We start from the raw sequence: 53506 nt of genomic DNA on the forward strand, positions 1-53506 counted from the left end.
CAGATCAAATTTGGCTTGCGCCGTCTCGATGGCAGACTTGTTCCGGCGGCTCCAGGTCACCAAGCCAGCCACCTGAGCGGCGAAGGAGCGACCAAGGTGCGAGAGTTCATAGGTCACGCTGGGCGGCACTGTCGGTGCGACATGGCGTAGGACGTGGCCATCGCGCTCCAACCGGCGCAAGGTCAGGGTCATCATGCGTTGCGAAATGCCCTCCAGCGCCCTTTCCAGTTCCCGATAGCGGCGCGGACCGGCGGAGAGTTCGGCCAGCGCCATGACAGTCCACTGCTCGCCCAGACGGTCGAGGATCAGCCGTAACCCGCAATCCTCGTGGTCAGAAGCGCCGCAGGGAGTGAGTGGAGTGATAGCCCGAACATTCATGTGCGTTTCAGACAAGATTGTGCCTTCTTTTGCCGAGGTTGAGATGTCCCTACGTTACCGGCAACAATACGCCAAAGGAAGTTCCATGATCTTGATTACCGGGGCCTCGGGCCAACTCGCATCGCAAATCATTGCCGGGGCACGGCAAGCCGGCCTCGCTATGCTCACCGCAAGCCGCTCGACAGACGCTGACCGGCAGATGGATTTTGACCGGCCGGAAACGCTCGATTTCACCGGGATCGAGACCCTGTTCCTCACCTCGGCCGGCTATGCTGAAGATGATGTCGTCGTGCGCCGACATGGAGCCGTCCTCACCGCAGCCCGCGCGCAGGGCGTCGGGCACATCGTCTACACGAGCCTCAGCCGCGCCAGCGATCACCTCGGTTTCGCCCTTGCCCACCGCTGGACCGAGCGCGAAATCCGGGCAAGCGGCATGGAGTGGACCATACTCCGCAACGGTCTCTATGCCGAACTGATCGGTGCTCTGGCCGCACCGCGTGACGGACGGATCAAGACGCCCTTTGGGCAGGGGCGGATTTCCGCCGTCGCCCGTGCCGACCTCGCAGAAGCGGCGCTTGCCGTACTGACGGCGCCCGCAGCGCATGCAGGGCGCTGCTACGAACTGGCCGGCCCCTCTGCCTTTTCGGTGCCCGAACTTGCGCAGCGCCTCGGCGTGCCCTACGAACCGGTCCCTTTTGAGGTCGAGCGTGCGAGGCTGTCGATCCTGCCGCTATTGTCTTTCCAGCCGCCGATGCTGATGTCGATTTCCTCCTCTGCAGCGGGTGGGTTTCTGGAAGCCGATTCCACCGATCTGCAGGAACTGGTGCGCGAACCAAGGGACGCACTGGCAATCGCTTGCGCGATCGCTCAACGATCAGCATGACACCGAGCGCCCGCACCAGGCCTCGCCATGGCCTGCCCGGCCGAGCGCTACCTGCGCTCGCCACGCCCTTGTGACTGCCTGCCTAACTCGATTACCCCGGAGCGCACCATGTGTCCGGGTCGTACAATGAAGAAAATGGTGATCCCGGCAGGATTCGAACCTGCGACCCTCAGATTAGGAATCTGATGCTCTATCCTGCTGAGCTACGGGACCATCCGATTGCGTCATACCGTGTCGAAAAGGCTTCGCCAAGACGTCTATTGCCTCTGTAGTGCCCCTGACCTGGAGCCGGTGCCTTATTTGGGTGCGAGTGCGGTTTCCGCGAGGCGTATCCAATAGCTTACCCCGTGCGGGATCACCTCGTCGTTGAAGTCGTAGCTGGAATTGTGGAGAAAGGCGCTGCTGCCGTTGCCGACAAAGATGAACGCGCCCGGGCGGGCCTCCAGCATGTAGGAAAAGTCCTCGCCGCCCATCATCGGCGCGACGTTGCGCTCGACATTGGCGGCGCCCGCCACTTCCGCCGCCACGTCGCCCGCCAGCACGGTCTCGGCGGCATGGTTGTGGGTCACCGGGTAATTGGGATCATAGTCGAAGTCGATGGTGAGGCCGTGCGCATCGGCCACGCCCCGGCAGATGGCGCGCATGCGCTCCTCGGCCAGAACGCTTAGCTCGCGCTTCAGCGTGCGCACGGTGCCCATGAGTTCGACGGCATCGGGAATGATGTTGTGGGTATCGCCGCCCCGGATCATCGTCACGGAGACGACAAGGGATTCCAGCGGGTCGGCGGCGCGCGAAGCGATCGTCTGCAGTGTCGAAACCAGATGGCAGGCGGCCACGACCGGATCCTTCGCCTGATGCGGCATGGCCGCATGCCCGCCCTTGCCCCGAACGGTGATGCAGAATTCCGCGGTCGACGCCATGATCGGGCCCGGTCTGATGGCAAATTTGCCGACGTCGAGCCCCGGCATATTGTGCATGCCGAACACGCGCTCTATGCCGAAGCGCTCCATCATGCCGTCCTTGACCATCTCGTTGCCGCCGCCGCCGCCCTCTTCCGCCGGCTGGAATATGACCGCGACCGAACCGGCAAAATTGCGCTCTTCGGCAAGATATCTGGCCGCGCCGAGCAGCATGGCCGTGTGCCCGTCATGACCGCATGCGTGCATTTTCCCGTCGACCCGGGAAGCATAGGGCTTGCCCGTTTCCTCCTTCATGGGCAGCGCATCCATATCGGCGCGCAAGCCGATGGTGGGGCCCGGGCCGCGTACGCCCTTGATGAGGCCCACCACGCCGGTGCGTCCGAGCCCCGAAACCACCTCCTCGCAACCGAACGCCTTCAGCTTTTCCTCGACGAATGCCGCCGTCTCGAAAACATCGAACAATAATTCGGGATTGCTGTGCAGTTGGCGGCGCCAAGCCGTGATTTCGTCATGAAATTCTGCTGCACGGTTCACGATGGGCATTCGGAGCTTCCTGTTGTTGCCGGCTGGATCGCACCCGCGATCGTTGCACTTTGCCATGCTGGCGTCATATGCGCTAAGTATCGCAACGGCAACAACGAGGATGGTGCGGACGGAAAAGGCCTGCCTCGCACGGGCAGAACCTTTGATGCCATCATTGCCAATATCGATACGGCAGGCAACACGGGGAATACGGATTTCGCTATGCGGATTTGGCTGAGCTGCAAGATACTGACGGCGATCCTGGCGCTCGCGCTAACGATCACCGCACTGCCGGCATTTGCCGGTCCGCATATCCTGTTCGACGTGAAGAGCGGCAAGGTGCTATCCGAGGAGGACGCGTTCCGGCGCTGGTATCCGGCCTCCATTACAAAGCTGATGACGGCCTATGTCGCCTTTCGGGCGGTGCAGGCGGGCGAGATGCAATTGGATTCGCCGGTCCGCGTCTCCAAGAACGCTTCCCAGGAACCGCCGAGCAAGATGGGCTATCCACCAGGCTCGGTCCTGACCCTGGACAACGCCATCAAGATATTGATGGTGAAGTCGGCCAACGACATCGCAACCGCCGTGGCCGAGAGCGTTGGCGGGTCGGAAAACGCCTTTGTCGGCCGCATGAACGCCGAGGCGCGGCGCCTGGGCATGACCGATACCCGTTTCGTCAACGCCCACGGGCTGCACTCGCCGCAGCAATATTCCACGGCCCGCGATCTTGCCCTTCTGGTGCGGGCGCTGCGCACCGAGTTCGCGGCCTATGCCGGCTATTACTCGATCGAAGCGCTCAGCGCGGGCGACAAGACCCTGCCCAACTACAATATGCTCGTGGGCCGCTTTCCCGGCGCCGACGGCATGAAGACGGGCTATATTTGCGCCTCCGGCTTCAACCTCGTCGCCACCGCCACACGAAACGGACGCACGCTGGCCGCCATCGTCCTCGGCGCTTTTTCGCAGGTCGAGCGTGCGGAGATCGCCGCCAGCCTGCTTGACAAGGGTTTCCGCCAGTCCGGCCTTGCTGCGCCGACGCTGGCCAGCCTCAAGCCGACAAACCCGCAGCGCAATACCCCAACCGATCTGCGCCCGCAGGTCTGCTCGCCCGAGGCGGTGGCCAAGCGCAACGAGCAGCGCGACGACGAAGGCCGCCTTATCATGACGTCGGACCTCATCAAGCCGATGGAGCGCGAGCCGCACGCGGTCGCCGTGGGGCTTGGCGGCGCCACCGGGCCCGAATCCACCGCCCCGCGCTATGCCAATGTGCCGATCCCCACGCCACGCCCGGACTATCCGCCGCGTCAGCAGGCCGTTTCGGCGGGCGACGGGTGATGCCGGCCGCAGCCGCAGAAGACACCCGCACGGGCGTCGTCCTGGTCACCGGCTTCCTTGGTGCCGGCAAGACCACTCTGCTCAACCGCCTGCTGAAGGATCCGTCGGTCACCGATACGGCCGTCATCGTCAACGAGTTCGGCGAGATCTCGCTCGACCACCTGCTGGTGGAGCAGCCGACCGACGGCATGATAGAACTTGCCGACGGATGCCTGTGCTGCACCGTTCGCGGCGCGCTGGTCGACACCTTGCTGGACCTGGCGGACGCGGGGCGGAAGCTGAAGCGCGTGATCATCGAGACGACCGGCCTTGCCGATCCCGTCCCGGTCCTCCAGGCGCTGGCGACGCATGACGACCTCATCCGCGCCTACCGGCTGGATGCGGTGCTGACGCTTATCGACGCCCTCAACGGATTGCAAACGCTCGAAGACCACGAGGAGGCCCGCTCCCAGGTCGCCGTGGCGGACCGGCTGCTCGTCACCAAGTCCGATCTGGCCGACGATGGCGAACGGACAAGCCTTCTGCGGCATCTGCGCGCGTCGAACCCGCTGGCACCGATAACCGAAGCGCGCGAACCGGCGAGCGCCGCACTTCTGGCGCCCGTGCGGCCGGCCGAGATTTCCGCCAAGGCCATGGCCGTCCATCACCACGATCACGGCCACCATCACGACCATCACCACGGCCCCGGCCACGAGTTTACCAGCATATCGCTGGAGCACCGCACCGCGATGCCGCGCAAGGCGCTGGAGAACTTTTTGGATCTGCTGCGCGCCGAGCTCGGCAGTCAAATTCTGCGCATAAAGGGGCTGGTCGAAACGAGCGAAGACCCCGAAAGACCGGTCGTCGTGCAGGGTGCGCAGCGGGCGCTCCACCCGCTTGAGCCGCTTGCGCAGTGGCCGCAAGCCATGCGCGGAGAGCGGGGCGTTCAACTGGTCGTCATCGGAAAGCAGCTCGACGCCGATTACATCCGGCGCCTCTTTGCAGCCTTCATCGGGCAGGTAGCGGTCGATACACCCGATCGCGCGGCGCTTGAGGAAAACCCTCTGGCCGTAAGCGGCTTCCGCTTCTGATCAGGCCCCCGGGCCGCGCTCGACGAGGAATCGGTAGCCTTCCGCCATCCCTTGCGTGTCGACGAGCCGGTGTCCCGCCTCTGTGCAGAATGCGGGAATATCGATGACCGCCAGCGGATCGGTCGTCTCCAGCCACAGGTGCTGGCCGGGCTGCATGGAAGCGAGCCGCTTGCGCGCCTTCAACACCGGCAGGGGGCAGTTCAGCCCCTTGAGGTCGTAGATATCCGCCTCTGTCGCGGTGCCCATCAATTGCCGAACAGGTTCCATATGCGGCTGAGGCGGGAGGCAGCCGGTTCGGCGGCCGATTCTGCCGAGCCGCCGAAACGGCTGGGATTGGGCGTTGGAACCGGCAGCGCCTCAGCCTGGACCTGCGGCGCGCCCACCTGGCTGCGGGCATCGGAGACGGTCGTCTGCGATGTGCCGGCCGTCTGCTGCGCCCCGACCGCGGGATCGGAGGCGGTTTCAGCGCGAAAGGCGGTGACGGGGGTGGACTGCGGCGGCGCCGCGGCGGCAACAGCCACCGGCGCCAGCGAAGGCGGCTCGGCCGAAACCCTTTCGCCCCGGGCGCGGCGCTTGCTCCAGTCGGCGACGAGCACCGCTTCCTTTTGGCCAAGGATGGAAGGCTTGCGCTCCGGCTTGGAGCGCTTCTTCTTCGCTTCCGCGAAGGCCACCGCAAACTCCTTCTGGTAGCTCTGATAAGCTGTCACAAGGCTTTCCGGCTGGCGGCTCGGCGGGCACATTTCGGTGGGCGAGAAGACCGCGCCTTCGGCGGGAACGCGATTGAAGACATAGCGGCGCTCACAGACATCCACCTTCGGCGGCTGCCTGGTGATCTCGAAGTGGTCGTAACCTTCCTTCAACATCTTCCAGTAGTCGTAGTTTGGGTCGCCCTCGTAACGTGCCATGTTTTCCGCCGTCATGCGGAAGGGAAAAGCCTGAACCTGGAAGGCCTGCTGTCCGCCGCGGAACGCATCGCGGGCGAAGGCATAGATTTCCTCAACCTGCTTGTCGGTCATCGAATAGCACCCGGCCGACGAGCAGGCGCCATGCACCATCAGGTGCTGTCCGCTGCGGCCGTTGGCCCGGTCGTAGTTGTTGGGAAAGCCGATATTGAAAGCAAGATGGTAGCTGGACTTGGGATTCATCTGCGCGGGGCCGACGCGGTAGAAGCCTTCCGGCGCCTGGCGGTCGCCCTCGGTATATTTGGGGCCCAGCTTGCCCGACCATTTGCAGATGTCGTAGCTCGTCACCTTTTCGTAGCGGCCATTGTGCTTCTGCTTCCAGACCTCGAGCACGCCCTCTTCCTTGAAGATGCGCATCATGATGGGAGAGCCCTTGCTCATCCCCTTGGCCTTCATTGTCTGGACGATATGCGCCGGCAACTGGCGTTCCGCCTTCGGAGCGATGTCCTCAAGCGTCTCGCCGCACCCTGCCAGAAACAGGGCGGCTGCAAGCACTGTGGCGCTGGCAATACGGCTCTTCATAAATCGGTCTCTACCCTCGACCCCTCTCCCTATCGGGAGCAGGCAATTATCCCCCGGTACTAGAAACCCGTTAAGCTTGACAATTCCTTACCATTGGAAAGGCACGTTTGGCCATCCGCCCCATTCAAAGGAAACGCAAGGCAAGATTGTGGCAAATGCGGCGAAAAACCGCACTTTCTCGCAGTATGCCCCCAATCTGAAAAGCGTGACCCGGAAAGCGGACGCTCCAGCAGGAGACTACGATTCAACGAAGCGTCCGTAATCTTAAAGCGTGCGGCCGATGGCCAGGAACTTCTCACGCCGGTGCTCGCGATAGTCGGTGTTGAGCTGGGCCAGGTCCGCGAACCCCTTGTCGATCGTTTCGCCCGCCGCCTCTATTGCCGCCTGTGGCCCACGATGTGCGCCGCCAAGCGGCTCGGCAACGATCCCGTCGATCACCTTTAGCTGATGCAGGTCCTGGGCGGTGATCTTCATGTTCGTCGCCGCATCCTTGGCGCGGATGGAATCGTGCCACAGGATGGACGCCGCGCCTTCCGGCGAGATGACCGAATAGATCGAGTGTTCGAGCATATAGACCAGATTGGCGGTGGCGATCGCTATCGCGCCGCCCGAGCCACCCTCGCCTATGATGAGCGAGATATTGGGCACCTTAAGCCCCAGACAGGTCGAGATCGACCGGGCGATCGCCTCGGACTGGCCGCGCTCTTCCGCGCCGATGCCCGGATATGCGCCCGCCGTGTCGACGAGGCTGATCACGGGAATGCCAAAGCGGTCCGCCAGGTTCATGATGCGCACCGCCTTGCGGTAGCCCTCCGGGCGCGCCATGCCGAAATTGTGCTTGAGGCGGCTCTGCGTATCGTTGCCCTTTTCCTGCCCGACAACGGCAATCGACTGGCCCTTGAAGCGGGCGAAACCTGCCACCACCGCCTGATCCTCGCCGAAGGCGCGGTCGCCGGCGAGCGGCGTGAAGTCGGTGAAGAGCGCCTGAACATAGTCCATGCAGTGCGGCCGGTCTGGATGGCGGGCCACCTGCGCCTTCTGCCACGGGGTCAGCGCGCGGTAGATCTCCCGCAGGGCATCCCTTGAGCGCTTCTCGAGCCGGGCAACCTCGTCGCCGACATCCACCGCCTCACCGCTTTCCGTGAGCTTCTTGAGCTCGAGGATCTTGCCTTCGAGATCGGCGACCGGCTTTTCGAAATCCAGATAATTATACATAAGCGCCTGTGAACACGTGACTGCGTCGCGGCTTCTGCCCTCTGAAGGGCAAGCCGCCCTGAATGCTGGCCTCACATAGCGGGCATCGGCCTAATCGGCAAGCGGGTGGTGATTCTGGACCAGCTCCTGCAGCCTCTTTTCCAGCACATGCGTATAGATCTGCGTAGTCGAAATGTCGGAATGGCCCAGAAGCTGCTGCACCGCCCGCAGGTCGGCTCCATTCTGCAGAAGATGGCTGGCAAACGCATGGCGCAGCACATGCGGCGACACCTTGGCGCTCGCAATGCCGGTCCGGGCGGCAAGGCCCTTCAGTTCGCGCGCGAAGACCTGGCGGGGAAGGAAGCCGCTTTCCGAGCGTGCGGGAAACAGCCACGGGCTCTCCGCCGCCGCATTGTCGAGCGCCCGCTCCGCCAGCCACAGCCGCACCGCCTCGCGCGCCTTAGACGACAGCGGCACCAGCCGCTCCTTGCCGCCCTTGCCCTTGACGGAAAAGACCCGCTCATCCCGCTGCGCCACCCGCACAGGCAGGCTGACCAGTTCGGAGACGCGCATGCCGGAGGCATAGAGCACCTCGAGCAGCGTGTGCAGGCGCTGCGCGGTGAAGCGCTCGGGCGAACCGCGCTCCGCCTCGGCCACCTCCTCCTCGGCACGGCGCAGCAGCCGGCCGACCTCATCCTCCGCCAGCGTCTTGGGCAGTGGCCTAGCCTTTTTCGGGCTGTCGAGCACGCCGGTGGGATCGTCGCCCCGAAGCCCCTCGGCATAGAGGAACTTGAAGAACTGGCGCAGCGAGGACAGCTTCCGCGCCTGGGTGGAAGCCGTGTAGCTGCGCCGCGCCAAATCGGAAAGCCAGCCGCGGATAGCGGCCGCATCCGCCGTGGCCAATTCGCCGCCCATATGTTCGTCGGCATCTTCCAAGTCGCGGCGATAGGAAGATAGCGTGTTGTCGCTCGCGCCGCGCTCTGCGGCCATCATCTCGAGGAACGCCTCGATCCGTGCGCCGCTTGGCATCAGCGCTTGAGCCGCTCGGGGGGAACCCGCACGCTCATTTCCGCCTGTTTCGGTTCGACGAAGGTGACAAGGGCGAACATGGCTCCATAGACGAGGCCCACAAGGATGGCGATAACCGTCAGCAATCGAAACAGCGTCGGCATCCAGCGTCCTTCATTCTCCAAGCCCTGCTCGGTTATGAATGGGCCATTCCCGCAATGCAAGCCCGCGCTGCCCGTGCTTCCCCCTATTCTCGCCGCAATGACATTTGCTTGACGCGGGGCGGCTTTTCATGTCGAAACCGGCCCCAAACGCCAAACCGATGGCTCGGGGAATGACAGCAATCGACAACTCACCCGCGCAGGACATTCCCGCCCTGGTCGCCAGGCTGGGGCGGCGCAGCATCGTGTTCGTGGGCCTGATGGGCGCGGGCAAGACTGTCATCGGGCGCAAGGTGGCCGCGGCGCTGGACCTTCCCTTCATCGACAGCGATCACGAGATCGAGCGCGTGTCGCGCATGAGCGTGCCCGAACTCTTCTCCAAATATGGCGAGGCCGAATTCCGCTCGCTGGAGCGCCGGGTTCTCTCGCGCCTGCTCAAGCAGGGGCCGCAGGTGCTCTCCACCGGCGGCGGCGCCTTCATGAGCGAGCGAACGCGAAAGGCCATCGCCCGCAGCGGCGTCTCGGTCTGGCTGAAAGCCGACCTTGAGACGCTGATGCACCGGGTCACAAAGCGCCAGAACCGGCCGCTGCTCAACACGCAAGACCCGCGCGCCGTCATGCAGCGCCTTATGGACCTGCGCTATCCCGTCTATGAACAGGCCAGCATCGTTGTGCGCACCCGGGACGAACCGAAGGAGGTGATCGCCGCCGAGGTGATCAGCGGCCTCGTGGACCATTTCAAGAAACACCCGGATGAAGGATGAGCGGCGGATGAGCACTGAAACAGAAGCCCCGGTCGTCGTTTCCGTCGACCTTGGCGCCCGCTCGTACGACATCGTCATCGGCCCCGCCATTCTCGGCTCCGCAGGCGTGGAGATCGCAAGGCGCATCCCCGGCACCCGCGCCGCCATCGTCACCGATGCCAATGTCGCCGCCGCCCACCTGCGCACGCTGCGCGATGCCCTGTCGGCGGCAGGCATCGGCCACGAGGTGGTCACCATCGCGCCCGGCGAGAAAAGCAAGAGCTTCGCCACGCTGCAGGATACGGTGGATGCCATCCTGGCCGCCCGGCTGGAGCGGGGCGACACGGTGATCGCGCTCGGCGGCGGAGTGGTCGGCGATCTGGCCGGCTTCGCCGCCGCCATCGTGCGGCGGGGCATGAACTTCGTGCAGGCTCCGACCTCGCTGCTGGCGCAGGTGGATTCTTCCGTCGGCGGCAAGACAGGCATCAACACCGGCCATGGCAAGAACCTCGTCGGCGTCTTTCACCAGCCGAGGCTGGTATTGGCCGATACGGCGGCGCTCGACACCCTCCCTCCCCGCGAGTTCCGTGCCGGCTATGCCGAAATGGCCAAATACGGGCTCATCGACCGGCCGGAGTTCTTTGCCTGGCTGGAGAACAACTGGAAGGACATATTCGCCGGCGGCGCGGCCCGCGTGGAGGCGATAGCCCGGTCCTGCCGCGCCAAGGCCGATGTCGTCGCGCGCGACGAGCACGAGGTCGGCGACCGCGCCCTCCTCAATCTGGGCCACACATTCGGCCACGCGCTCGAGGCCGCTACCTGCTACGACAGCGCCCGCCTCGTCCATGGCGAGGGCGTGGCGATCGGAATGGCGCTGGCGCACCGCTTCTCCGCCCGCCTCAATCTTGCAAGTCCCGACGATGCCGAACGCGTGGAGGCGCATTTGCGCGAGGTCGGACTGCCGACGCGGCTTTCCGACGTACCGGGCGGCTTGCCTGACGCCGAAGCCCTGCTGGCCTATATTGCGCAGGACAAGAAGGTTGCGCGTGGCGCGCTAACCTTCATTCTGACCAGGGGGATCGGCCAGGCTTTCATCGCGAAGGATGTCCCCATCTCGCAAGTGCTATCGTTTCTCGAGGAGAATCTCGCCCCATGACAGCCGAAACCCTCATAACCATCGGCGTGATTGGCTTCCTTATCTTCATGTCCTTCCTGTTTTCGGGAACCGAGACCGGCATGACCGCCGTCTCCCGGGCGCGGCTGCATACGCTTGAAAGCAGCGGCGACCTGCGCGCCGGGCTCGTCGCCCGCCTGATCGGCCGCCGCGACAGGCTGGTGGGCGCGCTGCTGATCGGCAACAACCTCGTCAATATCCTGGCCTCCGCGCTCGCCACCAGCCTGTTCCTCTCGCTCTTCGGAGAGGCCGGTGTATTTTATGCAACGATCGTCATGACTGCGTTGCTGGTGATCTTCGCCGAAATCCTGCCCAAGTCCTGGGCGCTGGCGAAGCCGGAGCAGTTCGCGCTCTTCGTGGCACCGTTCGCGCGGCTCGTGGTGCTGCTGTTCGGCTTTCTTTCCTCGGCGGCCAACGCCTTCGTGCGCGTGCTGCTGGCAATCTTCGGCGTCAATCTTTCGAGCGACACCTTCATGCTTTCGGCCCATGAGGAGCTGCGCGGCACCGTCGAGGTGCTTCACCGCGAGGGGGGCGTGGTCAAACAGGACCGCGACCGCGTCGGTGGCCTGCTCGACCTGCACGAGCTGGAAGTCTCCGACGTCATGATCCACCGCACCAACATGCGTTCGGTAAACGCGGCGGACGATCCTGAGATCGTGGTGCGCGAGATCCTGCGTAGCCCTTATACCCGTATACCGGTATGGCGCGATTCGACGGAGAATATCGTCGGGGTGGTTCACGCAAAGGATCTGCTGCGCGCGCTCAACGATGTCGACAACGACGCGAGCCGCATCGACATCATGAAGGTCGCATCAAAGCCCTGGTTCGTGCCGGACACCACGACGCTGCAGGATCAGCTCAACGCCTTCCTGCGGCGCAAGGCCCATATCGCCATTGTCGTCGACGAGTATGGCGAGGTGGAAGGGCTGGTGACGCTGGAAGACATCATCGAGGAAATCGTCGGCGACATCTCCGATGAGCACGATATCGAAGTGCAGGGCGTCAAGCAGGAGGCCGACGGCTCGGTGGTGGTCGAAGGCTCCGTGCCCATCCGCGACCTTAACCGCGCGCTCGACTGGAACCTGCCCGACGAGGAAGCCACGACGATAGCCGGTCTCGTGATCCACGAGACCCAGACCATCCCGGAGGAGAAACAGGCCTTCACCTTCTTCGGCAAGCGCTTCATCGTCATGAAACGCGACAAGAACCGTATCACCCGCCTGCGCATCAGGCCGGTAGAGTGAATTCACCACCGCGTCTTTTCGCCCGGCGCGGCGGGCTCGATGGCGAGCGCATGCAGTCCGGCCTTCAGTTCGTCGGCCAGCGCCGCATTCACGGCCCGATGCCGCTCGACGCGGCTCATCCCGTCGAAGACGGGACTGACGATGCGCACGCGGAAGTGGGTCTCGCCGCTGCCGTCGAACGTTTCCTGGCGGCCGCCCTCGGTGTGGTGATGCCCTGCGTGAAGATGGCTCTCATTGATGACGGTCAGCCTTTCGGGCGAAAAGGCCGCCGCGAGCTTCTGTTCGATTGCGGAATGTATGGACAAATCAGTTACCTCGCACCATATGGATATCGATCCCTCATATAGTCACTTGCTATAGCATCTTGCAGTCAGGTGGAATCGCCTGACCTTCCACACAATGCGGAAATGAGCAGGGAGATGGGGCGCCTTTATGCGTCCAGAAGGACGTATGGCCGCCCGATGTCGACGCTGCGCAGAATGTCAATTCTTGTTTCGTTTTGAGCAGGCGTCATAATCACAGCTGATTTGCATTTGATGGACCGGGAATGAAACTGAACTCGAAATATTTCGAGAAGATCCGCATCCGCCCCGAAAGGCCTGCGGATGCCGACGCGCATGCGCCGCGCTGCCAGTGGGACGGCTGTGAGGAAGCGGGGACCCATCGTGCGCCGGTGGGCCGTCACAAGGAGGGGGAGTATTTCCGGTTCTGTTTCCAGCACGTGCGGGAATACAACAAGGGCTACAACTACTTCTCCGGCCTCAAGGACACCGATATCGCCCGCTTTCAGAAGGAGGCGCTGACCGGCCACCGGCCCACCTGGAAAGTCGGGTCCACGGGCCAGGCGCGCGCTTCGGGCGATTTCGCGCCTTTCCGCTCCGGCCATGCCGCCTACCACAAGCGCATGGGCGATCCGTTCAATCTGTTCGGCGGGGACGCGGCACGGGCCCGCGAACCCGTGAAGAAGCGCCTTCGCCCGCTTGAGGCCAAGGCGCTTGAAACCTTGGGCCTGAGCGCGGAAGCGACTGGCGCGGACATAAAGGCGCGCTATAAAGCCCTGGTGAAGCGCCATCACCCGGACGCCAATGGTGGCGACAGGGGATCGGAAGCGCGTTTTCGCGACGTGCTGCAGGCCTACCGTCTGTTAAAGCAGGCAGGTTTCTGCTAGCTCCGTCCCCTGCGCGTGAACGATCTGGACCTTTGGCCGTTTTTCGAAGGTTAGCTGCGCCTTTCCGGGCGCTGGGTCGCACGCCCATTGTGAGGCGGAAACGCTTCAATCGTTGATTAGCGGCACGGGCGAGAGCGCCCTGCGCTGGAGGTATGATGAACAAGATAGACCGCGATATCGCCAATCTTCCCGATACCACCGTCTCGGTGAAGGATACGTTCGGCTTCGAATCCGACATGGTCGTGCCGGCTTATTCTGCGGCGGATCCGCATGTGCCCGATATCGATCCCGACTATCTCTTCGACAAGCAGACCACGATGGCGATCCTGGCGGGCTTTGCCTATAACCGCCGCGTCATGGTCTCGGGCTATCACGGCACGGGCAAGTCCACCCATATCGAGCAGGTGGCGGCCCGGTTGAACTGGCCCTGCGTGCGCATCAATCTCGACAGCCATGTCTCCCGCATAGATCTCGTCGGCAAGGACGCGATCGTCGTCAAGGAAGGCATGCAGGTCACCGAGTTTCGCGACGGTATCCTGCCCTGGGCCTATCAGCACAACGTTGCCCTCGTGTTCGACGAATACGATGCCGGCCGTCCCGACGTGATGTTCGTCATCCAGCGCGTGCTGGAATCCTCGGGCCGCCTGACGCTGCTCGACCAGAGCCGCGTCATCCGTCCGCATCCTGCCTTCCGCCTCTTCTCCACCGCCAACACGGTGGGGCTGGGCGATACGACCGGCCTTTATCACGGCACTCAGCAGATCAATCAGGCGCAGATGGACCGCTGGTCCATCGTCACGACGCTCAATTACCTGCCACATGATGACGAGGTCGCCATCGTGCAGGCCAAGGCCAAGCATTACCAGAACGAGAAGGGCCGCGAGATTGTCGGCCGCATGGTGCGCGTGGCCGATATGACGCGTTCGGCCTTCATGAATGGCGACCTTTCCACCGTCATGAGCCCGCGCACGGTGATCATGTGGGCCGAGAACGCCGAGATCTTCGGCGATGTCGGCTTCGCCTTCCGGCTGACCTTCCTCAACAAGTGCGACGAGTTGGAGCGCGCCATCGTGGCGGAGTTCTATCAGCGTGCTTTCGGCGAGGAATTGCCCGAATCGGCCGCCAATGTGGTGCTGAGCTAGAGGCAATACTCAGCAATAAGCGCTGAGCAGTGCCTAACAGGAGGAAGGTGGAATGGCATATCAAGGCGGCTGTCATTGCGGTAAGGTGGGCTTCAGCGTTGAGATCGACCTTTCCAGCCCCATCACCTGCAATTGCTCGTACTGCTCGAAACGGGGCAGCATCCTCGCCTTCACTCCGGCTGAGAACTTCGTTCTCGAACGAGGCGGTGAAGACGTTACCGAATACCGCTTCAACACCAAGACCATTGCGCATCTCTTTTGCCAGACCTGCGGCATTGAATCGTTTGCGCGCGGCACAATGCCGGACGGCACGAAAATGGCGGCGGTGAATATTCGTTGTCTGGAGGGCGTCGATCTCTACGCAATCGAGCCCCGGCAGTTTGACGGAAGATCGCGCTAGACAGGAAACTTGCAGGAAAACTTGAATGCCAGGCCCCGGCGACAACACACGCAACCGACCAAACACGGTCACCGATACGGACGCCTTCAAGCGCGCCCTGTCGACTTGCGTGCGCGCCATAGCTGGCGACCACGACCTGGAGGTCTCGTTCACCAAGGACAAGCCCGCCCTTTCCGGCAACCGCGCGCGCCTGCCCGAGGTTCCCAGGAAGCCGACCTCCGAGAGCCTCCAGATCACGCGCGGTCTGGGCGATTCCATGGCGTTGCGCCGAGCCTGCCACGACGTTCGCCTCCACAGCCGCCTCGCCCCCCAGGGCCAGCAGGCCCGCGCCATCTATGACGCTGTCGAGCAAGCCCGCGTGGAAGCCATCGGCGCACGCACCATGCAGGGCGTGTCGGACAATCTGGCAGCCATGCTGGAGGACAAATACGCCCGCGCGAACCTGGCCGAGGTGACCGACCGCGCCGACGCCCCGCTGGAGGAGGCCGTCGCGCTTCTGGTGCGTGAGAAGCTGACCGGCCGCAAGGCCCCCAGGAGCGGCGAACGGCTGGTCGATGTCTGGCGCGACTGGGTGGAGGATAAGGCCGGCGGCGACCTTGAGGCGCTGCTGCCCAATATCGACAACCAAGATGCCTTCGCCCGCGCCGTCCGCGATCTTCTCGGCGCCATGGAGATGGGCGAAGAGCTGGAGGAAGACGACCAGACCGAGCAAAACGAGGACGACAGCGATCAGCCGCAGGGCGAGGAATCCTCCGAGGAAGGCGGCGAGGACGATTCGGAGGGGGAAAGGTCCCAGGCCGAGGAGTCCGATGCCGCAAGCGATGACAACGAAGCCGGCGAAAGCGACGCCGCCGAGACTACCGCCGAGGACGTCATGGACGACGACCTCGACAACGAGACGCCTGGCGAGGCCAGGCGCCCCGAGAGCGCCTTCGACCAAGCCGCCAACGAGATCGACTATCGCGTCTTCACCACCGAATTCGACGAGATGGTGGGCGCGGAGGAGCTTTGCGACGAGGAAGAACTCGACCGCCTGCGCGCCTTCCTGGACAAGCAGCTCGCCAATCTGCAGGGTGTCGTCGGGCGCCTGGCAAACCGGCTCCAGCGCCGCCTCATGGCCCAGCAGAACCGCTCTTGGGATTTCGATCTCGAGGAAGGCGTGCTTGACACGGCCCGCCTCGTGCGTCTTGTCATCGACCCCATGCAACCGCTTTCCTTCAAGCAGGAGCGAGACACCAATTTCCGCGACACCGTCGTCACGCTGCTGATCGACAATTCGGGCTCCATGCGCGGCCGGCCGATTTCCGTCGCCGCCACCTGTGCCGATATCCTCGCCCGCACGCTGGAGCGTTGCGGTGTGCGCGTGGAAATCCTCGGCTTCACCACCCGCGCCTGGAAAGGGGGGCAGGCGCGCGAGAAATGGCTGAAGGAGGGAAAGCCGGCAACGCCCGGCCGGCTCAACGATCTGCGCCACATCATCTACAAATCCGCCGACGCCCCATGGCGCCGCGCCCGCCGCAATCTCGGCCTGATGATGCGGGAAGGGCTGCTCAAGGAGAATATCGACGGCGAGGCGCTCCTGTGGGCACATCAGCGCCTGATGGCCCGGCCGGAGCAGCGCAAGATCCTGATGATGATCTCGGACGGCGCGCCGGTCGATGATTCCACCCTTTCGGTCAATCCCGGCAACTATCTGGAGCGCCACCTGCGCGGGATCATCGAGCTGATAGAGACGCGCTCGCCGGTCGAGCTCTTAGCCATCGGCATCGGCCATGACGTCACGCGCTACTACCGCCGCGCCGTCACCATTGTGGACGCCGAGGAATTGGCCGGAGCCATGACCGAACAGCTTGCCTCGCTCTTTGAAGACGAAGCGCAGCGCCCCGGCAGGCCGCGGCGGACCCGCCGTGCGGGATAGAATCGCGTTCCGGCGCGCCTTGCGCCTGTCAGGCTGGCTGGCCTTCGCTCTTCTCCTCGCGCTCTCCCCGATCCGGGCCCAGCAAGGCGCGGGCGAGAGGCTGGAGATCGCGGCACGCCCCATTTCCAATTTTCGCATCGGCTCCAGCCAGACCCGCTTCGGACCGCTCGAATTCACAGGCGGGCTGGAAATGACTGCCTCCAACCGCAGTTTCGGCGCGCTATCCTCCGTCCGCTTCCTTGATGCGGGAACGCGGTTGATCGGCGTGGCCGACACCGGCTTCTGGTTCTCAGGCAGCCTGGAACATGACAAGCAAGGCCGCCCCGCCGCCATCGCCGATTTCACCATGGTCCCGATGCGCGATCCGGACGGACGCACCGGCCATAAATGGACCACCGATGCTGAGGCGCTGGCCGTGCGCGGATCCCAGGCGACGGTCGGCTTCGAGCGGGTGCACCGGGTTGCCGTCTTCGCACTCGAGGAAAAGGCGGAACCAGGCCCTCTGCTGGGCGAGCGCGACTTCCTGGTTCCGCCCCATGAGCTGCGCTCCAACCGGGGTTTCGAGACCCTCGCCTTCGCGCCGGAAGACGGCCCGCTGGCAGGCGCGCTGGTCGCCGTCACCGAACACAGCATCGATAAGGCCGGCAATATTTTCGCCGCCGTTCTGGACGGGCCCCGGAAAGGTGTCTTCACGGTGGTGCGTTCGGATGACTTCGACATCACCGACGGCGCCTTCCTCCCCGATGGCGACCTGCTTTTACTGGAACGCCGCTTCTCCATGGCCGCCGGCGTGGCCATGCGGCTGCGCCGCATCGAGGCCGGAAGCATAGCGCCTGGGTCCATAGCCGACGGCCCGGTGCTGCTCGAAGCCGACATGGCCTACCAGATAGACAATATGGAAGCCTTGGATGTGTGGCAGCGACAGGACGGCGCGACGATGGTGTCGCTGATGTCCGACGACAACCACTCGATACTGCAGCGCAATCTCTATCTTGAGTTTCGCTTACTGGATGAGTAGAATGATCGAATATTGAATTTGCTGTTCTGAAAATTGTTATCGGATATAATATGAAGAGTGTATCGTTAGTACTTATTCTGGCATCCGTGACTTTCTCGAATCCATCGCTTGCGGAATCCCGCGAGGAAAGACTGGCCGCAGCGCAGGAATACATTTTGGTATCCCTCGAAGAGATGGATGTCCCTGCTCTGGTTCGAGTGATGTGGAAGCCTATTGCTGACCAATCTGAAAGCAGAGGAACCCCATTGGATGACGAGCAGATTGCCGCTCTGGATTCGCTTTACCAGCAGACCTTTGCGGATGCCTTGGAGAATCTGCTGCGGTCGCAGGACGAGACAATGGCCGACCTGTTCACGCTGAAGGAGATCGAGGCGCTGGCGGCTTTTTACGCAACGCCGGAAGGTCGTGCGGTTATGAGGAAAATGCCTGAACTGGCTCAAGCCCAACAAACGGAAATCCAGAGCCTGATTGCCGGTGGCATGGCGCTAATCCAGCCGCGAGTAAAGGCGATCCTGCGCGGCGATAAATAGAGCCGGACAGGCCACCGAAGGGCCGCAGGAACCGTCCTTGGTCACGATCCCGATTTTCGAAAAGCACGATGCGTGGATTCAAAGTGCTAGCGCGCCGTGCGTCCCAAATGGACGCGCGGCGCTCTAGGATCAGGCTTCCGCCGGCCGCAGCACGGTGATCAGCACACCATAGGGCACGAGCATCGCCAGCCCCACGAGCAGCTTTACGCCGAGATCGCCCAGCGCCAGCGACACCCACAACGGCACTTCCGCGCCAAACCCCAGCAGCGGCACGGCGAAGGCAAGGGACCCGTCCTGCAGTCCCAACCCCGTATCGAGAAAGGAAAACCGGGCGGCGAAGGCGAGCGAGAAAAAAAGAGCTGTGTCCACCGCCGAGCCGACCAGCGAGGAGACCAGCGGCGCGCGCCACCAGACGCCATGGCGCAGCCGATCGAACACGGCGATGTCCAGCAATTGCGCGACCAGAAAGGCCGTGCCCGAGGCGATGGCGATGCGCGGGCTCGCAAGCCACACGGACAGAAGCACAGCCAGCACGAAGCCGACCAGCACGACGCGCCGCGCCGCTTCCGGCCCGAAACGGCGGTTGCTCAGATCGGTGACGAGGAACGCGGCGGGATAAGTGAAAGCGCCCCAGGTGAGGATTTCGCCCAGGCCCAGATGCTGAAACGGAAACTGCACGAGGAAGTTGGAGGCGGCGACGATGGCCGTCATGGTGGCCACAAACGGCCAGACTGCATAAATGCGCGTCATTTTTTTATCCTGGGTAATGGAACCAGCGGGCGGGATCAGGATCCCGCCCTCGATCGGATCGTTCAGGCCGCTGTCTGCTCGGAGAGCTTCTTGGCGATCTGCTTCTTGAGAAGGCGCGCGCGCTGGGACAACTCGTTCGACTTGGCTTTCAACAGGAAAGCATCGAGGCCGCCGCGGTGCTCAACCGTGCGCAGCGCATTCGCCGAAACGCGCAGGCGGTAATTCTGGCCGAGCGCCTCGGACATCAGCGTGACGTTGCATAGATTGGGAAGGAAACGCCGACGGGTGCGGTTGTTGGCGTGGCTCACATTGTTGCCGCTCATCACGGCCTTGCCGGTCAGTTCACAAGCGCGGGACATATTTTCTACCTTATCTTTCGGACCATACCAGTCTGCCGCACCCGAAGGTTGGCGCGCGGTAAATTTGGCGGCCTCGTGGAAATTCGCCGTTCCATTAGAGGTAAAAGGCCGGAAGGTCAAGCGCGGGCGGCTGGGTGGAATGCCGCGCGGCACCCAATTATTGCCGGAATTGCGGTGATCAACGTGGACAAGGCAACGGCGGCGAGACCGCACGGAGACCGCTGAGATGAAACAGACCGTCAGTTTCGCCCTGGGAGCGATCCTGCTGCTGGGAACCGGCTCCGCCGGCGCGGAGCAGAATTCCTACCGCGTGCGCTATGACGCCTCCCTGTTCGGGCTGCCGATTGGGCGGGCCGTTTTCGAAACGAATTTCAACGGTAGTTCCTTTGCCATTTCCGGAAATTTCGCCAGCGCCGGCATCGCCCGCCTGTTCGACCGCACGGACGGCGCGGTGACCGTCACCGGACGGATCGGCCAGAACTCCAGCCAGCCGCAGACCTATGTGCTGAACTACCGAAGCGGCGACAAACGCAAGCGCACGACCGTAACCTTTTCGGGCGGCACGGTGGAGCGCACGAAAAACGAGCCGGCGCCGGAGAAGCGGGGCGACGATTGGGTGCCCGTCGAGAAGGAGCATTTGAGCGGCGTTGCAGACCCGCTTTCCGCGGCGCTGCTGCCGGCTGCCGATGTCGCGAGCGTGTGCAACCGGACGATGAGGGTCTATGACGGGGAAATACGCGCCGACCTCGTGCTGAGCCCCGCCTCCGCCAGGGAGGCGTTCGGCGACATGGCCGTCACCTGCCGCGCGAAATTCGTTCCCGTCGCCGGCTACCGCAAGAACCATTCCTCCATAAAGTTCCTGCGCGACAAGGCACGCATCCTCGTCGGGTTCAACCGGGTCGAAGGACGGGATCTTTATTCACCGGCCCAGGCGACCATTGCCACCAAGGTCGGAACGGTGCACATCAGGGCGAAACCGATCTGAGGGTGGGGAAGATGGCGCGCGCGACGCTGGTGGGCTTTTCGGCCGTTGTGATGTGGGCCTTGCTGGCGCTGTTCACGGCCGCGTCGGGCAAAGTGCCGCCCTTTCTCCTGTCTGCCCTCGCCTTCACCGTCGCCACCGCGATAGGCATCGCCATGCGGCTTCTGACAAAGAGCCAGGCGCCTGCCGCGCCCGTCCCGCCCATGGTCTGGCTGGTGGGAATCGGTGGGCTGTTCGGCTATCATTTCTTCTACTTCACCGCCCTCAGGAACGCGCCGGCCGTCGAGGCCAGCCTGATCGCCTATCTATGGCCGCTTCTGATCGTCCTCGGCTCGGCCCTGATGCCGGGCGAGCGCCTGGGCTGGCACCACGTTGCCGGCGCGTTTCTAGGCCTTGCCGGCACCTTCCTCATCATCACCAAGGGCGGCGGCTTCACCTTCGAGAGCCGCTATGCCCTCGGCTACGCCGCCGCCGGGGCCTGCGCGTTGTTCTGGTCCAGCTATTCCCTGCTTTCCCGCAGGTTCCAGGCCGTGCCGACCAGCATGGTGACCTGGTATTGCGCCGGCACCGCGATCCTTTCGGCCCTTTGCCATATATTGCTGGAGGAAACCGTCTGGCCGGCCTCGCCCGGTGAGTGGCTGGCGATTGCAGGGCTTGGCCTTTTGCCGGTGGGGGCCGCCTTCTTTGCCTGGGACTACGGGGTCAAGCGCGGCAACATTCAGGTGCTGGGCGCCGCCAGCTATGCCGCTCCGCTCCTTTCCACGCTGATCCTGATCGGCGCCGGCGCGGCGGAGGCGACGACCAACATCCTCGCCGCCTGTCTGCTGATCACCGGCGGCGCGGCGCTCGCCGCCAAGAATATGATATCCGGGAACGGCAGCAAGCGGCCCGACGCGGCAAAGGCCTAACCGTTCATGCCGTGCCCTTCACGAAACGTCTTTCCGCTTCCTGATCTCGGCGAAGACCTCCTCATCGCTGGCGTGCTGCATGCCGAGGTTCCGGCGGATCACCGGGTCGTGCCAGCGCAGGAACGGGTTGGTCGCCATTTCTTTCCCCATAGTGGTCGGCAGCGTCGGCTTGCCCTCCGCGCACAGGATACCGATCTGCGCCGCACGCTCCTTCAGCGCCGAATTCGTAGGGTCCACGGTCAGCGCGAAGCGCGCATTGGTCTCGGTATATTCGTGCCCGCAATAGACGACCGTCTCCAGCGGCAGCGCGGCCAGCTTGCTGAGCGACGCGAACATCACCGGCGGCTTACATTCGAACAGCCGCCCACAGCCGAGCGCGAACAACGTATCGCCGACAAAGACGATGCCGGCATCGGCGAAATGATAGGTGACATGGCCGGCCGTGTGGCCCGGCGTCTCGATGACGCGCGCCGCCTGCTTTCCCACCATCACGGTGTCGCCTTCCTCCACAGTGCGGTCGATGCCCGGAATGCGGTCCGCTTCGCGCGCCGGTCCGACAATGGTCAGGCCGAAGCGTTCCTTGAGCGCGAGATTGGCAGCCACGTGGTCCTGGTGGTGATGGGTGGTCAGGATCATCGTCGGGCGCCAGCCGGTGCGCTCTATGGCACTTAGTATGGCGCTTTCCTCCGGCGCATCGATGATGGCCGTCTCGCCTGTTTGCGCATCCCGCGCAAGAACGCCGAAATTGTCGCTCCGGCACATGAACTGCTCGATCTCCAGCGTCATCGAATTCCTCCGTTTCCAGCGCAACGATAGGGGGCGGCCATCCCATTGTCGCCCCTGTGATCGCCACAAATTGATTTCTTGTCTTGGCCGCAAACGGCCCGTACCGTCCACCCCATGATTTCGGATATAGTGGATCTCAAGGCATTTTACGCGACACTGCTCGGCCGCTTCGCGGAGCGTTCCATCTCGATGGCGCTGTCCACCCTGTGGTCCAAGCTGCCCGAGGAAAGGCTGATGGGCCTTGGCTACACGCTGCCCTGGCTCGACCGGTTTGCCACCGACGCGGAACGGACCTTCGCCTTCATGCCGGCGCGGCAGGGCGCGGTGACGTGGCCGGCCGGCAAGCCATCGGCGACAGCCCTCGTTCTGGAGGACGAGCTGCCGCTTGCCGACGCCGCGCTCGACCGGGTTCTGCTGGTGCATGCGCTGGAACATACGGAAAATCCCCGCCAGGCCCTACTCGAAATATGGCGCGTACTGGCCCCGGGCGGGCGGCTCGTCATCGTGGTGCCGAACCGGCGCGGCATGTGGGCCCGTTTCGAGCACACGCCCTTTGGCACCGGCCGCCCCTATTCGCGCGCCCAGCTCGTCGAGTTGCTGCGTACGGCCAATTTCACGCCCGCCCGCTGGGCCGATGCGCTGCATTTTCCGCCGGCGGAGCGGCGGTGGGTCATGCGGTTTCACCGCTGGCTGGAACACGCCGGACGCCGCTTCTGGCCGTTGTTCGCCGGGGTGCTCGTGGTGGAAGCTGAAAAGCGGCTCTACCAAGGGCTGCCAGCGATGGCGCGGCGCAGCCGCCGCGTGCTGATGCCGGTGTTCACGCCCCAAGGCGCGACTATGGGCGGGTGGAACGGCAGGAAATCGACGGGAGGATGACATGTGGCGCGACAGGCGAATTCTTGATCTCTTCGACATAAGGGAGCCGCTGCTTCTGGCGCCCATGGCAGGTTCGGCGGGCAGCGAGCTGGCAATAGCGGTGATCGAGGCCGGAGGGCTGGGCGCGCTGCCTTGCGCTATGCTCTCGCCGGAGCAGATCCGCAACGAACTCGGCATTATCCGCCAGCGCGCCTCGGGCCCGGTCAATCTCAATTTCTTCTGCCACGTGCCGCCCGAACCGAATGCCGAGCGCGAGACTGCTTGGCGCCGGCGCCTGGCCGGCTATTACCGTGAATTCGGCCTCGACCCCGATGCCGCGCCGGCAGGGGCCGGCCGCAACCCCTTTAGCGAGGAAAGCTGCGCGATCGTCGAGGAATACCGGCCGGAGGTCGTCAGCTTCCATTTCGGCCTGCCCGAGCCCCGGCTGATGGAGCGCGTGCGGTCTACGGGCGCCAGGATCATAGCCTCGGCCACCACCGTCGCCGAGGCGCGCTACCTGGAGGAACACGGCTGCGACGCCATCATCGCCCAGGGGGCGGAGGCTGGCGGCCACCGCGGCATCTTCCTGGAAAGCGATGTCTCCACGCAGCCTGGCACGCTGGCGCTCGTGCCGCAGGTCGTGGATGCGGTCTCGGTGCCGGTCATCGCCGCCGGCGGCATATCGGACGGGCGCGGCATCGCTGCCGCCTTCATGCTGGGTGCATCGGCAGTGCAGGTCGGCACCGCCTATCTGCAATGCCCGGAGGCACTGACGGGCGCGCCGCACCGTGAGGCGCTGTCCAAGGCCCGCGACGACCGCACGGCGCTGACGAATGTCTTCACTGGACGTCCCGCCCGCGGGCTTCTGAACCGCATCGTTTCTGAAGTCGGCCCGATGAGCGCCGACGCTCCCGAATTCCCCCTCGCCACCGCGGCCATCATGCCGCTGCGCAAAGCGGCCGAGGAAAAGGGCTCCGGCGACTTCTCGCCCTTGTGGGCCGGTCAGGCCGCCTCGCTTGCCCGCCCTGGGCCGGCGAGTGAAATGACGCGCAACATGCTGAGCGAGGCCAAGGCATTGCTCTATATCTGAGTTGGAAACGAGGCGATCGTGACCGCTTACCGCTTCAACAGGAACACCGCCTGCTGGCCGAAGAAGTTCCAGAACCACCACGGCATGGACAGCCCGATCTTCTGCCCGTTGGCATCCAGGGCGGCGGCGCTTTCCACCGTGGCGCCTATTTCCTCGCAGAGCGCAACGAAGTCGCGGATCGTGCAGAAGTGGATGTTCGGTGTGTCGTACCAGGAATAGGGCAGGTCCTTCGTCACCGGCATGCGCCCCTTGAACAGGAGGGAGAACCGCACCCGCCAATGGCCGAAATTGGGAAAGGAGACGATGGCGCGATCGCCGATGCGCAGGAGTTCGTCGAGCACCGTCCTCGGATTGTGTGTTGCCTGGAGCGTCTGCGACAGAACCACGTAATCGAACCCCCGGTCCGGATAGAAAACGAGATCGCGGTCGGCGTCGCCCTGTACCACCGAAAGGCCCCGCGCCACGCATTCGTTGACGCCGCGCTGCGAGATTTCCAGGCCCCGCCCATCGACTTTCTTCTGGCCTTCGAGCAGTTCCAGCAGCGCCCCGTCGCCCGAACCGACATCCAGCACTTTCGCGCCCGGCCTGATGAGATCGGCGATGACCTGGAGGTCGACCCGCTGGGCGTTGTTCACGCTCATGACGAAATCCCCGCATTGCGCGCGGCCGATTTCAGGAAGCCACCGACGGCAGCGTGAAACTCCGGCTCGTCCAGAAGAAAGGCGTCATGCCCGCGGTCGGTTTCGATCTCGACGAAGGAAACGGATGCGCCGGCCGCGTTTAGCGCATGGACCACCATCCGGCTTTCCTCCGTCGGGAACAGCCAATCGCTTGTGAACGAGACGACGCAGAAGCGGGTTTTCGTGCCCGTGAAGGCGCGGGTGAGATGACCGTCATGCTCGGCGGCCAGGTCGAAATAGTCCATCGCCCTCGTCAGGTAGAGATAGGAATTGGCGTCGAAGCGGTCGACGAAGGTGATGCCCTGATGGCGCAGATAGCTTTCGATCTGGAATTCGGCGTCGAATCCGAATGTGAGTTGCTCGCGATCCTGAAGATTGCGCCCGAACTTGCGATGCAGCGCCGGCTCAGACAGATAGGTGATGTGGGCGGCCATGCGGGCCACAGCCAGTCCCTTGCCGGGATGCTTGCCCGATTTCAGATAGGCGCCGCCGTGCCAGTCCGGGTCGGCCATCACCGCCTGGCGACCCACCTCGTGAAAGGCAATATTCTGCGCCGTGTGCCGCGCGCCGGTCGCGACAGGCACGGCGGTCAGCACCCGGTCGGGAAAGCTCGCCGCCCATTCAAGCACCTGCATGCCGCCCATCGATCCGCCGATGACGGAGAACAGCCGCTCAATGCCCAGGTGATCGACTAGCATGGCCTGTGCGCGCACCATGTCCTTGATGGTGATGACGGGCAGGTTGAGCCCGTAGGGTTCGCCCGTCTCCGGGTTCAGGCTGGCCGGACCGGTGGAGCCGAGGCAACTGCCGATTACATTGGCGCAGATGACGAAAAACCGGTCGGTGTCGATGACCCGCCCCGGCCCCACCAGCGCCTCCCACCAGCCGGGCTTGCCCGTCACGGGATGTGTGTTCGCCACATGCTGATCGCCGGTGAGCGCATGGCAGATGAGAATGGCGTTGGAGCGGTCATCGTTGAGCGAGCCATAGGTCTGATAGGCAGTCTGGAAGGGCGATAGGGTGAGGCCGGCGGCAAGCTTCAGCGGCTTGTCCGGCCCGAACCTTACGACCTGGCTCGACGGCTCATTGGCCTCGTCGCGCGCCTTTGCCACTCTTGAACGCGTCATTGCGCCTCTCTATGCGCCGGCCGCAAGCAACAAAAAACCGGCATTGCCATCGCAAAGCCGGTCAGAAAGCTGCACGGCCTTTTAGCGACTTGTTTTACGTGGCTGCAAGCCGACCGGCCAAATCACCACGACAGTTGACCAAGCTTTTACGGCCACAGGCCCTTTGCGTCAACGCGGTTGATGGGCTAAAGCAGGCGGCTTCAATTCACGGGAAATTCCGATGAGCCTAGCTGACCGCCCCCAACCGAAACCCGGCGTCATGGACATCGCCGCCTATGTGCCCGGCCGCGAAACCGCGCCCGGCGCCGCAAAGGTCTGGAAGTTGTCCTCCAACGAAACACCGCTCGGCCCCTCGCCTGCGGCGGTCGAGGCCATGCGCGCGGCAGCAGAACATCTCGAACTTTATCCGGACGGCTCCGCGACCGCGCTGCGTGACGCCATCGCCAGCGCCCATGGGCTCAATCCCGAGAACATCCTGTGCTCCAACGGTTCGGACGAGCTGCTCGGCCTGCTGGCCCATGTCTACCTCAATCCGGGCGATGAAGGCATCTTCACCGAGCACGGCTTCCTCGTCTACCGCATCCAGATCCTGGCCAACGGCGCCACGCCGGTCGTGGTCAAGGAAAAGGACGAACGCGCGGATGTGGATGCCATCCTGGCGGCCGTCACCGAGCGCACAAAGATCGTCTTCCTGGCCAATCCGAACAACCCAACCGGCACCTATCTGCCGATGGACGAAGTGCGCCGTCTGCAGGCGGGCCTGCCGAAACATGTCCTCCTGGTGCTGGATGCGGCCTATGCCGAATACGTGCGGCGCAACGACTACGAATCCGGTATCGAGCTCGTCTCGTCCTCGCAGAACGTGGTGATGACGCGCACCTTCTCAAAGATCTACGGGCTCGCGGCGCTGCGTATCGGCTGGATGTATGCGCCGGCCCCTATCGTCGACGCCGTCAACCGCGTGCGCGGGCCGTTCAACGTCAACGCGCTGGCCATTGCCGCCGGCGCTGCGGCAATCGGCGACAGGGCGCATGTCGAAGAGGCTGTGGCCCATAACGACCAGTGGCTTTCCTGGCTGACCGGGGAACTGACCGCGCTCGGCTTGCGCGTCACGCCTTCGGCTGGCAACTTCCTGCTGATCCATTTCCCGGAGAACGACGGCAGGACGGCCGAGCAGGTTGACGCCTTCCTGCTCAAGCGGGGCTATGTGCTGCGCCGCGTCGCCGCCTATGGCTTTCCGAATGCGCTGCGCATGAGCGTGGGCACGGAGGAGGCCAATCGCGGCGTGGTGGCCGCGCTCACCGACTTCATGGGTGGCTGATCCCGTGCCGGACATCCACTTTGAAAAGGTCGCCCTGATCGGTATCGGCCTCATCGGCTCCTCCCTCGCCCGCGTCATCCGGCGGGTAGGGTTGGCTGGCGAAATCGCGATTTCGACCCGCCGCGCCGAAACGCTCGCGCGTGCCCGCGAATTGAGACTGGGCGACAGCTACCATCCGGATGCGGCGGAGGCAGTAAGGAACGCCGAGCTGGTCATTGTCTGCGTTCCGGTGGGCGCTTCCGGCGCTGTGGCCGCCGACATTGCCGGCGCGCTGCTGCCCGGCGCCATTGTCACCGATGTCGGGTCCACCAAAGGTTCCGTCATCAGCCAGATGCAGCCCTACCTGCCGGAGAACGTGCATTTCGTTCCCGGCCATCCCATCGCCGGCACCGAGCACTCGGGACCGGATGCCGGCTTTGCCGAATTGTTCGAGGGCCGCTGGTGCATCCTGACCCCGCCGGAAGGCACCGATGCCGGCGCCGTTGCGAGGCTGAGCAGGTTCTGGGAGCACTGCGGCTCGACTGTCGACATCATGGACCCGCAGCACCACGACATGGTGCTGGCCATCGTCTCGCACCTGCCGCATATCATTGCCTACAATATCGTCGGAACCGCAGACGATCTCGAGACGGTGACGAAATCGGAAGTGATCAAATATTCGGCATCGGGCTTCCGGGACTTCACGCGCCTGGCCGCCTCCGATCCCACCATGTGGCGGGACGTGTGCCTGCACAACCGCGACGCCATCCTGGAAATGCTGTCGCGCTTTTCCGAAGACCTGTCGGCTCTCCAGCGCGCCATCCGCTGGGGCGACGGCGACAAGCTCTTCGAGATGTTCACCCGCACCCGCGAAATCCGCCGCTCCATCATCGAGGCCGGCCAGGAGATCGACGTCCCCGATTTCGGCCGTCATGTGCTGAGCCACCCGCACAAGGATTGAGGATACGTCCGTTCAGATCGCCGGTATCTGGCCAAGCCGGACAAAACCGAGAGAGACGCGGCCGTCCTTTATGCGCAGTGGAAGTGGCTGGCCCGCGAGACCGGCAATCAGGCCGGATGCGGCCTCCAATTGGTCTTTGAGCGGCGGGAATGCTTGGCCGGCGAGCGTTGCGATACGCGCGGGTTCGTTGGCTTCGATGCGGAGCTCGGCGTCGATGAGCCCGTTTTCACCGACGGACACGGTGCCTGAGACCGACAGCCTGGCGCCTCCTCCGGCCTCGCCGATGAGCAGCTCGTCGATCTGCCATGAAGAACCGTGAAGCTCCCGTTCACCGCGCAGGAAACGCCCCACGCCATCCTCCAGCGTGGCTGATATGCTGCCGCTGACTGCCGGCAGGTCGATCGCGACTGCTTCGCCGGGCGCCAGATCGTCGAAGCGCGCGGCGAACTGCAGGTCATTCTCCGCCGGCCGCGCATGAAATTCGGTACGGCTGGCGGTAGCCACCGTGCCGGCGGCGCCTTCCTTGCGCGCAAGCACCAAATCCTTGCCTTCGCTGGAGAAGATGTTGGGCAGTGGCGTCGCGATGCGCGCGCTGGCGCGCAGGACCCGCCAGTCAAGCTCGACCGCCGGGCCGAACGGCAGCACAATCGCCGCAGGGCCATCGATCTCGCCGACCACCCGCGCCGGCTGATAGATCTGCGCGGCCGAACGAAAGGCGCCGGTGCGCACCGAGACCCCCTCGTTCACGTCTTCATAGTAAAGGCTTCGGCAGAAAATCCCGATGCGGAAGGGGTATCCCTTCGCTTCCAGCTCCTCACAATGCGCGCGCAGCCCATCGCGGTTGAGGGCGGCGATGGCGTCCCGCGCTTCGCGTTCGACCTGGCGCGCGAAATAGTGCCAGGCGGCGCTATAGGCGGCGATGGCGAGGACGATTGCGCCAGCGAACAGCGCGATGCGCCGCGCGTAACGCGATCCCCGCCGATCGGCCGACCCATTGCTTGACGCCATGCTGGTACTCCCGCTAGCTCGTTGCGCGGCGCGAAGCCGCCGGTACATATGCAACTGGCAGGTGGAAATGGACGATTTTTGGGTCTTTGGCTATGGCTCATTGATGTGGCGGCCGGGTTTTGCCCATGTCGAGACGCGCAAGGCGCGCCTTTTCGGCTATCGGCGCGCGCTGTGCATCCGTTCCCACGTCCATCGCGGCACGCCCGACCGCCCCGGCCTCGTGCTCGGGCTGGATCGGGGAGGTTCCTGCGTCGGCATGGCTTTCCGGGTTCCGGGCGAATTGTCGGATGAGGCACTCGCCTACCTGCGCGAACGCGAGCTCGTCACCAACGTCTATCGCGAGCGGCATCTGCCCATCCGCCTGGAGGACGGCGCAGCGGTGACCGCGACCACCTATGTCGTCGACCGCACCCATCACCAATATGCCGGCAGCCTGCCCGTGGAAGAGGCGGCGCGGGCGGTGAGCGGCGCCATCGGCCAGTCCGGCCGCAACGACGAATATGTGCTCAACACCATCGCCCATCTGCAGGCGCTGGGGATAAGCGATCATTGGCTGGAAGCAGTGGCATCGCGCATCGCGCCCGGACAGATGCCGTGAGCGGAACCGGCTGGCTACCTACTGGGGCATGATCTTCTCCGAAAGCCGGCATCCACTTTTCGCGATCATGCGCTAACCCGGCTGGGCCCTGGCGGGTATCCCGGCCTCAATCTCGCGCAGCCGGCGAAGGGCCGTCTCCGGCAATGGCGGAGCGCCGGGCGAACGCGCCGCCTCCACCAGCATCGCGTCGCAGGCGGCTTCAGTCTCGCGCACCAGCCGCTCCTGGAATTCTTCGCGCGAAAGGCCCGGTTCGATCGCCGGCAGGAAGCGCGCCTTTATCACGCCTGGATATCGCAGGAACCGCCGGCGCGGCCAATAAAGCCCGGCAACATGGGCCACCGGCACCACCGGCACGCCGAGCTGCGCGTAGAGCTCGACGATTCCGTATTTATAGGAAGGTTCCGCCCCCGGCGCCCGGCGTGTGCCTTCGGGATAGATGATGAGCTGGCGGTTCTCCTTCATCCGCTCATGCGCCACCTTGATCGCCTTTCTCAGAGCCTTGGAGCGGCTGCCGCGGTCGATGGGGATCATCTTCATCTTGAGCACGTACCAGCCGAACAACGGTATCCAGGTGAGTTCGCGCTTGAGGATGTAGAGCGCGTCTGGAATGGACGGCAGGAAAGCGATCGTATCCCAGAAGGACTGGTGCTTGGGCGCGATGATACACGGCCCGTCCGGCAGGTTCTCAAGGCCGGTGATCTCGGCGCGCGTGCCCGCGAGAACCTTGTGCAGCCAAAGGCTGGAGGACGCCCAGAACTTGGGAACGAACCAGGCTTTCTTGCGCGGCAAAAGGAAATAGACCGGCGTGAAGACGATCATCTGCACGATCAAATTGAGATAGAAGGCGACGTTGAATACGATCGACCGCAGAATGAGCATTGACAGGCTGCCCCGTTTCCGATGGAGACCAAAAGCCATCACAGCGCCTGTTACCGCAACGGCTTCCTTGGCGAAAGTCCCTGCGGCGTTATTGGCCGATCTGCTTATTTGCCAAGGTCGGCGTGAACCATGTCGTAGGATGCTCCGCTACCCTGACCGGCAACGAGGCCGCGCGCCAGCGAGGCGACGTATTTCGCATATTCAGTGAACAGAACCCTCAGCGCGTCGGGTTTGGCAAGCCATGCCCCGTCGCGCAGCGGCGTGTTGACGACCGGATAGGGCTGCAGATCGGCCATCGGCAGGATGCGGCGCATCTCCAAGAGGCTGCGCGGCATGTGATAGTTGTTCGTCACGACGATGATGCTGCCGAAGGTATTGGCACTTGCCCATTTGCCGCTTTCCTCCGCATTGCCGATCGTGTTGAGAGCGACGCGATCGATGTCGACGCAGCAGTTGAACAGCGTACGGTCGCTGCCCGTGGCCAGGCGCAGATCGTCGATCCGGGCGACGGGATTCACGCCGCTGATGAGCAGGCGTTTGCCCATGCCGTCCTTCAGTAGGCCAATGGCGGCGTCGATGCGCGACTGGCCGCCGGTGAGCACGACGATGCCGTCGGCCGGCCGGAGTTCGGCGGGAGTTGTCAGCTTGGCGACATGATTGGCGAAAAAGGCAAAACCGCCGGCGAAAAACGCCGCGCCCGCAGCCACTGCCAGCAGCCCGGCCAGAAACGCCCTGCGCCACTTTGAGCGCGGGTGGAGCGGTCGAACGCCTTCTGCCCCAGGGTTCGCGGAGATGTTCATGCTCCCTTGGATAATGTCCAAATGCGGCGATGAATAGCCCGCAGCGCCGGTTGTGCGCAAAAAGAATTACAGCATGAAATCCCGACGTGAAAGCGCTGCCGGACCTTCATCGTTAGGTTTCGATGCGCTTAAGGTAGTTGATAACCGTGAGGTGCGTGGTCGCAGCCGTGAGAATAGCGATTACAACAACGATCAGGCCGACCCCCAGATATCCTGAAAGGCCGATGGCGAAATCTCCAAAAAGCGCCGAGGTCTGGTCGCCCTCGGGTGTCGCCACGTTGCGGGAAGACCACCAGGAAAAGGCGACAAACACGACGATGGCCGCGATGCCCCCCACCGCCGCGCCCCGCATGCCCGACAAGAGAAAGTGCCTGCGGAACTGCCGGGCGATGAAAGGCGCTTCCGCGCCGACGAAGTGAAGCACTTCGATGACGTGGCCATTGCCCGACATCGCACCGCGCGTGGCGAAGATGACGGTGAGTGCCGTCGCAGACAGCATGAGTGCCAGAACGGTGACGCCGATGGTGACCGTCGTGCGCGCCATGGTCACGAGCCGGTCCACCCATGTGCGGTGATCGTCCAGCGCGGCGCTTGGCACAGCCGCGGCCAACTCGTCGCGCATGGCACTAAAGTCCGGCTTCTCGACCGGATCGATGGTGACGATGACGAGCCGCGGCACCGGCAATTCGTCGATGTCGAGATCGGGGCCCAGCCAGGGCTCGAGCAGCCGGGCCGTCGCCTCCCTGCCGACAATGGACGCGCCGCGCACGCCGTTGTAGCCGCGCGCGATATCGCGCGCCTCCTCCAGCGCGGCCTCTATGTCGAGCCCTTCGCGCGGCTTGATCTGGATCGTCGCCTCGCGGGCAATCTGCGTCTGCCAAGTGGCGGCGGTATCCCGGACCAGCGTCACCGCACCCAGTGTCAGGCATGAAAGGAAGGTCATGATGGCGATCACAAGCACCATCGCCCGGCCCGCTACATTGTCGGGCGGCACGATAGGCGCCTGCTGGCGCCCCAGCGTCTTGGCCGCCGTCTGCCTCATCCCCGCGCCGAGCCGGCGCGCCATGGCGCCCGCCTCGCTTGATCTTTTTGCCGCCCGGCTAATCATAGATTTCGAGCCTTCCGCCCGCCAGCACCATGCGGCGCGCATCCACCTGTTCCATCAGACCTATGTCGTGCGTGGCGATGACCACCGCCGTTCCCATGCGGTTCAGCTCAATGAGGAGGCGCAAGAGTCGGCGTGCGAGCTGCGGGTCGACATTGCCGGTGGGCTCGTCGGCCAGGAGGATCCGCGGCTGCTCGATGAGCGCCCTGGCAATCGCCGCTCGCTGCTTCTCACCTCCGGACAAGACCGGCGGCAGCACGTGCATCCGCTCGCCCAGACCCACCCATTTGAGGAGTTCGGTCACGTCGGCCCGGTAGCTCGCCTCCTCGCGCCCGCGAACGCGCAGCGGCAGTGCCACGTTCTCATAGGTCGTCAGATGGTCGAGCAGCCGGAAATCCTGGAAAACGACTCCGATGCGGCGGCGCAGCAGGGGCAGTTCCTGCCGGGTGATGCGGGCGCGGTCCTTGCCGAACATCGTTATCAGCCCGCGCGTCGGCTTCAGCGACATGAAAAGAAGCCGCAGCAGTGTCGTCTTGCCGGTACCCGACGGCCCGCTCAGAAACTGGAACGACCGCTCAGGCAGATGGAAGGTGATGTCGCGGAGCACCTCCGGACCCATCCCATATCTGAGGCCTACATTCTCGAAACGAATCACGGACTGCCGCCTGTTGCTGTATGGATGGTCGCCGGTCGCGCTGGACCAGCCTCCGCCGAACCTCCGCCCGCATGGTTAATGTCAGGTTAATTCCGGCCGGGCACTGGCGAAGCATTAACCAGTCTGCTTTACCGTGTAACAGACGCTGGCGAAAGGACGGTTCGAATCCGAAATGGCGGAAAAGCGGAGCGGCATGCCCCTTTCGGGAGAGATTGTGGCGGCGGACACGTCCGTTCCGGCCGGCGAGCCGCAATCGCCCGACCGCGACATCCACGATGCCGAGTTCGAAACGCTGCCCACGGACAGCGCCCAGCCGGCGCGCGCGCGGTCGGGCGCGCACCTTCCCGATCCAGGTCTTGCGCGGACCAGCCAGGCTGATACGCGCGGCCTTGAAAGTCTTTTGCCTGCAGGCAGGAAGCCTTCGAGCGCTGCGGCGCGCCGTACCCCCGGCGGGCCGGCCTTCTGGGCCATGGGCCTGTGCATCGTGGCCGGAAGCTTCTGGATAGCAGGTGGGCACGCCCTGTTTCGCGAGGCCTTGGCGCCCGTCCTGGCGGGCGCCACTCCTGGCCTCAAGGCGGCGACTCTGGAAAGCCGCATAGAAATGTCGGAGGCCAATGCCCTGCTGCTGATTGACGGACGGGCGATCAATGAGGGTGACGAGACCCGCGCGCTGCCCGACCTCCTGATCAGCGTCGTCGACCGCGACGGATACACAACGCACTACAAGCTGGGGACAAACGGCCATAGGCTGGAGCCGGGCCACAGCTATCCCTTTTCCAGCCGCCTGGTGGTCACTAAGGATGGCGTGAAGTCGGTTTCCGTCTCGTTTCAGGAGTAGTCGCAGCATGGTCATGGTACGCGGAAAGGAAATCGAGATTCTCTACGCGGCCTCGACGATTGCGCGCCGTAATCTCGAACTGGCCAAGGAGATCGCCGAGAAGGACTACAACGATCTTCTGGTCATCTCGGTCCTGAAGGGCTCGTTCATCTTCGCGGCCGACCTCATTCGGGCCATGCACGACGCGGGCATTTCACCCGAGGTCGAGTTCATCATGATCTCGAGCTACGGCGCCGGCACGGTGAGCGGGGAGATCAAGGTGCTGCGCGATATCGACAATGACGTTCGAGGTCGCGACATCCTGCTGATCGACGACATACTGGAATCGGGCAAGACGTTGAAATTCACCCGCGAGCTGATGCTATCGCGCGGCGCCCGCTCGGTCTCCATCGCCGTTCTCTTGGACAAGCATTCGCGCCGCCAGGCCGATCTCCACGCAGATTTCGTGGGCTTCGAATGCCCCGACTATTTCGTCGTCGGCTACGGAATGGATGTGGGCCACGCATTCCGCGAACTGCCTTTTGTCGGCGTCGTCAAGGACGATGCCTGAACCAATCCGGCGCTCGCGCGTTCAGCGATCCGTAACCTCTGTTTGCGATGATCGGACCATGGCTAAGCTTCTCATCGTCGAAGACGACGTTTCCGTACGCTCCTTCACCGCCCGCGCCCTGGCGGCCGCCGGCCACATGGTCGAGACAGCCGAGGATGGCATGGAGGGCCTGGACAAGATCAAGCAGGAGGCCGGCGCGTTCGACCTCGTCCTGTCCGATATCAGGATGCCGGCCATGGACGGTATCGAGATGGCGCGCGAAGCCGCGTCCGCCTTCCCGGGCCTGCGCCTGCTGCTGATGACCGGCTACGCCGAACAGCGCGAACGCGCGGCCGAACTTGAAGGCACGGTCCGGGGCGTCGTCAACAAGCCCTTCACGCTGGCCGAAATCCGCGACCGCGTGGGCGAGGCGCTGGCGGCGTAAAACGCTCGCCCTTCAGGCATCTTGTCTTCCGCGCCCAACCCGGTATAAAGTTCGGCCATGACGTTCATGTCCACATTCTTCCCCCTGTTCTGATCGGCCCACGTCATTCCGGCGCATGCGCGCCGATCAGATCAATACGGCTCCGCCGAGCGGTGGCCGGACGGAGAATGTGCAATGCCCAAAACAGAGCATGTAGGCCTGACGCCCCGTCAGGTCCGTAATTTCATCGACGACGGCTTCGTCAAAATCGAGAACGCCTTCAGCGCCGCACTTGCCAAACAATGCAGGGACGAGCTGTGGGCAGATATTGGCCTTTCGCCGGACGAACCTGGGAACTGGATCAAGCCGGTCGTCCGGGTAGGCTTTAAGGCTTCGGCGCCTTTCATCGAGGCCGCCAACACCCCGTGCCTGCACAAGGCCTACGACCAACTCGCCGGTGAGGGCCGCTGGCTCGCGCCCAAAGGCCTCGGAACCTTTCCGATCCGCTTTCCCTCGGCGGAATCCCCTGCCGACGACGGCTGGCACGTGGATATGAGCTTCGGCGACGGCAGTGCCGATTTCATGGAATGGCGCATCAATGTGAAGAGCAGCGGACGCGCATTGTTAATGCTCTTCCTGTTCTCCGATGTCGACCTGAATGACGCGCCCACGAAGATCCGGAAGGGGTCGCATGCCGTCATCGCCCGCGAGTTGCTGCCGTATGGCGAGGCAGGCGCGACGCTCAGGCAGCTCTCCGCCGACGGCTATAGCTCGACGGAAGATTGCCCGATCGAACTGGCCGTCGGCCCGGCTGGCACCGTCTATCTGTGCCATCCGTTCCTTGTCCATGCCGCGCAGCAGCACCGAGGGAAGCAGCCGCGATTCATGGCGCAGCCGCCGCTGATGCCGTGGGGCGAGTTCGATCCGGCCCTGCCGCCATCGCCGGTTCAGATCGCCATCCGCCAGGCGTGCGGATTGTAGCGCCGCCCCGGCATGACATCTCGAGCCGACACGGAGGCCGGGTAATCTCCGTCAGCCTCACGGCCAAACAAAATCGGCGGAGCGGGTATCCCCGCTCCGCCGCTTCCTGTTCAGGCTGCCAGGCCTAGAAGTCCATGCCGGCGCCCGCTGGCACCTGCGGAGCCGCTTCCTTCTTCGGCCGGTCGGCGACCATGGCCTCGGTGGTGATCAGCAGGCCGGCGACAGACGCTGCGTCCTGCAGCGCGGTCCGGACCACCTTCACCGGATCGATGACGCCCATGGCGTAAAGATCGCCATACTCGCCGGTCTGCGCATTCCAGCCATAGCCGAAATCATCCTTCTCGCGCAGCTTGCCGACGATGATCGAGCCTTCCGCGCCCGCATTCTCTGCGATCTGGCGAACCGGCGCCTCAATGGCCCTGCGTACGATGTTGATGCCGACTTTCTGGTCGTTGTTGTCGAAGTCAACATTGTCGAGCGCCTTTGCCGCGCGCAGCAGCGCCACGCCGCCGCCCGGCAGGATGCCTTCCTCGACCGCCGCCCGCGTGGCATGCATGGCATCGTCAACGCGGTCCTTGCGCTCCTTCACCTCGACTTCCGTCGATCCGCCGACGCGGATGACGGCAACGCCGCCGGCGAGCTTGGCAAGGCGCTCCTGCAGCTTCTCGCGATCATAGTCGGAGGTGGTCTCCTCGATCTGCGCCTTGATCTGGGCGATACGCGCCTCGATCTCCGCTTTGGAGCCCGCACCGTCGACAATGGTCGTGTTGTCCTTGTCGATCTCCACCTTCTTCGCGCGGCCCAGCATATCGAGCGTCACGTTCTCGAGCTTGATGCCGAGATCCTCCGAGATGGCCGTACCGCCCGTCAGGATGGCGATGTCCTGCAGCATGGCCTTGCGGCGGTCGCCGAAGCCCGGCGCCTTCACCGCAGCCACCTTCAGGCCGCCGCGCAGCTTGTTGACGACGAGTGTGGCCAGCGCCTCGCCCTCGACGTCCTCTGCGATGATCAGCAGCGGCTTGCCCGACTGCACCACCGCCTCCAGCACCGGCAGCATGGCCTGCAGGTTGGACAGCTTCTTCTCGTGGATGAGCACATAGGGCTCTTCCAGCTCTACCCGCATCTTATCCTGATTGGTGATGAAATAGGGGGAGAGGTAGCCGCGGTCGAACTGCATGCCTTCGACGACTTCCAGCTCGGTCTCGGCGGTCTTGGCCTCTTCGACCGTGATCACGCCTTCGTTGCCGACCTTTTCCATCGCTTCGGCAAGGAAACGGCCGATTTCCTTATCACCATTGGCCGAGATCGTGCCGACCTGCGCGATTTCACCGTTCTGGGTGATCTTCCGGGCATTTTTCTTGAGCTCCTGGACGACCGCGTCTACTGCCCTGTCGATGCCGCGCTTCAGGTCCATCGGGTTCATGCCGGCGGCAACGGCCTTGGCCCCTTCCTGAACGATCGACTGGGCCAGAACGGTAGCCGTCGTGGTGCCGTCGCCGGCGATGTCGCTGGTCTTCGAGGCCACTTCGCGCACCATCTGGGCGCCCATGTTCTCGAACTTGTCCTCGAGCTCGATTTCCTTGGCGACGGTGACGCCGTCCTTGGTGATGCGCGGCGCGCCGAACGATTTGTCGAGAACGACGTTGCGGCCCTTGGGGCCGAGCGTCACCTTCACGGCATTGGCAAGGATATCGACGCCGCGCAGCATGCGCTCACGCGCGTCGGTATGGAATTTCACGTCTTTTGCAGCCATTTCAACACTCCTTTCCAGGCAGCATCATTGATCCTCAAGGCCCCCTCAGGCGGCCTTCCTGACCGCGTTTTCGGCATCGAGGATGCCAAGGACATCGCTCTCCTTCATGATCAGGAGATCCTCGCCCTCAAGCCGGATTTCGGTGCCGGACCACTTGCCGAACAGGATGCGGTCGCCGACCTTGACTTCCAGCGGCACCAGTTCGCCGTTTTCGCCGCGCGCACCGGAGCCGACGGCGAGAACCTCGCCTTCCTGCGGCTTTTCCTTGGCGGTATCAGGAATGATGACCCCTCCGGCGGTCTTCTCTTCGGCTTCGATCCGGCGAACGAGAAGACGGTCATGCAAGGGACGGAACTTCATGTTTTCCTCCTGGGACAAACAACGAAAGAAGCACCTCCCGCGCTGAAGCAAGCGCGGTACGCGGCCCGTCATGGCACCGCGCGGCAAAGATTTGGGAGCGGATTTTCCGACGTTCAAGAGGCCGAAGAAGAAAAATTGGCACTCCCCTCTTGAGAGTGCCAAAAAAATTACTAAGCGCGCGCGGACAAGGCGCTATCGCATGTCCAGCAGCCGTTCCAGATATTGCTTTTCCAACTCCGGGCTCAGCGCGTCGCCGAGGCGCCGGCGGATCGCCTCGAGGATTTCCCGCGCGCGCTGGGTATCGATCTCGTCGGGCACCTCGACCGAATCTCCGAAATCAGGCCCCGTGGTCGACTGGGGCCGGCCGAGCGGGTCGCGGCCGTTACTGCCCTGACGCATCCCCTGCTGGCCTTCGCCCTGCTGGCCCTGCATGGCCTGCTGCATCTGGTTCATCATATCCTGGGCGCCGCGGCGCAAGGCTTCCAGCGCCCGCCCTTGCTCGCCCACCGCCCGTTCGCCACGGCCCTCGCCGAGCGCGCCTTCGGCTTCGCCCATGGCTTCGCCCGCCTCGCCGAAGCCCTCGCCTGGCTCGATGCCAAGCCCTTCAAGCCCGTCAAGCAGGCTTTGCAGGTCCCCCTGCAGCGCACCCTGCTGTCCTTGCAGGCCGCGCAGCGCCTCGGCCAGATCCTCGGGCGTCATCGGCTGGCCCTGCCCTTGCCCCTGCTGGCCCTGGCCTTGCCCAGGCATCTGGCCCCGCCCCTGCTGCTGGCCCTCGCCCTGCTGCCCTTGCTCGCCCTGTTGCCCCTGCTGGCCGCGCTGTTGCTGGTCCATGCGGAAGGTCTCGTTCATCAGTTCCTGCTGCCGGCGCATCAGTTCGCCGAGCTGGTCCATCTGCTGGCGCATCTCCGACTGCTGCCCGCCCTGCCCCTGCTGCGGACGGCCAGCCTGAAGATTGTTCATCATGTTCTCGAGCTGCGAAAGAAGATCCTGCGCCTGATCGCGCGCGCCTGACCTTGCCAGATCCTCGATCTGGTCGAGCATGCGCTGGAGATCGCTCTCGCGCATCGTCTGACCGTTCTCGCCCTGCGCAAAATCCTGATTCTGCATCGCGCGCTCGGCAAACTCACGCAGGAATTCCTGCATGGCCTGGCGCAGTTCATCTACAAGGCCGGCGATCTCCTCGTCGCTGGCACCTTCCTCCAGCGCTTGCCGGAGCGCTTCCTGCGCCTGCCGCAGCCGGCGCTCGGCTGCCGTCAGGTCGCCATCCTCGATGATCAGCGCGATCTCCCACAGGTCGCCCACGACCTGCCGCAGGGCGTCGTCGCTGCCTGCCTGCGCGAGCTTAGAGCGTACGGTGGAGATGAGCAGGAAGTGGGAAGGCTCCTCGAAGGTCTCCTCGGGCCACAAAAGGAGAGCATCCATGAGCGCTCCCACCCTGTCCTGCTGATTGCCATCGAGCGCCAGCAGGCGCCGCTGTTCGATCAGCGCCTTGGCCAAGGGATTGGTGAACGGCCGCTGCGGCAGTACAAACGTCTCTTCTTCGCTGCGTCCGGTCTGCCCCGCCGCATCGGCGACGGTCAGGTGCAACCGCGTCGCCGCGCCTGCCCATGGATGCTCGGTCAGATCAGCAGAACTCTTGGCGGCGCCGTTTTCCGCATTGCTGCGGGGCAGCCTCAAGGCCACTTCCGGCGCGTCGAAAAGCGGACGGGCATCCGGCCGTTCTTCCGCCAGCGAAAAATGCGCCTGCGCTTCCACCGCGCCGTAGTCGTCCTCGATTTCATAATTCAGCTCCAGCGCGCCATTCACAGCGCGCTTGGGCTCCTGGGAGAAACGGATCTGCGGCGCCTCATCGGGAATGATGGTGAACTGCCACTGCCGCAGGGCCGGCCCCCCGCCGGTGAGCGTGACTATTCCGTCGCTGGCCAGCAGCGTCGAAAAACGCCGCATCGCGCCGTCGCCTTCCCCAGCCTCCGGCTCAATGTCGCGCACCGCCTCCCGGCCGTCGTCGATCGACAGGGTCTCTTCGCCCGAGCCGCCGCTGACTCGCACGGCAATTGCGCTGTTCTGCGGAACGGAGAAGGCCTGCTGCTCCAGATTAGCTTCCGCCGTCAGGAAAATCGGCGCGCGACCCGTATAAGGCGGCGGCGTGACCCAGGCGTCGATGCGCGCAGGCGTCGCCTCGGCCGTTGGGCGCGGCTGAAACGCGTCGCCGATGCGGCCGCCATAGGGCCCGAGCGAATAGGCGAAAGCGGTGACGAAAAGCAGCGCTGCCACCGCCCGCAACCCCCAGGGATCGCGCTCGGGCACCGACGTCCGCGGCAGATCGCCGTGAACGCGCGACAGCCGCCCCGCCATCCGCTTCTGGTGTTCCCGCCAAAGCGCCGCGGCAAACGGACCGCCATCTCCGGCGGCCAGCCGGTCGGTCTGCGTGGCGACCGGAGCATGTTCGAGCCGGTTGATCTGCTCGATGCGGCGGTCGACTTCCAGCGCGACCGGGAAACGCAGGCCGCGCAGCCCGATCAGGGATGCGAGCATGCCGAGGCCTAGCGCACAGAGAACTGCCCAGCGCATCCAGCCCGGCATGATCTGGAACAGGCCGAACCAGGACAGGCTGAAAAACAGGCTGGCCACAAGGATGAGCGGAAGGACGACCGGCCATGCCCGCTCCACGACCATTGCCGTTCTGACGCCGGCGCGCGTCCGCGCCAGCCGCCCTAGCAGACTGGCTGCCATGCCGCCCGATTCCTGTCCGGGCGGCCCTTGCTTCGTGGTTTGCGGTTCGCTCATCGTCCTTCCAGACTGCGTCGCTCGGCGCGCCACGCCCTATTAGGATAGCATTAAACACGGCAAAGGCGAGGCAAGGAGCCGAATTTGGCGGCCGACCCGCCCTTCGCATCCGTCTGGCCGTCGTGCGACGCCTATTTCCGGTCCACCGCCCCGACATCGAGAAGCGGAGATGCATCGATCGCCCTGGCGTTGAGCATGAAGCCAACCTTTTCCAGCGCGGCGACGATCATCGCCTGCTCCCAATCGGGCAGCTTCTCGAACTGGTTGGAGAACGTTCGCTGCAAAGGGTCGGGGGCGGCCTTGAGCAGCTCCTGACCGGCCTCCGTCGCCGAAACCCACACGATGCGCCGGTCGCGCTCGCCGCGGGTACGCTGGACCAGGCCCCGCGCCACCAGCTTGTCCACAAGCGACGTCGCGGTCGCCTGGCCTACGCCGGCCTTGCCCGCGATGTCCTTCGGCGTCGCCCTGCCGGCCGCTGCCACGATCTCGAGCACGATGAGCTGCGGCGTGGTCAGCCCCGTTTCGCGGGCAAGCGTACGCGCGTTCAACTCGGTCGCGCGGAGGATCCTGCGTAGCGCGATAAGGCTGGTCTGGGTGCGGTTTTCCATAGGCGGGCCTTGAGCAACGATTACATCACCTTGGTAGCAGAAAAATTTTATTTTGATTAGCGAATGAAATCATTCGGCAATCTCGGCTCATCGGGGGCCGATTTAGCACAGTTCTGAACAAATCGATGCTGCTGCGGTTGAAATATGGTTCGGTAATCGTAATATCCAGCCTGACGAAAGAGGAGAGCCATGCCCAGCAGCGATCTGAAACTTGTTCGAAAACGATCCGATGAAATCATCTTCCGCACGCCTGAAAAAGAAGACGGTTCCTCGGTTTGGCGCCTGATACGTGCATGTGAACCGCTCGACGAAAATTCCCTCTACTGCAATCTGCTGCAATGCGACCATTTCGGCGACACCTGCGTGGTGGCCGAGCGGCGCTCCGATGGAGAGATCGTCGGATGGATCTCGGCTTACCTCCTGCCCGACGACAGCAGCACCCTGTTTGTCTGGCAAGTCGCGGTGGATGAATCCGCCCAGGGTCAGGGCGTCGCCAAGCGCATGCTCAAATCCCTGCTCGAACGCGACGTCTGCGGCGAGGTCGAGACGGTCAAGACCACGATCACCTCCGACAATGACGCGAGCTGGGCGCTGTTCCGCTCTTTCGCCCGCAGCCAGGGCGCGCGTTTGACAGACGAAGCCTATTTCCGCAAGGACGCCCATTTCGACGGCGCGCACGCCACCGAGCACATGGTGACGATATCGCTGCCCGAAGCCGCCCGCAGCGCCGCCTGATCGGCAGCCGGCTCAACGCGCGTCCAGCGAACTGAAAAACCCGAAGGATAAGACATGACGACCGTAAAAACGGACGATAAGACTATTTTCGAGCGCCGCGAATCCGCGGCGCGCAGTTATTGCCGCAGCTTTCCCATCGTGTTCGAAAGCGCCAGCGGCGCCATGATGAAGGGCGCGGACGGCCGCGAATATATCGATTTCCTCGCCGGATGCTCTTCGCTGAACTACGGCCATAACGACCCCGATATGAAGAAGGCGCTGGTCGACTACATCACCAGTGACGGCGTAACCCACGGCCTGGACATGCACACCAGCGCCAAGGCGGCCTTTCTGGAAGCCTTCGAACGCATCGTCCTGGAGCCGCGCGGCATGGATCATCGCATGATGTTCATGGGGCCCACCGGCGCAAATGCCGTTGAGGCCGCCTTGAAGCTTGCCCGCAAGGTGACGGGCCGTACCAACGTCGTCTCCTTCACCAACGGTTTTCACGGCGTCACGCTGGGCGCGCTTGCCGCGACCGGCAACGGCTATCACCGCGGCGGCGCCGGCCTGCCGCTGACCGGCGTCACGCGGATGCCCTTCGAAGGCTCGATGGGCAAGGACATCGACACCGCCGATTTCCTCAATCGCATGCTTGCTGAACCGTCCAGCGGCATTGAGCCGCCGGCGGCGATCATTCTTGAAACGGTGCAGGGCGAAGGCGGCCTGAACGCGGCGTCGCGCGAATGGCTGCGGCGCATCGAGCAGATCGCACGCGCCCATGGCGCGCTGCTCATCGTCGACGACATTCAGGCCGGCTGCGGCCGCACGGGCTCGTTCTTCTCCTTTGAGGAGATGGGCATCACGCCGGACATCATCACCATGGCAAAGTCCCTTTCCGGCTTTGGGCTGCCGCTCGCCACGCTTCTGGTACGTCCCGAGTACGACATATTCGGCCCGGCCGAGCACAACGGCACCTTCCGCGGCAACAATCATGCTTTCGTTACCGCGCGCGTGGCGCTGGAGAAATACTGGGCCGACGAGGGTTTCCAGGAGAGCGTGCGCGAGCGCGCCGGCTTCCTCGGCACCCGCCTCAGGGAGATCGCTGCGCATCTGCCGGATGCGCGTCTCAAGGGGCGCGGCATGATGCAGGGCATCGACGTGGGCTCCGGTGCGCTGGCGAGCGACATCTGCTCGCGCTGTTTCAAGGCCGGCCTCATCATCGAGACCTCCGGGGCGCACGATGAGGTGGTGAAGATTCTTTGCCCCATCAACATCGACAAGGGAACCTTTGCCCGGGGACTGGACATTCTTGAAGAGGCCGTCGGCGAGATTTCCCGCTCGGCCAGTATTGCAGCGGAGTAATTGCCATGATCGTACGCGACCTGAATGAAGCGAAGAACACCGACCGCCATATCTTCTCCGATGGCTGGGACAGCGTCCGCCTTCTGCTGAAGGGCGACAAGATGGGGTTCTCGTTCCACATCACGACGATCCATGCCAACGCCGAACTGCCGATGCACTACAAGAACCATCTCGAGAGCGTCTACTGCGTCGACGGAACGGGCTCGATCGAGGATTGCACGACCGGCGAAGTGCACCAGATACGCCCCGGCGTGATGTATGCGCTCGACAAGAACGACAAGCACATCCTGCGCGCAAACGACAAGCCGATGGTCATGGCGTGTGTTTTCAACCCGCCCGTCAGCGGCAATGAAGTTCACCAGGAGGACGGCTCCTACGCACTCGAGGCCGAAGAGGCGTGAAGTGAACCACGCCCTCAGAAACCAAAGGAAGAAGGAGACAAGACCATGTCTGCGATAACCAATCCAGTGGACCGAACCAGCGACCCCTATCCAAGCCGGCTGCCGGAAGAAAAGTGGCTGCCGCGCGAGGATAAGGTGGTCTGGTCCCAGTGGCGCCCCGATGCGCCCCTCACCGCCCAACAGGCGGATCAGTTCGACCGGGACGGATTCCTGGTCCTGAAGAACCTCTTCTCCGAGGAAGAGGTCAAGGCATTGATGGCCGAATCCGCCGCCATGCGCGGTGGTGAGCGCAAGCTCATGGACGGCAGCGTGATCACCGAACCCGGCTCGGACGAGGTCCGCACGATCTTCAAGTTGCCCGAACAGAGCGCGCTTTTCGAGCGGCTTTCGCGGGACCGCCGCATTGCCGGCATCGTCAGCTTCCTTCTTGGCGACGATATCTATGTTCACCAGTCCCGACTGAACTACAAGCCCGGCTTTACCGGCAAGGAGTTCTACTGGCATTCGGATTTCGAGACATGGCACGCTGAGGACGGCATGCCGCGCATGCGCGCCATTTCGGCCTCGCTGCTCCTGACCGACAACGACGAGTTGAATGGTCCTTTGATGCTGATGCCGGGCTCGCACAAGCAGTTCATCGCCTGCGCCGGCGAAACGCCCGAGGACAATCACAAGTCCTCGCTCAAGAAGCAGGAGGTGGGCGTGCCCTCGCACGAAGCGCTGACGAAGCTGGCCTCCGCGCACGGCATCGTGCCCGCGACCGGCAAGGCGGGGACGCTGGTCCTGTTCGACTGCAACACGATGCATGGTTCGAACGGCAACATCACCCCGTTTGCCCGCTCGAACGCGTTCTTCGTGTTCAACGCCATGTCGAACCAACTCACCGAGCCGTTCGGCGCCAGAAAGCCCCGTCCGGATTTTCTCGCCCACCGCGGCGAGCCCAAGCCGATCGACGTGGCGACAGGAAAGCTGGTTTAACCAGGAAGGCAACGATCATCAAATGACACGACGACCGGAAGACAAGCGCGCCGCGAAGGAACGCGGCGCGGCCGAGAACGCTCAAACCGGCCATACGGTGGAGAAAATCGGCGGAACGTCGATGAGCCGCGCACGCGAGCTTCTCGACACAATTCTCGTGGGCGATCGCAGTGGCGACGCCCTCTACCGCCGCGTCTTCGTGGTCTCCGCCTTCAGCGGCATCACCGACAAGCTCTTGGAGCACAAGAAATCCGGCGAGCCGGGCGTCTACGCCCTGTTCGCCCATGCCGATAACGAGCACGGCTGGATGGATGCCTTGTCCGATGTCAGTCGCGCCATGCGGGAAATCAACGCCGGGATGTTCGAGGAAGCCGCCGACCGCCATGCGGCCGACGATTTCGTGCGGGAGCGGGTCGAAGGCGCACGCGGCTGCCTCATCGATCTGCAGCGCCTTTGCTCCTACGGCCATTTCCAGCTTGGTGAGCACATGCAGACCATCCGCGAAATGCTATCCGCGCTGGGAGAGGCGCATTCGGCCAACAACCTTGCCATTCTGCTTCGCCGCGAAGCCGTCAATGCCCGCTTCGTGGACCTGACTGGCTGGCGCGATGAGACCCAGCCGGATCTCGACGAGCGGATCCATCGCGCCTTGGATGAAGTCGATCTGGAGCGCGAGTTGCCCATCGTCACGGGCTACGCCCAATGCCGCGAAGGCCTGATGCGTGAGTTCGACCGCGGCTATTCGGAAGTCACCTTCGCCACCATCGCCGCGCTGACCGGCGCGCGCGAGGCGATCATTCACAAGGAGTTCCACCTTTCGAGCGCCGATCCGCGCCTGGTGGGAACCGACAATGTGCGCAAGATCGGGCGCACCAACTACGACGTCGCCGACCAGCTCTCCAATATGGGTATGGAGGCGATCCACCCTAAAGCCGCCAAGAAGCTGCGCCAGGCCGGCGTGCCGCTGCGCGTCGCCAACGCCTTCGAGCCCCATGACCCCGGCACGCTGATCGATGCCGAACCTGCGGGAGAGCCCGGCGTGGAGATGGTGACCGGCCTGCCCGTGACCAGCCTTGAGCTGTTCGAGCAGGACATGGTCGGCGTGAAGGGCTACGACGCCTCGATCCTGGAAGTGCTGACGCGCCACCGCGTGCGCATCGTTTCGAAATCGTCCAACGCCAACTCGATCGTCCATCACGTGGAAGCGCCACTGAAGGCGATCCGCCGGGTCGAGCGCGACCTGGCCGAGCGCTATCCCTCCGCCCGCATCACCGCGCGGCGGGCCGGGATGGTGTCGATCATCGGGCGTGACCTGAAGGGGCTGGGGGTCATGCTCAAGGGCTTGAAGGCGCTTGAGGCGGCCGGGATAGAGCCCATTTCCGCTCAAGAGACGGGCCGCGGCGTCGACGTTCAGTTCGTCGTGCGCAGCGAGGACCGCGAGGAAGCCGTCAAGACGCTGCATCGCAGCTTTATCGAGACAGCGGAAAAGACCGCAGGCCTCAAGGAAGCTGCTTGACGCCCGGCCGCAAGAAGGATGGCGAAGCGTTCCCGACCCTAGCCCAGGAACCGCTTCGCCGCCTCTATCTCGCTGGGCCGCACCTCGTGGCCGCCTTCGTGCCATTCCACTTCCAGCACGGCGCCGGCGCCTTCGAGATAGCTTACGAGCCGGTGCGTCAGCCGGGCTGGGCAGATGGGATCCGTCCTGCCCGCCGTCAGCAGGAGGCGCGTTCCGACAGGCCCCGCGATCTGCGGTTCGAACGGGATGAGCGGATGCATGAGAACCGCCGCGTCAAACAGTGCCGGCTCCTGGAATATGACCGAAGCCAGGATGTTGGCGCCGTTGGAATAGCCTAGCCCGTAGATGCCCTCCGGCCGCTGCTGCTCCGCATGAGCCTTGATGAATCTGGCCATCTTGACCGTGGCGCGGGCAAGGTCGTCCATGTCGTAGACGCCCTCGCCCGTGCGTTTGAAGAAGCGTGCGGCGCCGTGTTCGCTTATGTCGCCGCACGGCGATACGATACCGGCACCCGGCATGACGTCCTCGGCAAGATCGAGAAGCTGGCGCTCGTCTCCGCCCGTGCCATGGAACAGGAACAGCAGCGGCTTGCCCTGCCCCGCCGGCTCAAGGATGTGCTCATACGCGTCGGTGCTCATTCGCTGCTCCCGATTGGCGGCAGGTGGCTTTCCAGATATGGCCGCAGGTGCTGATGCTGCTTCGGCAGCTTGAGGGCCTCGCCCAGATGTTCGATGTCCTCGTCGCGGGCGAAACCAGGTTCATTCGTGGCGATCTCGAACAGCACGCCGCCCGGTGCTCGGAAGTAGACCGACAGGAAATAGTCGCGGTCGATGACGGGTGTAAGGCTGAAGCCCTCGCTCATCAGCGCCTTGCGAACGGCAAGCTGCGCAGGCTGGGTGGGGACGGCAAAGGCGATGTGGTGCACAGACCCGCTGCCCTGACGCGCCGGCGGCGCATTCGGATCGGTGATGAGATCGATGAAATTGGCCCCGTTGCCGCCCTTGCGCTCCATGCGCTCGATACCGTCTTCCGCACCCAGGGCCGAATAACCCATCATCTCCAGCAGTGTACGCGTGCCGCCGCTGTCGTGAAGGACCAGGCTCGCCGAGTGGAAGCCGCGGATGGCCGCCGTTGCGGGAATATCGTGGCTGGGCCAGGGTTTCCGCTGGTCACCCGCTGTCTCGACCAGGGCAAACCCGTCGCCATCCTCACCCTGGAACGCGAGCCGGTTTTCGCCAAAGCGCTGAAGCCGCTCTATGCCGGCCAGCTTGTTGCTTGCAAAACGTTCTTCCCAGAAGTCGAGACTGCCTTCAGGCACGGAGAAAACCGTCGTGCCGACCTCGCCCGCGCCGCGCGTGCCGCGAATGATGTTGGGAAAGGGAAAATAGGTCATCACAGTGCCCGGCTGGCCGATCCCGTTCGCATAATAGAGATGGTAGATGTCGGGCGCATCGAAATTGACAGTTTTCTTGACTCGCCTGAGGCCCAGCGTCCCGGTGAAGAACGCGTCTGTCCGGCGCGCGTCCCGCGCCATCGAGGTGATGTGGTGAATGCCTTCGATCTTGTCGAGCATGTCATGCTCCCCGTAACGTTTGCGGCTAAGTGCAGCCACCCGAGATCCGCAGGTCCCGATGGACACCGACGCCTCTGGTGAAGCCTGTACGTCGTACCGGTTTCCTTCCGCTCCTACATGGCGCAGCGCCGCCCCAGGAGGAAGACATCTGTTCCGAACGCACTGTATCGCCGGTGTAGACAGTGGCACAGCCGCCTGGCTGGACGCAAAGACAACCCCGCGGCCTTGCAACCGCGGGGTTGATCCGTCCAGATGCCGGGACGCTACTCGACTCTCAGCAGCATCTCGTCGCGCTGCTCTGCGTAGGCCGCCTCGTCATAGGCCGGCTGCGCTTCGAGCTGCTCCTGAGTGAGTTCGGTGTAGAGGAACAGGTCGCCGCCTTCGTCGGTCGTAAAGACCAGCTTCTCCATGCTGATGGCGACTTCCTTCTCGCCAAGCCCGAGGAAACCGCCCACATCGACGATGATGGCCTCGACTTCGCCTTCCGGCGTCAGCACCACGTCGCCAATCTCGCCGACGTGCTCGTCATTGGCCCCATAGACGGCAGTGCCCATCAGGTTGTCCGCGCGAAGCTGATCCGGGCTGGCTTCCTGCTGGCCCTGGCGGTCGACCGCAGCGGTCTGCGTTTCGTCCGCCTCGGCTGCCTGCTGGTCCTCGGCGGCGGCCATGTCGCCAGCCTGTTCCTGATCTTCGGCCGGTGCCGCGGCAGTCTGATCGGCGGGGCGATCCTCGGTGCCATCGGCTGGCTGCTCGGTCACCACAACCTCGGTTTCGGCATCGGTTTGATCGTCCGCCGGGGCCGCAGCGGTCTGGTCCTCAGCGCCGTCGGCCGGCTGTTCGGTCGCCGCCACCTCGGCATCGGTACCGGTTTGGTCATCCGCCGGGGCCGCAGCGGTCTGGTCCTCAGCGCCGTCGGCCGGCTGCTCGACAACCGCCACCTCACCGTCGGCCTCGCCCTCAGCATCGGGCTGGGGAGCGCTGGCCAAATCGTCGGCTGTCGCCGGCCGGGTCTCGGCAACGTCAGCGTCGGCAGGCATCGGGCGATAGGCCGAACGCTCGAATTCCGGCTGGGCCTTCAGCGCATCGGCAGTGGTTTCAACCACCAACCACCGATCGCCATCCCGCTCAGCCCACTCGACCAGATCATATTCGAGAGCGACTTCCTTTTGGCCGATGCCAAGAAAACCGCCCACACCGACGACGATCGCCTGGACGTCGCCTTCCTTGCTGAGAACAAGGTCGTTCACTTCGCCAATGTTCTCGGCCTCATCGCCAGTCCCGTTGTAGACCGACTTGCCGATTATGTTTGAGGCAAGATTGCCTTCGGCGCGGATCGTCATTTCGGTCGGCTGTTGCGTGGCGGCGGGGTCGGCCGGTGTCGTAGTCTGAGCGACCGCGCCAGTCGCTACCAGCGTCGCGATCGCGGTAGTCGCCAATAGATTGCGGATCATGATATGCTCTCCATGTGCAGTGTTTCTGTACGGGCCGCGCTTCCGACCGAACCTGCCAAGCTAGGATCGGACGCGCGGCCATCACCTCGCTACAACGTCGAGTCTCACAAACGGTTCCGACATCAGGATCCGCGGTCCTGCTAGCGCTGGATCTGCGGTTCTCGATGCGATGGAACCTAGGCGGCGCGCCGGCAATTCCTCAACGCTCAGATGTTCGGAGCGACCGCATGAAGATTATGGCTGTGCTCAACCGCAACGGCGGAACTCTGGCAACGATGGATATCGATGCCTTCTCCGCTTCGATTGCAGAACGTTTCGGGAAAGCAGGCCACGAAATCGACGTGCAGGTCGTGCCCGGAGAGCAGATCTCCGATGCCCTCCACAAGGCGGCAGGCGAGTCCGGCACCGACGCGGTGCTGGTCGGGGGTGGTGACGGGACAGTCTCGCTGGCGGCAAGCGTATTGGTCAGGAGCGGCAAGGTCCTTGCTATCCTTCCTGCCGGCACCATGAACCTTTTTGCCCGCAGCCTCCAGATTCCCCTGGACCTCGACGAAGCGGTCGAGGCGCTGGCGCAAGGCACCATACGTCAGGTCGACCTGCCGACCGCCAATGGCGAGCCATTCGTCCATCAACTGTCCATTGGCATGCACCCACAGCTCATCCACCTACGCTCGCGGCTGAGCTTCAGGGGCCGCCTTGGCAAAACCTTCGCGTCGGCCCGGGCGGCGCTGACGACGTTCCTGCGGCCGCATCATTTGCGTGTCCGGATCGAGATGGGTGACGAAGAAATACTGGTGACGACGTCGGGTATAGCGGTGACAAACAACCTCTACGGGGAGGGCCACCTGCCCTATACGGACACTCCCGACAACGGGTTGCTCGGTCTCTACCTGACGCGTACGCGGCGACGCTGGGACCTGGTCGTCTTCTTCGCAAATATGGCTATAGGCCGATGGCGGCGAAACGAACAGGTGGATATCCATCAGACGCGGGAAGCGCGCATCTTCATTCTCGATCCGCACCCGCGCCACAAGCTCGCCATGGATGGAGAGTTGCATCCCCTCCCCGACCAGATTCATCTGCGCCAGCACCCGAAGGCACTATCGGTTCTCGTCCCGGTGGCATGACTAGCCTCGCGGCGGCGGCAGCGTACCGTAGAATGGCGTTCTTGCTGCCGCGCCGCATCGCTCCTGGTTTCCGCCCTACAGCTCCTCATCCGCCTCGACCTGCCCGCTGCGCTCTATCGGTATTTCCGTGGAGCTGGGCATCTCGACCGGCTGCTGCTCGTCCAATGCCACTCCATAGATTTCCACGGCCCACCAGCCGATCATGAGCAAGATCAGAGCCACGACGAGCACCAAAAGGACGGGCAGCCCCTTTCTGCCTTGCCGGGCTTTCCGCGGAGGGATTTTATCAGGCACGGCTAAACTCCTTCATCAATCGTCGTGGTCATCGTCGGGATTCTGCATGGCGCGATAGGCTGCAAAGCCTGCGAGCCCTGCCAAGGCGACCAGCGCTACGCTCATGCCGCCCTTCCGGCTGATTAGTACCGGAAGCATCGCCATCGCGGATGCTCCCGCCATCGCGCTGCGGTCGGCCGCCAGCCGCCGCCGTTGAGCCCGTCGCTGCATCGCTGCCACGATCTTGAAAACAATAATGATTGCGATAGCCAGAAGGACGAAGCCCACGCCGAAATACAGCGCGGCGACGGTCGGTCCCACCTGCTCTGCAGTAACCAAAAATCCTGCATAGACTAGGAAGACCGCTCCCGCCAGCGCGGCCAGCGCGGCCGCTCCGTAGCCGATCACGGCGGTCTTGACCCGCCGCTTTAAAAACCCGATCTCGCCGCTGGCTAGAAGTGCCAAGAATCTCGCTAGCATATCCCCTTCTCGCTATTGCTTTTTGCAACAGACGATCTTGCCGCCGCTGCATAATGGTAGAGCAAATATGGAATGTCGCGCGCGCCGCGCCGGCCACGCTAGCGGCGCATGATCATGGCCAGCAGGAACCCCGCCCCGGCAGCCAGCGCCACGGCCGTAAGCGGCTTCTCCCGAACGCTCTCGACCAGTTCGCTTTCAAGATCCTGGGCGCTGCCCTTCAGTTGGTCGACGCTTTCCTTCGCCGCGCGCTGGGCCCGGGAAACGGATCTGTTGCCCGTCTGCTTGAGATGCTGCGTCAACTGCGTGATGTCTTCTCGCAACTGCCGGATATCGGCCTCAAGATCGGGTTCTTTAGCCTGCACATCCGCCTTGGTGCTCTTCGTCCCGGTGGTTGGCATGTTCTCTCCTTTCGTTGCTTGCGAATCCTCAACGCATAGTTGGGCAAGGGGTTCCCGAACACGAAGCAGGAATGGGAACCATTCAACGCACCCGCCGTTGAAGCTGCGTCGGCGGTGGAAGAGATCATGAGCAAGCAAGCCACGAAGAGGCCGCCGGTCGTCCGGCTGCCTCCAAAGTCCAATCTCGAATACACATTGTCGCGGGGCGCCCAGATCAGCGCTATTTTCCTGGGTTTTCTGGGATGCCTCTTTGTCCTCCAGGCGGGCCGGTTCCTGCTGGTTCCGGTGAGCCTTGCCGTCATCGTCGGATTGATGCTTGGTCCGGTTTCCACGCGCCTTGAATATCGCGGCATGCCGCCGGCCCTTTCGGCTGTCGTAGCCGTCCTCGTCTTCCTGCTCGTCATCACCGGCCTTGCTACGGCGGTGGCCGCTCCCTTGACCACCTGGGCAGACCGGGTGCCGCAAATCTGGAGCAAGCTGCAGCTGCAACTGATCAGCCTGCGCGAGCCGCTGGCGACGATCGAGGGCTTTCGCGAGGAAATCCGGTCGGTCACAGGGGAATCGAACGTGACCGTTTCGGTGGATGGTGGCTCGCCTGTCGAAAATGTCGCCTATCTAGCGCCAACCCTGCTCGCTCAGATGCTCATCTTCCTGGCCAGCCTCTATTTCTTCATCGCCACGCGGCACCAGATCCGCAACGCCGTTCTGACCGTTTGCTACGATAGGCGGCTGCGGTGGCGGGTCGCCCATATCTTCCGTGACGTCGAAAGCCAGGTGTCGAGCTACCTGCTGGCCATAGCGCTGATCAACACCGGGCTCGCCCTCGCGGTAAGCTTGGCCCTGTGGCTGGTGGGCGTCCCTTCGCCCCTGCTCTGGGGGGTGCTCGCGGGCATCCTGAATTTCGTCATCTACGTCGGCCCAATGATCATGGCGGTCATACTGCTCGGTGTCGGGCTGGCGAGCTTCGACAGCTTCTCCGGGAGTCTGCTCCCGCCATTGATCTACCTTTCCGTCAACGCGATGGAAGCGCAGTTCGTGACGCCGATGGTGATCGGCAAACGCATGACGCTTAATCCCTTCATCGTGTTCCTCGCCATCGCCTTCTGGCTCTGGATCTGGGGTCCGGTGGGCGGCTTCATAGCCGTTCCAGCTCTGCTGATCATGTTTGCGATCTTCCGCAACATCTTTCCGGGTATCCACTGGAACCTCCCACCCGAGGGACCGCGCAACTTATCATAGGAAGGGTCGCTTGGCAGGTATCGCGTCATCCCATTGCGCCAGGCGGCGAAGCCTCTCCAGATCGAGAATCCTGCAGCCACCGTCACTCCATGTCAGCAGTTTCCGCTCCGCCAGCTTACGGATCATCTTGTTCGTGTGGACGAGCGAGAGGCCGAGGGTGTCGGCCACATGCTGTTGGGTTAACGTGATGTCGACCACATTGCGGCCGGTCAGGCCGCAGGCGACGGAGCGGCTCCACAAGAAGACGACGAGATAGGCGATCTTCTCCTGAGCGGTGCGCCGTCCTACGGTCAGAAGGTTCTCATCGAGCATGCACTCCTCGCGCGAGGCGATCCAGGTCACGTCGTAGGCCAGTTCCGGGCTCCTCGTGAAAAGCCCGAAAAGCTCGGCGCGTTCGAAGACGCACAAAGTCATCGGCGACAGGGCTTCCACCGAGTGTTGCATCTCGCCCATCAGGCTGCCCTGCAACCCGATCATGTCTCCGGGCATCGCGTAATTGACGATCTGGCGGCGGCCGTCGCGCATCATCTTGTAGCGGAATGCCCACCCGGAAAGCACCGTATAAAGATGCGGCGT

The 53506-nt window shown here is 63.7% G+C and carries 59 protein-coding genes, 1 tRNA gene and 1 riboswitch (2 of these 61 running past the window's edge); of the genes, 30 read left to right on the top strand and 30 right to left on the bottom strand.

Features of this window, described 5'->3' with window-relative positions; all coding sequences use genetic code 11:
* A protein-coding gene (locus tag NTH_RS07945; RefSeq protein ID WP_338529513.1) for a winged helix-turn-helix transcriptional regulator crosses the window boundary here: on the bottom strand, positions 1-393 show its 5' portion. It extends 15 nt beyond the left edge of the window; 393 of the gene's 408 nt are visible here — the first part of the coding sequence; the start codon lies at positions 391-393; the stop codon falls past the left edge of the window.
* Positions 394-463: 70 nt separating this feature from the next.
* Between NTH_RS07945 and NTH_RS07950 the strand changes: the two genes are divergently transcribed.
* Positions 464-1261, top strand: coding sequence for an NAD(P)H-binding protein (locus NTH_RS07950; protein WP_338529514.1), 798 nt, complete (start codon positions 464-466; stop codon positions 1259-1261).
* A 136-nt stretch (positions 1262-1397) separates the two neighbouring features.
* On the opposite strand, the gene NTH_RS07955 is transcribed toward NTH_RS07950, so the two are convergent.
* Positions 1398-1474, bottom strand: a tRNA-Arg gene (locus NTH_RS07955).
* Between the two features lie 83 nt (positions 1475-1557).
* Positions 1558-2724, bottom strand: a complete 1167-nt coding sequence (locus NTH_RS07960; RefSeq protein WP_338529515.1) for a M20 aminoacylase family protein — start codon at positions 2722-2724, stop codon at positions 1558-1560.
* Positions 2725-2925: 201 nt separating this feature from the next.
* On the opposite strand from NTH_RS07960, the gene NTH_RS07965 reads away from it, so the two are divergent.
* Positions 2926-4038 carry a D-alanyl-D-alanine carboxypeptidase family protein gene (locus NTH_RS07965; RefSeq protein WP_338529516.1) on the top strand — a complete coding sequence of 371 codons (1113 nt, stop codon included), beginning with the start codon at positions 2926-2928 and terminating at the stop codon, positions 4036-4038.
* Complete coding sequence (locus NTH_RS07970) at positions 4038-5108, top strand: CobW family GTP-binding protein (protein ID WP_338529517.1); 1071 nt, start codon at positions 4038-4040, stop codon at positions 5106-5108. Before NTH_RS07965 ends, NTH_RS07970 begins: the two co-directional genes overlap by 1 nt.
* Here the strand turns inward: NTH_RS07970 and NTH_RS07975 are convergent, their stop codons facing one another.
* The 5 genes from NTH_RS07975 to NTH_RS07995 all read right to left on the bottom strand — a co-directional run bounded on the left by NTH_RS07975 (position 5109) and on the right by NTH_RS07995 (position 8958).
* Positions 5109-5354, bottom strand: a complete 246-nt coding sequence (locus NTH_RS07975) for a sulfurtransferase TusA family protein (protein ID WP_338529518.1) — start codon at positions 5352-5354, stop codon at positions 5109-5111. It lies immediately after the preceding gene.
* Positions 5354-6592, bottom strand: a complete 1239-nt coding sequence (locus tag NTH_RS07980; protein ID WP_338529519.1) for a L,D-transpeptidase family protein — start codon at positions 6590-6592, stop codon at positions 5354-5356. The genes NTH_RS07975 and NTH_RS07980 overlap by 1 nt, the downstream gene beginning before the upstream one ends.
* Positions 6593-6856: 264 nt before the next feature.
* Positions 6857-7807: an acetyl-CoA carboxylase carboxyltransferase subunit alpha gene (locus tag NTH_RS07985; protein WP_338529520.1), complete on the bottom strand. Its 951-nt coding sequence runs from the start codon at positions 7805-7807 to the stop codon at positions 6857-6859.
* Between the two features lie 90 nt (positions 7808-7897).
* Positions 7898-8815 carry a site-specific tyrosine recombinase XerD gene (locus NTH_RS07990; RefSeq protein ID WP_338529521.1) on the bottom strand — a complete coding sequence of 306 codons (918 nt, stop codon included), beginning with the start codon at positions 8813-8815 and terminating at the stop codon, positions 7898-7900.
* On the bottom strand, positions 8815-8958 hold the full coding sequence (locus NTH_RS07995; RefSeq protein ID WP_338529522.1) for a histidine kinase: 144 nt from the start codon (positions 8956-8958) through the stop codon (positions 8815-8817). The genes NTH_RS07990 and NTH_RS07995 overlap by 1 nt, the downstream gene beginning before the upstream one ends.
* A gap of 170 nt (positions 8959-9128) precedes the next feature.
* Here NTH_RS07995 and NTH_RS08000 point away from each other — a divergent pair, with 170 nt between their 5' ends.
* From NTH_RS08000 to NTH_RS08010, 3 genes are read left to right on the top strand one after another with little or no spacing between them, the layout of a single operon-like run.
* Positions 9129-9719 (top strand): shikimate kinase, encoded by a 591-nt coding sequence (locus NTH_RS08000; RefSeq protein WP_338529523.1) that lies wholly within the window; start codon positions 9129-9131, stop codon positions 9717-9719.
* A 7-nt stretch (positions 9720-9726) separates the two neighbouring features.
* Positions 9727-10854, top strand: coding sequence for a 3-dehydroquinate synthase (gene aroB, locus NTH_RS08005; protein ID WP_338529524.1), 1128 nt, complete (start codon positions 9727-9729; stop codon positions 10852-10854).
* Positions 10851-12116 carry an HlyC/CorC family transporter gene (locus tag NTH_RS08010; RefSeq protein WP_338529525.1) on the top strand — a complete coding sequence of 422 codons (1266 nt, stop codon included), beginning with the start codon at positions 10851-10853 and terminating at the stop codon, positions 12114-12116. Before aroB ends, NTH_RS08010 begins: the two co-directional genes overlap by 4 nt.
* A gap of 2 nt (positions 12117-12118) precedes the next feature.
* On the opposite strand, the gene NTH_RS08015 is transcribed toward NTH_RS08010, so the two are convergent.
* Positions 12119-12421, bottom strand: a complete 303-nt coding sequence (locus NTH_RS08015) for a BolA family protein (RefSeq protein ID WP_338529526.1) — start codon at positions 12419-12421, stop codon at positions 12119-12121.
* A gap of 242 nt (positions 12422-12663) precedes the next feature.
* Between NTH_RS08015 and NTH_RS08020 the strand changes: the two genes are divergently transcribed.
* The 6 genes from NTH_RS08020 to NTH_RS08045 all read left to right on the top strand — a co-directional run bounded on the left by NTH_RS08020 (position 12664) and on the right by NTH_RS08045 (position 18292).
* A complete protein-coding gene (locus NTH_RS08020) occupies positions 12664-13284 on the top strand; it encodes a J domain-containing protein (RefSeq protein ID WP_338529527.1) in 621 nt (206 codons plus the stop codon).
* Positions 13285-13439: 155 nt separating this feature from the next.
* Positions 13440-14426, top strand: a complete 987-nt coding sequence (gene cobS / locus NTH_RS08025; RefSeq protein WP_338529528.1) for a cobaltochelatase subunit CobS — start codon at positions 13440-13442, stop codon at positions 14424-14426.
* Positions 14427-14478: 52 nt separating this feature from the next.
* Positions 14479-14826 carry a GFA family protein gene (locus NTH_RS08030; RefSeq protein ID WP_338529529.1) on the top strand — a complete coding sequence of 116 codons (348 nt, stop codon included), beginning with the start codon at positions 14479-14481 and terminating at the stop codon, positions 14824-14826.
* Positions 14827-14851: 25 nt separating this feature from the next.
* Positions 14852-16744, top strand: a complete 1893-nt coding sequence (cobT, locus tag NTH_RS08035; RefSeq protein ID WP_338529530.1) for a cobaltochelatase subunit CobT — start codon at positions 14852-14854, stop codon at positions 16742-16744.
* Positions 16734-17762, top strand: coding sequence for an esterase-like activity of phytase family protein (locus NTH_RS08040; protein ID WP_422392364.1), 1029 nt, complete (start codon positions 16734-16736; stop codon positions 17760-17762). The genes cobT and NTH_RS08040 overlap by 11 nt, the downstream gene beginning before the upstream one ends.
* A gap of 50 nt (positions 17763-17812) precedes the next feature.
* The gene (locus NTH_RS08045) at positions 17813-18292 is read left to right on the top strand and encodes a DUF2059 domain-containing protein (protein WP_338529531.1); all 480 of its coding nucleotides are present in this window, start codon (positions 17813-17815) and stop codon (positions 18290-18292) included.
* Positions 18293-18421: 129 nt separating this feature from the next.
* Here the strand turns inward: NTH_RS08045 and NTH_RS08050 are convergent, their stop codons facing one another.
* Both NTH_RS08050 and rpmB read right to left on the bottom strand, forming a co-directional pair.
* A complete protein-coding gene (locus NTH_RS08050) occupies positions 18422-19042 on the bottom strand; it encodes a VUT family protein (RefSeq protein ID WP_338529532.1) in 621 nt (206 codons plus the stop codon).
* Positions 19043-19104: 62 nt separating this feature from the next.
* The gene (gene rpmB, locus NTH_RS08055) at positions 19105-19401 is read right to left on the bottom strand and encodes a 50S ribosomal protein L28 (protein ID WP_338531836.1); all 297 of its coding nucleotides are present in this window, start codon (positions 19399-19401) and stop codon (positions 19105-19107) included.
* A gap of 226 nt (positions 19402-19627) precedes the next feature.
* Between rpmB and NTH_RS08060 the strand changes: the two genes are divergently transcribed.
* A complete protein-coding gene (locus NTH_RS08060) occupies positions 19628-20386 on the top strand; it encodes a DUF3108 domain-containing protein (protein ID WP_338529533.1) in 759 nt (252 codons plus the stop codon).
* Between the two features lie 11 nt (positions 20387-20397).
* Positions 20398-21291: a DMT family transporter gene (locus NTH_RS08065; RefSeq protein ID WP_338529534.1), complete on the top strand. Its 894-nt coding sequence runs from the start codon at positions 20398-20400 to the stop codon at positions 21289-21291.
* 18 nt (positions 21292-21309) lie between these two features.
* On the opposite strand, the gene gloB is transcribed toward NTH_RS08065, so the two are convergent.
* The gene (gloB, locus tag NTH_RS08070; protein ID WP_338529535.1) at positions 21310-22077 is read right to left on the bottom strand and encodes a hydroxyacylglutathione hydrolase; all 768 of its coding nucleotides are present in this window, start codon (positions 22075-22077) and stop codon (positions 21310-21312) included.
* A gap of 114 nt (positions 22078-22191) precedes the next feature.
* Between gloB and NTH_RS08075 the strand changes: the two genes are divergently transcribed.
* Entirely contained in the window at positions 22192-22953 is a 762-nt protein-coding gene (locus tag NTH_RS08075; RefSeq protein WP_338529536.1) for a class I SAM-dependent methyltransferase, read from the top strand.
* Between the two features lies 1 nt (position 22954).
* Positions 22955-24022: an NAD(P)H-dependent flavin oxidoreductase gene (locus tag NTH_RS08080; protein WP_338529537.1), complete on the top strand. Its 1068-nt coding sequence runs from the start codon at positions 22955-22957 to the stop codon at positions 24020-24022.
* Between the two features lie 26 nt (positions 24023-24048).
* On the opposite strand, the gene metW is transcribed toward NTH_RS08080, so the two are convergent.
* Together metW and metX are read right to left on the bottom strand one after the other, a co-directional pair.
* Positions 24049-24663: a methionine biosynthesis protein MetW gene (metW, locus tag NTH_RS08085; RefSeq protein ID WP_338529538.1), complete on the bottom strand. Its 615-nt coding sequence runs from the start codon at positions 24661-24663 to the stop codon at positions 24049-24051.
* Entirely contained in the window at positions 24660-25829 is a 1170-nt protein-coding gene (gene metX, locus NTH_RS08090) for a homoserine O-acetyltransferase MetX (RefSeq protein ID WP_338529539.1), read from the bottom strand. The genes metW and metX overlap by 4 nt, the downstream gene beginning before the upstream one ends.
* Before the next feature lie 61 nt (positions 25830-25890).
* Positions 25891-25968, bottom strand: a riboswitch (SAM riboswitch).
* Positions 25969-26049: 81 nt separating this feature from the next.
* Between metX and hisC the strand changes: the two genes are divergently transcribed.
* Together hisC and NTH_RS08100 are read left to right on the top strand one after the other, a co-directional pair.
* Positions 26050-27150, top strand: a complete 1101-nt coding sequence (gene hisC / locus NTH_RS08095) for a histidinol-phosphate transaminase (protein WP_338529540.1) — start codon at positions 26050-26052, stop codon at positions 27148-27150.
* 4 nt (positions 27151-27154) lie between these two features.
* On the top strand, positions 27155-28090 hold the full coding sequence (locus NTH_RS08100) for a prephenate/arogenate dehydrogenase family protein (protein ID WP_338529541.1): 936 nt from the start codon (positions 27155-27157) through the stop codon (positions 28088-28090).
* 12 nt (positions 28091-28102) lie between these two features.
* Here NTH_RS08100 and NTH_RS08105 read toward each other — a convergent pair whose 3' ends face one another.
* On the bottom strand, positions 28103-29098 hold the full coding sequence (locus NTH_RS08105; RefSeq protein ID WP_338529542.1) for a DUF2125 domain-containing protein: 996 nt from the start codon (positions 29096-29098) through the stop codon (positions 28103-28105).
* 67 nt (positions 29099-29165) lie between these two features.
* Here NTH_RS08105 and NTH_RS08110 point away from each other — a divergent pair, with 67 nt between their 5' ends.
* Positions 29166-29696 (top strand): gamma-glutamylcyclotransferase, encoded by a 531-nt coding sequence (locus NTH_RS08110; protein ID WP_338529543.1) that lies wholly within the window; start codon positions 29166-29168, stop codon positions 29694-29696.
* A gap of 72 nt (positions 29697-29768) precedes the next feature.
* Here the strand turns inward: NTH_RS08110 and NTH_RS08115 are convergent, their stop codons facing one another.
* The 4 genes from NTH_RS08115 to ftsE all read right to left on the bottom strand — a co-directional run bounded on the left by NTH_RS08115 (position 29769) and on the right by ftsE (position 33135).
* Positions 29769-30575 carry a 1-acyl-sn-glycerol-3-phosphate acyltransferase gene (locus NTH_RS08115; RefSeq protein WP_338529544.1) on the bottom strand — a complete coding sequence of 269 codons (807 nt, stop codon included), beginning with the start codon at positions 30573-30575 and terminating at the stop codon, positions 29769-29771.
* A gap of 104 nt (positions 30576-30679) precedes the next feature.
* A complete protein-coding gene (locus NTH_RS08120; RefSeq protein ID WP_338529545.1) occupies positions 30680-31375 on the bottom strand; it encodes a YdcF family protein in 696 nt (231 codons plus the stop codon).
* Between the two features lie 112 nt (positions 31376-31487).
* Positions 31488-32441, bottom strand: a complete 954-nt coding sequence (locus NTH_RS08125) for a cell division protein FtsX (protein ID WP_338529546.1) — start codon at positions 32439-32441, stop codon at positions 31488-31490.
* A gap of 34 nt (positions 32442-32475) precedes the next feature.
* Positions 32476-33135: a cell division ATP-binding protein FtsE gene (gene ftsE, locus NTH_RS08130; protein WP_338529547.1), complete on the bottom strand. Its 660-nt coding sequence runs from the start codon at positions 33133-33135 to the stop codon at positions 32476-32478.
* Between the two features lie 172 nt (positions 33136-33307).
* Between ftsE and NTH_RS08135 the strand changes: the two genes are divergently transcribed.
* The 4 genes from NTH_RS08135 (at position 33308) to NTH_RS08150 (ending at position 35907) form a co-directional block, all read left to right on the top strand.
* Positions 33308-33973 (top strand): hypothetical protein, encoded by a 666-nt coding sequence (locus NTH_RS08135; RefSeq protein WP_338529548.1) that lies wholly within the window; start codon positions 33308-33310, stop codon positions 33971-33973.
* Positions 33974-33980: 7 nt separating this feature from the next.
* Positions 33981-34523, top strand: coding sequence for a hypoxanthine phosphoribosyltransferase (gene hpt, locus NTH_RS08140; protein WP_338529549.1), 543 nt, complete (start codon positions 33981-33983; stop codon positions 34521-34523).
* A 58-nt stretch (positions 34524-34581) separates the two neighbouring features.
* Positions 34582-34947, top strand: coding sequence for a response regulator (locus tag NTH_RS08145; RefSeq protein ID WP_338529550.1), 366 nt, complete (start codon positions 34582-34584; stop codon positions 34945-34947).
* Between the two features lie 174 nt (positions 34948-35121).
* Positions 35122-35907 carry a phytanoyl-CoA dioxygenase gene (locus NTH_RS08150; protein ID WP_338529551.1) on the top strand — a complete coding sequence of 262 codons (786 nt, stop codon included), beginning with the start codon at positions 35122-35124 and terminating at the stop codon, positions 35905-35907.
* 124 nt (positions 35908-36031) lie between these two features.
* On the opposite strand, the gene groL is transcribed toward NTH_RS08150, so the two are convergent.
* From groL to NTH_RS08170, 4 genes are all read right to left on the bottom strand, one after another.
* The gene (gene groL, locus NTH_RS08155; RefSeq protein WP_338529552.1) at positions 36032-37660 is read right to left on the bottom strand and encodes a chaperonin GroEL; all 1629 of its coding nucleotides are present in this window, start codon (positions 37658-37660) and stop codon (positions 36032-36034) included.
* 45 nt (positions 37661-37705) lie between these two features.
* Positions 37706-38020, bottom strand: a complete 315-nt coding sequence (gene groES / locus NTH_RS08160; protein WP_338529553.1) for a co-chaperone GroES — start codon at positions 38018-38020, stop codon at positions 37706-37708.
* 192 nt (positions 38021-38212) lie between these two features.
* A complete protein-coding gene (locus NTH_RS08165) occupies positions 38213-40753 on the bottom strand; it encodes a TIGR02302 family protein (protein ID WP_338531837.1) in 2541 nt (846 codons plus the stop codon).
* 185 nt (positions 40754-40938) lie between these two features.
* Positions 40939-41415 (bottom strand): MarR family winged helix-turn-helix transcriptional regulator, encoded by a 477-nt coding sequence (locus NTH_RS08170; protein ID WP_338529554.1) that lies wholly within the window; start codon positions 41413-41415, stop codon positions 40939-40941.
* 189 nt (positions 41416-41604) lie between these two features.
* Between NTH_RS08170 and ectA the strand changes: the two genes are divergently transcribed.
* From ectA to NTH_RS08195, 5 genes are read left to right on the top strand one after another with little or no spacing between them, the layout of a single operon-like run.
* Positions 41605-42150 (top strand): diaminobutyrate acetyltransferase, encoded by a 546-nt coding sequence (gene ectA, locus NTH_RS08175; RefSeq protein ID WP_338529555.1) that lies wholly within the window; start codon positions 41605-41607, stop codon positions 42148-42150.
* Between the two features lie 54 nt (positions 42151-42204).
* The gene (gene ectB / locus NTH_RS08180) at positions 42205-43494 is read left to right on the top strand and encodes a diaminobutyrate--2-oxoglutarate transaminase (RefSeq protein ID WP_338529556.1); all 1290 of its coding nucleotides are present in this window, start codon (positions 42205-42207) and stop codon (positions 43492-43494) included.
* A 5-nt stretch (positions 43495-43499) separates the two neighbouring features.
* Positions 43500-43895 carry an ectoine synthase gene (locus NTH_RS08185; protein ID WP_338529557.1) on the top strand — a complete coding sequence of 132 codons (396 nt, stop codon included), beginning with the start codon at positions 43500-43502 and terminating at the stop codon, positions 43893-43895.
* A 45-nt stretch (positions 43896-43940) separates the two neighbouring features.
* A complete protein-coding gene (gene thpD, locus NTH_RS08190) occupies positions 43941-44873 on the top strand; it encodes an ectoine hydroxylase (RefSeq protein ID WP_338529558.1) in 933 nt (310 codons plus the stop codon).
* Positions 44874-44895: 22 nt separating this feature from the next.
* A complete protein-coding gene (locus NTH_RS08195) occupies positions 44896-46389 on the top strand; it encodes an aspartate kinase (RefSeq protein WP_338529559.1) in 1494 nt (497 codons plus the stop codon).
* A gap of 38 nt (positions 46390-46427) precedes the next feature.
* On the opposite strand, the gene NTH_RS08200 is transcribed toward NTH_RS08195, so the two are convergent.
* The 3 genes from NTH_RS08200 to NTH_RS08210 form a co-directional block, all read right to left on the bottom strand.
* Complete coding sequence (locus NTH_RS08200; RefSeq protein ID WP_338529560.1) at positions 46428-47027, bottom strand: alpha/beta hydrolase; 600 nt, start codon at positions 47025-47027, stop codon at positions 46428-46430.
* Positions 47024-47962, bottom strand: a complete 939-nt coding sequence (locus NTH_RS08205) for a ring-cleaving dioxygenase (RefSeq protein WP_338529561.1) — start codon at positions 47960-47962, stop codon at positions 47024-47026. The genes NTH_RS08200 and NTH_RS08205 overlap by 4 nt, the downstream gene beginning before the upstream one ends.
* A 263-nt stretch (positions 47963-48225) precedes the next feature.
* Positions 48226-49413: a PRC-barrel domain-containing protein gene (locus NTH_RS08210; protein ID WP_338529562.1), complete on the bottom strand. Its 1188-nt coding sequence runs from the start codon at positions 49411-49413 to the stop codon at positions 48226-48228.
* Between the two features lie 227 nt (positions 49414-49640).
* On the opposite strand from NTH_RS08210, the gene NTH_RS08215 reads away from it, so the two are divergent.
* Positions 49641-50540 (top strand): diacylglycerol/lipid kinase family protein, encoded by a 900-nt coding sequence (locus NTH_RS08215; protein ID WP_338529563.1) that lies wholly within the window; start codon positions 49641-49643, stop codon positions 50538-50540.
* Between the two features lie 75 nt (positions 50541-50615).
* Here NTH_RS08215 and NTH_RS08220 read toward each other — a convergent pair whose 3' ends face one another.
* From NTH_RS08220 to NTH_RS08230, 3 genes are all read right to left on the bottom strand, one after another.
* Positions 50616-50834 (bottom strand): hypothetical protein, encoded by a 219-nt coding sequence (locus tag NTH_RS08220; RefSeq protein ID WP_338529564.1) that lies wholly within the window; start codon positions 50832-50834, stop codon positions 50616-50618.
* 15 nt (positions 50835-50849) lie between these two features.
* Positions 50850-51293: a hypothetical protein gene (locus tag NTH_RS08225; protein WP_338529565.1), complete on the bottom strand. Its 444-nt coding sequence runs from the start codon at positions 51291-51293 to the stop codon at positions 50850-50852.
* Positions 51294-51391: 98 nt separating this feature from the next.
* Positions 51392-51691: a DUF883 family protein gene (locus NTH_RS08230; RefSeq protein WP_338529566.1), complete on the bottom strand. Its 300-nt coding sequence runs from the start codon at positions 51689-51691 to the stop codon at positions 51392-51394.
* A 126-nt stretch (positions 51692-51817) separates the two neighbouring features.
* Between NTH_RS08230 and NTH_RS08235 the strand changes: the two genes are divergently transcribed.
* A complete protein-coding gene (locus NTH_RS08235) occupies positions 51818-52930 on the top strand; it encodes an AI-2E family transporter (protein WP_338529567.1) in 1113 nt (370 codons plus the stop codon).
* Here the strand turns inward: NTH_RS08235 and NTH_RS08240 are convergent.
* Positions 52925-53506, bottom strand: the 3' portion of a protein-coding gene (locus NTH_RS08240) for a Crp/Fnr family transcriptional regulator (RefSeq protein WP_338529568.1). Its footprint extends 174 nt past the window's final position; the window shows 582 of its 756 coding nt (coding positions 175-756); its start codon lies beyond the right edge, outside the window — the gene reads right to left on this strand; its stop codon occupies positions 52925-52927. The two genes, NTH_RS08235 and NTH_RS08240, sit on opposite strands and share 6 nt — an antisense overlap.

Origin of the sequence: Nitratireductor thuwali (assembly GCF_036621415.1) — a bacterium.
Classification (GTDB): domain Bacteria; phylum Pseudomonadota; class Alphaproteobacteria; order Rhizobiales; family Rhizobiaceae; genus Chelativorans; species Chelativorans thuwali.

Excerpts from the sequence above, each read along its gene's own strand:
- NTH_RS07950 (WP_338529514.1), top strand. The coding sequence starts at position 464 with ATGATCTTGATTACCGGGGCCTCGGGCCAACTCGCATCGCAAATCATT.
- NTH_RS07960 (WP_338529515.1), bottom strand. The coding sequence starts at position 2,724 with ATGCCCATCGTGAACCGTGCAGCAGAATTTCATGACGAAATCACGGCT.
- NTH_RS07965 (WP_338529516.1), top strand. The coding sequence starts at position 2,926 with ATGCGGATTTGGCTGAGCTGCAAGATACTGACGGCGATCCTGGCGCTC.
- NTH_RS07970 (WP_338529517.1), top strand. The coding sequence starts at position 4,038 with ATGCCGGCCGCAGCCGCAGAAGACACCCGCACGGGCGTCGTCCTGGTC.
- NTH_RS07975 (WP_338529518.1), bottom strand. The coding sequence starts at position 5,354 with ATGGGCACCGCGACAGAGGCGGATATCTACGACCTCAAGGGGCTGAAC.
- NTH_RS07980 (WP_338529519.1), bottom strand. The coding sequence starts at position 6,592 with ATGAAGAGCCGTATTGCCAGCGCCACAGTGCTTGCAGCCGCCCTGTTT.
- NTH_RS07985 (WP_338529520.1), bottom strand. The coding sequence starts at position 7,807 with ATGTATAATTATCTGGATTTCGAAAAGCCGGTCGCCGATCTCGAAGGC.
- NTH_RS07990 (WP_338529521.1), bottom strand. The coding sequence starts at position 8,815 with ATGCCAAGCGGCGCACGGATCGAGGCGTTCCTCGAGATGATGGCCGCA.
- NTH_RS07995 (WP_338529522.1), bottom strand. The coding sequence starts at position 8,958 with ATGCCGACGCTGTTTCGATTGCTGACGGTTATCGCCATCCTTGTGGGC.
- NTH_RS08000 (WP_338529523.1), top strand. The coding sequence starts at position 9,129 with ATGACAGCAATCGACAACTCACCCGCGCAGGACATTCCCGCCCTGGTC.
- aroB (WP_338529524.1), top strand. The coding sequence starts at position 9,727 with ATGAGCACTGAAACAGAAGCCCCGGTCGTCGTTTCCGTCGACCTTGGC.
- NTH_RS08010 (WP_338529525.1), top strand. The coding sequence starts at position 10,851 with ATGACAGCCGAAACCCTCATAACCATCGGCGTGATTGGCTTCCTTATC.
- NTH_RS08020 (WP_338529527.1), top strand. The coding sequence starts at position 12,664 with ATGAAACTGAACTCGAAATATTTCGAGAAGATCCGCATCCGCCCCGAA.
- cobS (WP_338529528.1), top strand. The coding sequence starts at position 13,440 with ATGAACAAGATAGACCGCGATATCGCCAATCTTCCCGATACCACCGTC.
- NTH_RS08030 (WP_338529529.1), top strand. The coding sequence starts at position 14,479 with ATGGCATATCAAGGCGGCTGTCATTGCGGTAAGGTGGGCTTCAGCGTT.
- cobT (WP_338529530.1), top strand. The coding sequence starts at position 14,852 with ATGCCAGGCCCCGGCGACAACACACGCAACCGACCAAACACGGTCACC.
- NTH_RS08045 (WP_338529531.1), top strand. The coding sequence starts at position 17,813 with ATGAAGAGTGTATCGTTAGTACTTATTCTGGCATCCGTGACTTTCTCG.
- NTH_RS08050 (WP_338529532.1), bottom strand. The coding sequence starts at position 19,042 with ATGACGCGCATTTATGCAGTCTGGCCGTTTGTGGCCACCATGACGGCC.
- rpmB (WP_338531836.1), bottom strand. The coding sequence starts at position 19,401 with ATGTCCCGCGCTTGTGAACTGACCGGCAAGGCCGTGATGAGCGGCAAC.
- NTH_RS08060 (WP_338529533.1), top strand. The coding sequence starts at position 19,628 with ATGAAACAGACCGTCAGTTTCGCCCTGGGAGCGATCCTGCTGCTGGGA.
- NTH_RS08065 (WP_338529534.1), top strand. The coding sequence starts at position 20,398 with ATGGCGCGCGCGACGCTGGTGGGCTTTTCGGCCGTTGTGATGTGGGCC.
- gloB (WP_338529535.1), bottom strand. The coding sequence starts at position 22,077 with ATGACGCTGGAGATCGAGCAGTTCATGTGCCGGAGCGACAATTTCGGC.
- NTH_RS08075 (WP_338529536.1), top strand. The coding sequence starts at position 22,192 with ATGATTTCGGATATAGTGGATCTCAAGGCATTTTACGCGACACTGCTC.
- NTH_RS08080 (WP_338529537.1), top strand. The coding sequence starts at position 22,955 with ATGTGGCGCGACAGGCGAATTCTTGATCTCTTCGACATAAGGGAGCCG.
- metW (WP_338529538.1), bottom strand. The coding sequence starts at position 24,663 with ATGAGCGTGAACAACGCCCAGCGGGTCGACCTCCAGGTCATCGCCGAT.
- metX (WP_338529539.1), bottom strand. The coding sequence starts at position 25,829 with ATGACGCGTTCAAGAGTGGCAAAGGCGCGCGACGAGGCCAATGAGCCG.
- hisC (WP_338529540.1), top strand. The coding sequence starts at position 26,050 with ATGAGCCTAGCTGACCGCCCCCAACCGAAACCCGGCGTCATGGACATC.
- NTH_RS08105 (WP_338529542.1), bottom strand. The coding sequence starts at position 29,098 with ATGGCGTCAAGCAATGGGTCGGCCGATCGGCGGGGATCGCGTTACGCG.
- NTH_RS08110 (WP_338529543.1), top strand. The coding sequence starts at position 29,166 with ATGGACGATTTTTGGGTCTTTGGCTATGGCTCATTGATGTGGCGGCCG.
- NTH_RS08115 (WP_338529544.1), bottom strand. The coding sequence starts at position 30,575 with ATGCTCATTCTGCGGTCGATCGTATTCAACGTCGCCTTCTATCTCAAT.
- NTH_RS08120 (WP_338529545.1), bottom strand. The coding sequence starts at position 31,375 with ATGAACATCTCCGCGAACCCTGGGGCAGAAGGCGTTCGACCGCTCCAC.
- NTH_RS08125 (WP_338529546.1), bottom strand. The coding sequence starts at position 32,441 with ATGGCGCGCCGGCTCGGCGCGGGGATGAGGCAGACGGCGGCCAAGACG.
- NTH_RS08135 (WP_338529548.1), top strand. The coding sequence starts at position 33,308 with ATGGCGGAAAAGCGGAGCGGCATGCCCCTTTCGGGAGAGATTGTGGCG.
- hpt (WP_338529549.1), top strand. The coding sequence starts at position 33,981 with ATGGTCATGGTACGCGGAAAGGAAATCGAGATTCTCTACGCGGCCTCG.
- NTH_RS08145 (WP_338529550.1), top strand. The coding sequence starts at position 34,582 with ATGGCTAAGCTTCTCATCGTCGAAGACGACGTTTCCGTACGCTCCTTC.
- NTH_RS08150 (WP_338529551.1), top strand. The coding sequence starts at position 35,122 with ATGCCCAAAACAGAGCATGTAGGCCTGACGCCCCGTCAGGTCCGTAAT.
- groL (WP_338529552.1), bottom strand. The coding sequence starts at position 37,660 with ATGGCTGCAAAAGACGTGAAATTCCATACCGACGCGCGTGAGCGCATG.
- groES (WP_338529553.1), bottom strand. The coding sequence starts at position 38,020 with ATGAAGTTCCGTCCCTTGCATGACCGTCTTCTCGTTCGCCGGATCGAA.
- NTH_RS08165 (WP_338531837.1), bottom strand. The coding sequence starts at position 40,753 with ATGGCAGCCAGTCTGCTAGGGCGGCTGGCGCGGACGCGCGCCGGCGTC.
- NTH_RS08170 (WP_338529554.1), bottom strand. The coding sequence starts at position 41,415 with ATGGAAAACCGCACCCAGACCAGCCTTATCGCGCTACGCAGGATCCTC.
- ectA (WP_338529555.1), top strand. The coding sequence starts at position 41,605 with ATGCCCAGCAGCGATCTGAAACTTGTTCGAAAACGATCCGATGAAATC.
- ectB (WP_338529556.1), top strand. The coding sequence starts at position 42,205 with ATGACGACCGTAAAAACGGACGATAAGACTATTTTCGAGCGCCGCGAA.
- NTH_RS08185 (WP_338529557.1), top strand. The coding sequence starts at position 43,500 with ATGATCGTACGCGACCTGAATGAAGCGAAGAACACCGACCGCCATATC.
- thpD (WP_338529558.1), top strand. The coding sequence starts at position 43,941 with ATGTCTGCGATAACCAATCCAGTGGACCGAACCAGCGACCCCTATCCA.
- NTH_RS08195 (WP_338529559.1), top strand. The coding sequence starts at position 44,896 with ATGACACGACGACCGGAAGACAAGCGCGCCGCGAAGGAACGCGGCGCG.
- NTH_RS08200 (WP_338529560.1), bottom strand. The coding sequence starts at position 47,027 with ATGAGCACCGACGCGTATGAGCACATCCTTGAGCCGGCGGGGCAGGGC.
- NTH_RS08205 (WP_338529561.1), bottom strand. The coding sequence starts at position 47,962 with ATGCTCGACAAGATCGAAGGCATTCACCACATCACCTCGATGGCGCGG.
- NTH_RS08210 (WP_338529562.1), bottom strand. The coding sequence starts at position 49,413 with ATGATCCGCAATCTATTGGCGACTACCGCGATCGCGACGCTGGTAGCG.
- NTH_RS08215 (WP_338529563.1), top strand. The coding sequence starts at position 49,641 with ATGAAGATTATGGCTGTGCTCAACCGCAACGGCGGAACTCTGGCAACG.
- NTH_RS08225 (WP_338529565.1), bottom strand. The coding sequence starts at position 51,293 with ATGCTAGCGAGATTCTTGGCACTTCTAGCCAGCGGCGAGATCGGGTTT.
- NTH_RS08230 (WP_338529566.1), bottom strand. The coding sequence starts at position 51,691 with ATGCCAACCACCGGGACGAAGAGCACCAAGGCGGATGTGCAGGCTAAA.
- NTH_RS08235 (WP_338529567.1), top strand. The coding sequence starts at position 51,818 with ATGAGCAAGCAAGCCACGAAGAGGCCGCCGGTCGTCCGGCTGCCTCCA.